The sequence below is a fragment of the Halomonas marinisediminis genome, assembly GCF_004347715.1.
GTDB lineage: Bacteria > Pseudomonadota > Gammaproteobacteria > Pseudomonadales > Halomonadaceae > Halomonas > Halomonas icarae.
Window position 1 is genome coordinate 1 of record NZ_SLTR01000018.1, and the last position, 57,008, is coordinate 57,008.

Here is a 57,008-nt window from a genome sequence, read left to right on the forward strand (position 1 = left end):
ACCTCGCCGTTGACCGGGCTGACGTTGTCGAAGTACTGCCCCTTGACCGGCGGAACGAACTCGCCCCCGATATAGTTGCCGTACCGCGACTCGAAGTCGACGACCGCACCGGACTGGCCCGGGTTGGCATAGATCATGGCATGCTCCTGAGTATTATCGTTGTATGGACACTGCCCTGCCATTCTTGGTCGTGACAGCAACCGATGACATACTCCGTTGGTCGAAACCACTCTCCTTGACAGCCACTCCTCTGGACTGGCTCTTCCACTGAATCTCAGGCCTGAGACATTTCGTCCCAATGATCCAGGGAGACCAGAGTGGTGGTGAGACGGACTTGCAGCGCTTCGAGAACCGGGGGTATCGACGCCAACTCTCCTTCGGCAGCCAGGCGTTCGATCCGCGCCGCCAACTCCGCTACCGTTACCGTCCCCAGGCTCGAGGACTCCCCCTTCAGCTGGTGCGCGGCATGGCGCAATCGGTCGGCGTCACTCGACGCGAGTGCCGAGGTGATCTGAGCGAGGTGCGCCCCGCTCTGGTCGCGGTAAAGCGCCACCAGCCGCGTAAGCCCCGGTTTTCCGAGAGAGTCGAGCAGAGAGTTCAGGACCCGAGGATCCAGCAGCGCCTGCTGGCTCATGACCAGCGGCTCCCCCGGCTCTCCCTCGTCGCCCCCCAGGTGACGCCTCAACACCTCCAGCAGGGGCTCCGGGAGCAGAGGCTTGGCAAGATAGCCATTCATCCCCGCGGCCAGACAGCTCGATGGCTCGCCTCCCGGGCCGCCGGCGGTCATCGCCACGATGGGCACCTCGGTCAGCCAGCCCTGGCGCCGACGAAGGCGGCGAGTCACCTCCAACCCATCCATATCCGGCATCTGCACGTCCATGAAGATCAGGTCAAACTGCCGTTGCCGGGTCAGGGTCAACGCCTCGCTCCCCGAGTCGGCCAGGCTTACCCGGCAGCCCAGCCGCTCGAGCATCGCACGGGCGACCCGCTGGTTGACGGGGTTATCCTCCACTACCAGCAACTCTGCCCCCGGCAGGTGCTTCCCCGAGAGTTGCCTGCTCGCGCTGCGCCGCGCAGCGGCGTCCCGCACCGGCTCGGTGGCGGGCACCAGCGGCAGCAGGCACCAGAAGCGGCTGCCGATCCCGGGCTCGCTCTGCATGTCGAGGCGTCCCCCCATGGCGTCGATCAGACGACGCGAGATCGCCAGGCCCAGGCCGGTGCCACCGAAGCGTCGCGCGATGGAAGCATCGCCCTGCCGGAATGGCTCGAAGAGATGCTTGTGTTGCTCGGCTGGGATGCCGCACCCCGAATCACGCACCTCGAGGCGCAGGGTATCGGCACCCTCGGGCGTCGCCTCGACAATGACCTCCCCCTCCCCGGTGAACTTCACGGCGTTGGACACCAGATTGAGCAGCACCTGGCGCAGTCGCGCCGGATCCCCCATCACCCAGGCCGGCAGCTCCTCGGAGATTCGCGCCTCGAGTCCGATCCCGCGTGACTCGGCGCGCGCCATGAACACCGTCACCGCCCCCTCCACCAGCGTGGCAAGCGATAATGGCTGGCACTCCAGATCGAGATGCCCGGACTCGATCTTGGAGAAGTCCAGCAACTCATTGATCAGCCCCAGCAGCAGGTTGGCGCTGTCATGAAGGGTGGTCGCATACTGACGAGGTCGCTCCGCAAGAGGCTCTTCCAGCAGCAGGTCGCTCATGCCGATGACACCGTTGAGAGGCGTGCGGATCTCATGACTCACCGTGGCCAGGAACTCCGACTTGGCCTGGTTCGCCGACTCGGCACGTCGCACGGCCGCCTGTAGCTGATGGCTGAGTATTTCCAGATCACGGCGGGCAGTGGCATTGTCGCGGGCCTCGCGGAACAACATGACCGCAACCAGCAGCGCGGAGAAGCTCATGGCCAGGATCAGCAGCAACAGCAGGCCATGGAGTCGTTGCTGTTGACGACGCTGGAGGGTCGCACGCTCGGCCAGGTAGCCATTGACGGCAATCACCAGGCGCTCGGTGCGGCTTCCCAGTATCTCCAGACGCTCCTCGAGACGCTGCCGGCTTTCGGTAGTGAGCGCCTCGAGCTCGCCGATCATGTCGTCCAGCTCACCGATCCGGCGTTCGATATCCTCGAGCAGCTCGACTACCGCGGGTGCCTTCGCCAACAGTTCGGCAACGCCACTCTGCCCCAGCATATGCATGCGGCTATAGAACAGCTCGAAGCGCAGCCGGAGCCCGTCGAGGGTGGCATCGGGCTGTACCAGATAGCTGCGCATCTGGACGGTTTCACGGTCGATCCGATAGGCGTGCCAACCGGTCCCCTCGGCGACTCTGCCCACCAGGCTATCCTGGCGCCAGGCAACCAGGCTGACCACGATCAGGGCCGCGGCAAACAGCACCAGGGCGCTGATCGCCCCCAGCCTCAGCCGCAGGGGCAACCTCAACATCCGCCACCCCCTGTCGAGTGCGCCCAATCACCGCATATGCAATCAGCGCACATGAATGCTGGCCACATGCCATACCGAACGAAAGCGCACCGCTTCGGTATGCAGCTCCGGATGATCACCGAAGGGATAGAGCACGAAGAGCGGGCCGAGTTCGCGTATCGGCATCGGCTCGCCATCACGACTCATGGCCAGAATCACGTCATAGTCATGCAGCTCCTGAACGGGAATCTCCGCTCGAAACTTGTTGAGGGCCTGCACGACGATACTATCGCCCTGCGCCCCCACCGCCGCGAGCACCTCGCGCATCAGAGGGCCCCGAAAGCAGCCGGTCTCACGATGCCAGGGGGTCCGGGTACAGACCGTCAGTGGCGAGAGGCTCTCCAGCAGCTCGCGGTCGAAGTGCGCCTGGCTGCCGGCATTAGTGTCAGAGATATTCCCGGTGACGGTCAGCAACACCTCGCCTTCCGGCGCAGGCAGCCCATCGCCGATAGCGGATGCGGGCAGACCGGCCAGCAGGAAGGCGAGGCAAATAACGATCGTCTGGCGCATGACGGCCATCCCCTTCAATCGAGTTTGGTGCGTCAGACTACGCGATCACATCGGTATGGTCAGGTGAACGCACCCACGCATCATGCGACGTATCGATGCGGGGCTTCAGGCTCTCGCCGCCAGAGCGTTGAGAGCGTGACCGGCGTTCTCGGTTTGTCAGGGGAACGTTTGCCCGCTGACAACTGCCCGTCCTTGCGGCGGGTCAGCTTGTGTTTCCAGGCCCAGTAGCGGGCGCCAATGTTGTAGCTGGCATTGAGATCCGCATTGTATTGCTTGCCGTTCTGGAAGGTGGCGAGTTCGTGCTGCGCCTTGTCCCGCTTGATGCGACCCGAGCCATCGAAGGCCCAGGAGGAGGTGCCTCGCGGGTAGACATGGACGACCCGGCCGCCGGCCTCGACCATCTTCTGCTCGATCAGCGTGGCCAGTCGGCGATGCAGCCAGTGGTGGAAGCGCTGGCGCAGTCCCGACCGCTTCTTGCCGGCCCTGGGCCGCCAGCCCTTCAGATCCTCCAGCACGATCACATCGGCCCCATGCTCCAGGGCGAAGTCGACCAGTCGGCGGGAGGTCTGCTGGGCCATCTGCTCGTTGATGTGCTGGGCCTTGCGGTACCACGTCCGCCCAAACCCTTTCGAGAGCTTGGCGGTCTTGCGCGCCTTGCGGCGGATCAGCGTGGCGCGCTTGTCACGACGGTCCATGTCCGCGGCGGGGTGGAAGCCCCCCCTCGCCGCGACGGTGCCGTTCGGTGTCACGATGCTGGCCGTGGCCAGCGTATTGATCCCCAGATCAACGGCGCAGACGCGCTGTCGATCGGGAAGAGAGGGTGGCGTCATCTCTACCGGCACTGCCAGGTGGCAGCGCCGGTTGAGTACCAGCGTCGGTGATTTGATGGTACCCAGGTGATGCCGTTGGCGTACCGCCTTGATGGCCACCTCATGCCACAGCCACTCCTTGCCGTCCCACAGCTTCAGGCTGGCAGTCGTGAACTCAGCATCGAACTTGACCAACTGCCCGCGGTACATCACCGGATAGCAGCCGGCGATCGGATTGAAGCGTGGTGGCTTGGCGTCGCGGCGAGCGCGATCGCCCGACTGCCAGGCCCGATAGCGGGTCAGGTAACTGGATACCTGGCCCTTGACAAACTCGATGGCCGCCCGGCGAAGGTAGGACGGGAACTTGTAGAAACGCTTGGCGAAGTAGAGGTGGCGAGGCGAGGGGTTTTTCTTGGTAGGGTGCATCAGCCGCTCCACGGCAGCGGCAAAACTCGGTGCCTGCTGTAGCGATGGCCAGTTGCTCAGTACCACCACCGACAACGCACGGCAGAACTGTCGGTATTCCGCCAGCGTCAAGCGCATCAGGTGTCGCTGCTGCGCCGTGGCGTGTAGAGGCCACTTGTCCGTGCGAATCAAGGTTCGAGTCATGGAAAAAGGCTAAGCCATTAGCTGATATTTATCCAGTAAACGCCTTGGCTTTTGCCAAGGCTCGCCGCTTAACTAGCGCATCACGCTCCGCGTCGATGCGTAGGATGCGCGGCCGATTTGCTCAACGAAGGCCGGGGGCATAGTCGCCCCCGGCATGATGCCTGGTCGAAGGAGAGTAACGACGGTCAGCCGTGGAGGTCGTGCTTCTCCTCCCGGGGCTTGATGACCACCAGGTCCTCGTAGGCATGCCAGCTGGCGAAGCCCAGCACCGGCAGGATAAGCGCCAGACCAATATAGAAGGTCAACACCCCGACCAGCACACAGCCGGTGAGAATCGCGGCCCAGAGCAGCATCGGACGGAAGTTTCTGGATACCGAACGAATGCTGGCCTCGATGCCCTCCATGAAGGTCAGATCCTGATCCATCAGGGTCGGAATGGCCACTACGCTGATGGCGAAGGCGCCAAAGGCCAGGATGCTTCCCAGCACGGTACCGACGGCGATCATGCCGAGCCCCTGGGGGGTTGTCAGCAGGGCGGCATAGAGATCCGTCGGGCTTGGCACCTCGAAGCCGAAGAAGAGGGCAAACAGCAGGGTCGCCACACGAATCCAGGCGAGGAAGAAGATCATCATCATGACCCCCATCATCGCCAGCTGGCCGGCATGGGGCCGCCAGGCGCCGAAGGCATCCCCAAGATGCGGGGCGCGACTGGCCTCCAGTGCACGACTGATGCCATAGGAGCCTACCGCCACCAGCGGGCCAATGAACATGAAGCCCGCCACCAGCGGGAGCAGCCAGTGCCACAGGCCCAGATAGATGGCGCCGACGGTAACGGCGATACTCAGCCCCACCCAGAACATGCCGTACGCGAGACTGACGACGGCAGCCTGGCGAAAATCCTCGATGCCGGCGGCGAGCCAGGCCCTGGGTCGCTCCATGCCGACCGGCTGGATGGTGATCTTCACGCCGGGCCCTGCCGACGCGTCCCGTGATTTCTCAGTTGCCGCATTCATGAGTCACCTCTCTTCGCCGACGAGTGCCCGACCGACTCGGGCGCCGCGTGGATGGCCTCGGATCATCACCGGGTCATCGAAACGCATTAACGAGGGTCTATCGTTAACTATGCCTTAATCTAGTTGATCGGGATCAACTCTGCCGGAAATCGCGCCGATCTCATTCCACGCTCAGGTCACTGCCAGAACGCAGAGGGCCCCGACGCGATGTCGAGGCCCTCTGCGAAACCGAATGGTGCGGCAGGATGCCTGCCGCGATCAACGCACGATCATTACCGATACCCTGGAATGGTGTACCACATGCTCGGCATTCGGCCCCAGCACGTAATCGGCGAACTTGCGCTTGTTATGGGAGGCCATCACGATCAGGTCCACCTCGAGCTTCTTCGCCGCCTTGACGATCGCCTCCCAGGGCGAGCCATCGACGATGACGCTCTGGACCGTGATATCGTCAGGCACGTGCTCGCGAATAAACTCGTGCTGCGCCTCGGTGATCGCCGCATGGGCCTTCTTGGCGAAATCCTTGGGAAAATAGGAGCCGACCAGCGGCATGCGGTAGTCCGGCAGCACCGTCACCACATGCAGCGACGCTCCGAAGCTGCGGCACAGCGCCAGCGCCGTCGGTAGCGCCTTGGCCCAGGAGGCCTCCTCGTTGAGGTCCACCGTCAACATGATCTTCTGATACATGACACTCTCCCTCAGGCAGACGCCGCAGCGGCGTCACGATCACGCCGTCGACGCTGCAACATTACGACCAGGCCGAAGACCAGGAAGGCCGGAATCCACATCAGCTCCTTGGTCCAGCGATCCACCGGCGCGAGTACCTGAATGATCTCCTGGTCGAAGTCGAAGCCCAGGTCCGACGCCTCGCTGCCGAAGGTCACCATGTCGACCACGGCCCTGTCCTCTTCGATGATCAGCTCCAGGCCCAGGTTCTCCAGCCGCTCCTCGCCGGTCTCGCCACTCGGCACCGGCAGCTGCATATAGGTGGTCAACGGATCACCGAAGTCATCCTCGCCAAGGATCTGCAACCGCAACGTACTCTCCTCGTCCACGCTGCCAAGCGCCTCGACAAACTGTGCCGGCGGAATCTCCTGATAGGGGTCATGGAGCTGATCCATCCAGAAGCCCGGCCGAAACAGGGTAAAGGCCACCAGCAGCAGCACGATGGACTCATACCAGCGGTTACGGGCGATCATGAACCCCTGGGTGGCCGCCGCGAAGATCAGCATGGCGATCGTCGACACCACGAAGATCAGCACCCCCTGCAGGGCGGTGACATCGATCAGCAGCAGGTCGGTATTGAAGATGAACAGGAACGGCAACGCGGCGGTGCGCAGGCTGTAGTAGAAGGCCTGGAAGCCGGTACGTATCGGGTCACCGCCAGAGACCGCCGCCGCGGCAAAGGAGGCGAGCCCCACCGGCGGCGTCACATCCGCCATGATGCCGAAGTAGAACACGAACAGGTGTACGGCGATCAACGGTACCAGCAGGCCGTTCTGCTCACCCAGCTGGACGATCACCGGCGCCAGTAGCGCCGACACCACGATGTAGTTGGCCGTGGTGGGCAGCCCCATGCCGAGAATCAGGCTGAGCACCGCGGTGAAGATCAGGATCAGCATCAGGTTGCCCATGGAGAGGATCTCCACCACATCGGCAAGCACCAGGCCGACGCCGGTCTGGGACACCGCACCGACGATGATGCCGGCGGTGGCGGTGGCGATGCCGATGCCGATCATGTTGCGGGCACCGGTGACCAGGCCGCTCCACAGGTCCATGACCCCCTCGCGCAGGTCCGCCGCCATGTCACTGCGCCCACGGAAGATCGATGTGATGGGACGCTGGGTGAGGATGATGAAGACCATGAACACCGTGGCCCAGAAGGCCGACAGCCCCGGCGAGAGGCGCTCCACCATCAAGCACCAGATCAGCACGATCACCGGCAGGATGAACTGCAGGCCGACCATCACCGTGGGACGGGTCTGGGGCAGCTTGTAGATGGGTGCATCGGGGTCATCGAGCTCCAGCTCGGGGTAGCGGGAGGCAACCTTGAGCAGCCCCACATAGATCACCGCCAGTCCGGCGGCCACCACCCAGGGCGTCGCACCACCCAGCACCGGCTTCAACCAGCCCAGGCCATAGTAGACCACGAGAGCCGTGATCATCATCAGGAGCAGGCCTCCGAGGAAGCCGATCGCCTTGCGCACCAGCGGCTTGGGCGGGTTGCTGCTCTCCAGGCCCTGGAGGCCGGCCTTGAGCGCCTCGAGATGAACGATATAGATCAACGCGATATAGGAGATCAATGCCGGCAGGAAGGCGTGCTTGATCACCTCCACGTAGGAGATGCCCACATACTCGACCATCAGGAAGGCCGCGGCCCCCATGACCGGCGGCATGATCTGACCATTGACCGAGGAGGAGACCTCCACCGCGCCGGCCTTCTCCGCCGAGAAGCCGACACGCTTCATCATCGGTACCGTGAAGGTGCCGGTGGTCACCACGTTGGCGATGGAGGAGCCGGAGATCAGGCCGGTCATGCCCGAGGCCACCACGGCGGCCTTGGCCGGCCCGCCCTTGTAGTGGCCCAGCAGCGAGAAGGCGACCTTGATGAAATAGTTGCCGGCGCCGGCCTTGTCGAGCAGCGCACCGAACAGCACGAACAGGAACACGAAGCTGGTCGAGACCCCCAGCGCAATGCCGAAGACCCCCTGGGTCGTCAACCACTGATGGTTGACCAGACCGTAGAGGCTGACCCCGCGGTGGGACAGGATGCCCGGCATGTAGGGCCCGGCCAGCGAGTAGATGATAAAGATCGAGGCGATGATCATCAGCGGCGGACCGAGCGCCCGTCGCGTGGCCTCGAGCAGCAGCAGGATACCCGCCACACCGATGATCACGTCCTGCAGTATCGGCGCACCGGGACGCTGGGCCAGCTGTTCGTAGAACATGAACATGTAGGCACCACAGAAGGCCGCCGCCGCCGCCAGGACCCAGTCCTGAACGGGGATGCGATCACGGGGCGAACGCTTGAGTGCCGGATAGGCCATATAGGCCAGGAAGAGCGCGAAGGCCAGGTGAATGGAGCGGGACTCGGTGGCATTGAAGACCCCGAAGCCCAGCATGAACGGCAGTGGAGACGCGATCCACAGCTGGAAGAGCGACCAGGCGGCGGCAATGCTGACCAGCAGCTTGCCAGGCGTGCCGGACGGCTTGCGGGCCCCGGAGTCGCTCGAGGCGACCATATCCTCGAGATCGACCTCTTGCCCCGCGGCCCTCTTGTTGTCCTCAGTCATAAGCGTGCCCTGCTCTGTAACGTTTCCCTGGGAGCGCCCGGGATGGCCTCCCACGGCATCTCAAACAGAATGCGCGGCCCCCTCGGGTGACCGCGCATTCTTCACCGAGGTGAAAGCACCTCAGGCCGTTGTATCACTCGATCCAGCCCTGCTCACGATAGTAGCGTGCAGCCCCATCGTGCAGCGGTGCGGAGAGACCCGAAGAGACCATCTCTTCCGGCTTGAGATTCGCAAAGGCCGGATGCAGCTTCTTGAAGCGATCGAAGTTGTCGAAGATCGCCTTGACGGTCTGGTAGACGATCTCCTCGTCGGTTTCGGCGGTGGTCACGAAGGTCGCCGCGACACCGAAGGTCTCGACCTCCTCGTCGTTGCCCTTGTAGAGGCCGCCGGGGATGGTCGACATGGAGTAGTAGGGGTACTCGTCGACGATGCCCTGGATCGCTTCATCGTTGAGCGGGATCAGCCGGGAGTCGACGGTGGTGGTCGCCTCCTGGATGGAGCCGTTGGGGTGGCCCACCACATAGGCCATGGCGTCGATGTTGTTGTCGGCCAGGGCCGAGGCCATCTCGGCGGCATCGAGCTGAGAGGCCAGCGAGAAGGAGTCCTCGGTCCAGCCCTTGGCCTCCATCACCACTTCCATGGTGTTGCGCTGGCCGGAGCCCGGGTTGCCGATATTGACGCGCTTGCCCTCCAGGTCATCGAGGGTCTCGATGCCGGAGTCGGCTCGCGCCAGGATGGTCAGCGGCTCGCCGTGGGCACGAAATACCGCGCGCAGGTCTTCAAAGGCCTCGCCTTCGAAGTTGCCGGTACCGTTGTAGGCCTGGTACTGGACATCGGACTGCACCACACCCATATCGAGCTGACCGGACTTGATGCCGTTGACGTTGGCCACCGAGCCACCGGTGGAGGGCGCGTTACACTTGATGTTGGCATCTTCCAGACGGTTCACCAGGCGGCAGACGGACTGGCCGACCACATAGTAGACGCCGGTCTGGCCACCGGTACCGATGGTGATGAACTTCTCTTCGTCCTGGGCCATGGCCGGCGAGGCGAACATCGCGGCCCCCAGGATCGCGCCGGTGAAGGCAGCAGCAGAGAATGCATGGCGTTTCATGAACACACCTCTTTGACGTTGTCGGCAAGAGAGCGGAGCGTCGTGAGCGCAGTGGCCCCGAATCTACCACTCTCCTCTACTTTAGCGAAAAAATCATTCCGGGGATAATGACCGGAGGCAAAGCCGCCAAATCACGGGCGGCGGGAGTATTCAAACACCAGTCTAGCCCTGCCGAGCGTTTATGAAGCGTTAATCTTGTGATGCATCGCAGCAAAGGTCGCCTGGGGCCACTCGGCTATCGACGCGAAGGCTTGTGGACGAGCCAGGCGACGCCACTCTTCAGGGCAATCAGCCGACGTTGTAGCCCAGAATCCGCGGCAACCAGAGCGCGATCTCCGGGAACACGGCAACAAGCGCCAGGGCGGCGGCCATGGCCACCACGAACAGCAGGGCCCAGCCCACGGTCTGTTCGAGGCGAATCCTGGCCACCTCGGTGGTCACCATCAGATTGACCGCCACCGGCGGCGTGAACTGGCCGATGGCGATGTTCATCGCCAGCAGGATACCGAACCACACCGGGTTCCAGCCGAAGTGCTGCATCACCGGGATCAGGATCGGCATCATGATCAGATAGATGGAGATGGCGTCGAGCAGCATGCCGGCGGCCAGCACCGCCAGCATGATCAGCACCAGCAGCACCACCCCGTTGTCGGAAAGCGAGATGATCCACTCCGCCAGATGGCGGAAGGTACCGAGCATGGTGCCGGCCCAGGCGAAGATGCCGGCAAGCGCGATGATCAGCATCACCACCCCCGAGATCACCGCCGCCTCGCCGAACAGCGCCCAGAGATCACGCAGACTGAGCTCGCGGGTCACGAAGAGCCCTATCAACACACCGTAGGCCACTGCCACCACCGCCGCCTCGGTGGGGGTGAAGAGCCCCGAACGCAGCCCGCCGAGGATCAGCACCGGCGCGAACAGTGCCGGCAGCGCCTGCCTGAAGGTCTCCCCCACACGAAGGGGCTCGGCGCCCGCTACCGGTGCACCGCCCTCCCAGCCATGGCGACGTGAGACCAGCAGAGCCGGGACCAGCAGCGCCAGGCCGGCGAGTACACCGGGGAAGAGCCCGGCGGCGAACAGTGCCCGCAGATCGACTCCCGGCACCACGATGGAGTAGAGGATCAACGCCACCGAAGGGGGAATAAGGATCGCCGTGGAGGCCGAGGCAGCGATCAGGGTGGCCGAGAACGGCTTCGGATAGCCCGCCCGGGTCATGCTCGGCAGCATCACCATGGCCACCGCGGCGGCATCCGCCGGCCCCGACCCGCTCATGCCGCCCATGATCATGCACACCAGCACCGCCACCAGCGCCAGCCCGCCATGACGCGGGCCGATCAGCGCCTGGGCAAAGCGCACCAGGCGCAGCGCCACCCCGGAGCGCTCGAAGATCAGCCCGGTGAGGATAAACAGCGGAATGGCAATCAGCGGATACTTGGCGATGCTGTTATAGGTATTGGTGCCCAGGGTGGCGAGCATCGCCGGCGACAACCCCGCCAGGATACCTACGGCACCCGCCAGCCCCAGGGAGAAGGCCACCGGGACACCGGCGATCAGCAGCCCGGCGAAGGCCAGCAGCATCCAGAGATCAGGACTCATCGTCGAGTCCTCCACGCAGCCGGTCCCTGGTCTGTTGCAGCTGACGCACCAGCATCACCGCCGCCAGCAGCGGCAGCCAGACGATATACCACCACTGGGGCAGACCAAGCCCGGGCGAGAGAGTCTCCCAGCGGTACTCCTGCCAGGCCAGCTTGGCGCCGAACCAGGCGATCAGTCCCAGCACCGCCACCCCGCAAAGCCCCTGGAAGAGTATCAGGACCCGGTGTGCGCCCACCGGCAGGGCACGCTCCAGCATGCCGATGCGGATATGACCGTTACGCCGCAGCGCCACGGCGGCGCCGGCGAAGGTCAGCACCACCAGCAGGAATACCGAGAGCTCTTCGGTAAAGGCCAGCGAGCCACCGGTGATATAGCGAGTCACCACGTTGCCGAGACTGATCAGCGCGATGATCACCAGGGCCAGGCTGGCCAGCCAGCGCTCCGGCCTGGCATCCGGGGAAGGCGTCATGGGGTTACCTCACAAGGCAGCGGCCGGCCTCGAGGGCCGGCCGGTCAAGGGGAATCAAGAGCGGGAATCAGCGTGACTCGATGGCGGCACGGGCGGCCTCGACGATCTCCTCACCGATCTTCGGCACCCACTCATCGTGAACGCCGGCGGTGGCCTCGACGAAGGCCTGGTACTGGGCGTCCGAGAGCTCCGTTACGGTGACGCCACGCTCCTGGATGGCGGCCAGGCGTTCGCTCTCCTCCTCGCGGGTCATGGACATCTCCCACTCGCCCGCCTCCACGGCGGCCTCACGCAGGATCGCCTGGTCGCCCTCGTCCAGTGACTCCCACACCCGGCGATTCACGGCGAAGATCAGCGGATCGTTCATGTAGTTCCACAGGGTCAGATGCTCCTGGCCCACCTGGTCGATACGCGCCACGTCGAACACCGAAAGCGGATTCTCCTGGCCATCCACCGCGCCGGTGGTCAGTGCCGGCTTGGCATCGGCCCAGCTCATCTGGGTGGGGTCGGCCCCCAGGGCGGTGAAGGTGTCCTGGAACAGCGGCGAGCCCACCACGCGGATCTTCAGGCCCTCCAGGTCCTGAGGCTCATCGATCGCGCCCTGGGAGTTGGAGAGCTGGCGGAAACCGTTCTCGCCCCAGCCCAGCGGGATAACGTCCCGTGACTCGATGGCCGCAAAGATCTTCTCGCCCGCCTCGCCACCGGTCACGGCGTCCACCGCCGCCTCGTCGGGCAGGAAGAAGGGCAGCGAGAAGAGATTGAGCTCCGGCACCTGGGGGGACCAGTTGATGGTGGAGCCCACGGCGGCGTCGATCAGCCCGGAGCGCATGGCGGAGAATTCGCGAGTCTGGTCACCGTTGACCAGCTGGGAGTTGGGGTAGACGCGCATGGTGATGCGTCCCTCGGTGCGCTCCTCCACCAGCTCGGCCCACTTCTCGGCGGCCTGGCCCCAGGGAAAGGCATCGGAAAGCACGGTGGAGACGGCAATCTCGCGCGCCTGAACGGAGAGCGAGGCGGAGAGCACGGCGGCACCGGCCAGGGCGGCGGCCAGCTTGGCAAGCGGTCGATACGTTGTCATGGCGTGTCCTTGCAGCGACACCTCGTCATCTGCGAGGCGCGGTTATGGTTATGAGTGGCACGATGTGCCGGCGCGGTGAGCCGGCGGCGGTGGACGACCCCCTCCAGGGCCCGGCGCCACCTCGCGGAATATTCTAAGGGCTCCCAGCGTTGAATATCAGCTCCGTCACTCCGGTTTGCAACGGGTGGCGTGACCCGGCCAGGCGACACAGTCTCCCACTCTGATCCCCAGCGCCTGGAAGGTACCCGCCCTGACCTCCAGCGCGGCTCGATAGGGCACTCCCGGCCGCGTCACCGGACAGTCTGCCGGCGCATCCGAACCACAGGGCACCATGGTGTGGGTCGAGACGATATGTCCCATCCCGTCGATAAAGGCGATATCCAGCGGAATCAAGGTGTTGTACATCCAGAAGCCACTGCGACCCGGCTGCTCGCTGGCATAGAGAAAGAGCATGCCGCCGTCCTCGGCGAGTCGCTCGCGACCCATCAGGCCACGGCTGCGTTCGGCCGACGTCTGCGCCACCTCGGCATGGAACTCATGCACCCCCGCGCCGGTAGCAATGGTGAGTGGCCAGCGCTTTGCGGGCACCTCGGCAGCGCTTGCCGAGTGCAGCGTAAAGGGGGCGACGGCGAGGATGGCGGCGACCAGAAGACGTTTCATGGCAGGCTCATGGCGTCATCGCCGGAGGTGGAAGCCTCCGGCATCAGGTGGATGCCCGCGGCGAGCAGCGAGACCTGTACCGCCTCCCCGCGGGCCAGGCCGTTGCGACGGGCGGCATGGGTGGCGATCTCGAAGCCGAGCCGCCCGGGGGTGTGGCCGAATGCCAGGGTAACCGAGGTCATGCCGCCCAGCACGACCAGCTCCTCGACGCGAGCGCTCACCGGGTTCTCGCGCTCCCCCAGCGAGGGGCGCCCTCGGCGATGCAGCACCACGTCAGAGGCGGGCAGATACCAGGCCACGCGGGTACCCGGCGCCAGCGACGCAAGCCCCTCGGCCACCTCCAGACGCCAGGGCCCCCAGGCCAGGCGGCGCTCGTCACCCTCCATCACCACCTCACCGCTGAAGACGTTGTGGCGATCGAGCAGCCGCGCCACCTGCGGGGATGACGGCCGGCGGAAAAGCGACTGTGGAGGACCCGTCTGGAGGGTGTGTCCGGCATGCAGCACGCAGAGGCGGTCGGCCAATGCCGCCGCCTCGTCGAGATCGTGGGTGACCAGCACGATGGGGATGGCGATCTCCTCGCGCAGCAGCGCCAGTTCACGCTGCAGGCGGCGCCGCGTCACCTGGTCCACCGCCGAGAAGGGCTCGTCGAGCAGCAGCACCCGCGGCTCGCGGGCCAGCGCCCGAGCCAGCGCCACCCGCTGCCGCTGGCCGCCGGAGAGCTCGGCGGGGTGGCGCCCGGCCAGCCCTTCCAGGCGTACCCGGATCAACCACTGCTCGGCCCGGCGACGGCGCTCGGCGGCCGGCAGATGGTGCAGTGCCACCATGACGTTGCCCAGCGCCGTGAGGTGCGGGAACAGCGCATAGTCCTGGAATACCAGCCCCAGGCGTCGGCGCTGGGGCGGGAGCGCGAGTCGCCTGTCGGCATCGAACCAGACCTCCTCGCCACAGGCGATACGCCCCCCTTGTGGGCGGTAGAGGCCGGCGATGCTGCGCAGCAGGGTGGTCTTGCCGCTGCCCGAGGGACCCACCAGTGCCAGTAGCTCACCGGCCGCGCAGCGAAAGTCCGCCGCCAGGGGGATGGGGCCCGACTGATGCAGGCTCACCTCGAGGGGGGCCGGTTTGGCCACGGTGTCAGGCACGGCGCCACATCCGACGCCCCGCGAGGCCATAGACCACACCGATGGTGACGAAGGAGACCAGCAGCAGCATCGCCGACATGGTGGCCGCCCCGCTCTCGTCGAAGGCCTGAACGCGATCGTAGATGGCGATGGCCAGGGTACGCGTCTCGCCATCGATGGCCCCGCCCACCATCAGGATGACCCCGAACTCCCCCAGGGTATGGGCGAAGGTCAGCGCCATGGCCGAGACGATGCCCGGCCACACCAGGGGTAGCTCGATGCGCCACAGGGTATGCAGCGGCGACAGGCCGCTGCACCAGGCCGCCTCGCGCAGGTTGGCCGGCACCGCCTCGAAGGCGCGCTGCACCGGCTGCACCGCGAAGGGCAGATTGGCCACCAGGGAGGCGAGCAGGATGCCCTCGAAGGTGAAGTTGAGCCCCTCACCGAACAGCCGCACCCAGAGCCCGCCGAAGGGAGCCTCCAGCCCGAAGGCCTGCATCAGGTAGAACCCCAGCACCGTGGGCGGCATCACCAGTGGCAGGGCGATCAGGGCCTCACCCAGGGGCTTGGCGCGCGAACGACTGCCGGCCAGGGCGCGGCCCAGCCACAGCCCTGCCGGCAACAGCAACAGTGCCGTGAGGGCAGCCAGATGCAACGAGACCGAGAGCGCCGTCCAGTCCATCAGCGGGGCTCATCCTCGGCTAGCCGGAGGCCATCGCCGGGAGCGCGGAAACCATCGCCGGGAGCGCGGAAACCATAGTCGGCCAAGATGGCACGCGCCTCCTCCCGCTGCAGCCAGGCGTAGAAGGCCCGCGCGGTATCACCGGCTCCCTTCACCAGCGCCATGCGCTGCACCAGGGGCTGGTGCCAGTCGGCCGGCACCATCACGAACTCGCTCCGGGCGGCCACCGGTGGCGCCAGCGCCTGGGACCAGGCCACCAGCCCGCCGCGGGCATCCGCGGAGAGCGCGAAGCGGGTCGCCTGGGCGACGCTCTCCCCCAGCACCCGCAGCGGCGCACTGGGCTCCCATAACCCGGCTTGCACCAGGGCCTGGCGTGCCGCGACCCCATAGGGGGCATGCTCGGGGTTCGCCAGGGCGATACGCGATCGCCCCTCCCCGGCGGCATGCGACGCCACCGCCTCCCGAACCGCCGCCAGCGGGTCCTCCGCACTGGGCAGCCGGCCCTGCTCCTCCTTTCTCTGCAGCCATACCAGTCGTCCTACCGCATAGACTTCCCCCATATCCGCGAGGTGGCCGGCCTCGTGCAGCGCCAGCACATAGGCCTCATCGGCAGAGAGGAAGAGCTCGAAGGGGGCACCCTGCTCGATCTGGCGACGGAAGTTGCCCGAGGAGCCGAAGTTGACCCGCAGCGACTCCCCCGTCTCGGCCCGGAAGGCTTCGGCAAGATGGGGGAAGACCGCCTGCAGGGAGGAGGCAGCCGCCACGATGGGCGGCCGGGCCAGTGCCACCGTGGAGAACAGCAGCGTCAATCCCAGCAGCAGGGCGCGACACCCCGCTCGGGTAAGGGACCGCATGGCGTGACTCCGCAAGACATGAAGGGAGGTATTGTCCGACACCCCACCGATGCCCTCAACCCGCCGGGGCGTTGCTATCGCGAGCGCCGCCGGGGACAGGTCTGGAGGGGGTCCGGAGACCAGGGACGGCGGAGGTAGCGTACAGGGAAGTATTCAAAGCGCCCCCGAAAAGGCCTGTCGCCGGATTCAGGCGCAAGCGACTCCCGGTGCTGTTCAGCTCTTGGCGACGCCGGCGAAAATGCTATGCAGATCGGCCTGCTCCTCGCGGGGGCCGAGGTCGAGCAGGGCCTCGAGGCTCGTCAGATGCGCCTCGATGGCGTCTCTCGCCCCGCCGGCATCCCCCCGGCCAAGCGCCTCCAGCAGCCGAAAGTGATCTCCCTCCAGGTAGCAGGAACCGAGGGAGGGCCGCTTGTAGAGGGCGATGACGATGGAGGTGCGCAACACCAGATCGGTGAGCATGGCACCCAGCACACGATTGGGCGAGCGTGCGGCCAGTCGATGATGAATGGCCAGGGAGTGGGCGATGCGAGCCGGCTCGTCGCCACGCCCATGGGCCTCGACCTCTGCCCGTGCCTCGCTCTCGAGGGCAGCCAGCAGCTCGGGGTCGAGGCCCCGTGCCGCCAGCAGCGCGGCCACCTCGCCCTCCACCAGGCGGCGGGCGGAGAAGGTCTCGCGGGTCTCCTCCACGCTGGGGGCTCGCACCCGGGCGACCTGATTGGGGCGCTGGTCGATGACGTGGTCGGCGGCCAGGCGCGTCAGTGCCCGACGCACGATGGAGCGGCTGACACCGAACACTTCTCCCAGCGCCACCTCCGGCAGACGCGTGCCGGGCGCCAGGCGCTGGCTCAGCACCGCCTGGCGCACCTGCTCGACGATATGGCGATCGCCGACACGCTCCCCCCCGCGCACGGCGGCTTCCACCTCTTCCCTCCAGGACTGGCTCATGGGCGTCTCGCTGGTAATGGTCCTGGCAGAACCTTCGCACTTTTCGGGCCTGATCACCACACCCGACGGCGGTTCTGTATACAAAACCCTTCAGCGTTGAGCCCTTGTTGCCCCCTCGCCATTACCCCTTGTGCAGGTGACTGGCGTTGACGTCGAGAATCTTCAGCGTATTGGTGCCGCCATGGGCGTTCATCTCGTCGCCCCGCGTGAGCATCACATGATCCCCCGGCTCGGCGATGCCCTTCTCCACCAGCAGCGCCAGGGCGCGGTCGTTGAGCTCCTCGGCCGTCATCTCGCTGGTGTCGAAGGGCAGCGAGACCACGCCGCGATAGAGCGCCATGCGTCGCTGGGCGATGGCGCTGTGGGCCAGGCCGATGATCGGCAGCCCGGAGCGGATGCGCGAGGCGATCAGCGGCGTATAGCCGGTCGAGGTCATGCAGGCGATGGCGGCCACCCCGGAGAGGTGGTTGGCGGCGTACATGGCGGAGAGCGCGATGGTCTCGTCGACCCGAGAGAAGCCCTCGTGGATGCGGTGGCCCGACTCCTGGGCGATCCGCTCGCGCTCGGCGCCCAGGCAGACCCGGTCCATCGCCTCGACGGTCTCCACCGGGAAGTCGCCGGCGGCGGTCTCGGCGGAGAGCATCACCGCATCGGTGCCGTCGAGCACGGCGTTGGCGACGTCGAACACCTCGGCGCGGGTAGGCAGGGGCGACTCGATCATCGACTCCATCATCTGGGTGGCGGTGATCACCGCCCGGTTCAGGCTGCGGGCACGCTTGATGATGCGCTTCTGGGTGCCGATCAGCTTCTCGTCGCCGATCTCCACACCGAGATCGCCACGCGCCACCATCACCGCCTCGCAGGCCTGGATGATGCCATCCAGCGTCGCCTCGTCGGTCACCGCCTCGGCGCGCTCGAGCTTGGCCACCAGGCCGATCTCCTCGCCGGCCTCGCCCAGCAGGTCGCGGGCCTCGGCCATGTCGCCGGCATGCCGCGGAAACGAGACCGCCAGGTAGTCCACGCCGATGTCGACGGCGGTGGCGAGGTCCGCCCTGTCCTTGTCGGTCAGCGCCGGTGCCGAGAGTCCGCCGCCCAGCTTGTTGATGCCCTTGTTGTTGGAGAGCCTGCCGCCCACGGTCACCGTGGTATGGATCTCCTGGCCCGCCACGGCGGTGACATCCAGCACCAGCCGGCCATCATCGAGCAGCAGGCGGTCGCCCGCCACCACATCCTCGATCAGCTGCTTGTAGTCGCAGCCCACGCGCTCCTCACTCCCCGCATCGCCCTCCAGGGCCATATCGAGCACGAAAGGCGCCCCCTCGGCCAGCTCCACCGCGCCATCACGGAAGCGGGCGATGCGGATCTTCGGCCCCTGCAGATCGCCCAGGGCGGCGACGCTTCTGCCCAGGCGAGCGGCGATCTCGCGAACTCGCTCCAGGCGGTGGCGGTGATCGGCGGCAGTGCCATGGGAGAAGTTGAGGCGCACCACGTCGACACCGGCCGCGATCATGGCCTCGAGCACGCCCTCGCGGTCGCTGGCGGGACCCAGGGTGGCGACGATCTTGGTCCTGCGAATGGGGTCATGGATGGGAGCGTGGGGGGGTAGCGTCATGGCGTCCTCGGCAGAATCAGGATGGCACGGAAGTCGTTGACATTGGTCCGCGTGGGGCCGGTCACGATCAGCCGGTCCAATGCCTGAAAGAAAGTGTAGGCATCATTGCGTGACAGAAAGGCGTCGGGGTCAAGCCCCAGGCACTCCGCCCGTGCCCGGTCGGACGCCGCAAACAGCGCACCGGCATTGTCTTCCGAGCCGTCGATGCCATCGGTATCGATGGCCAGGGCGTGGATGCCCGGCGCCCCCTGAAGTGCCTCGAACAGGCCCAACAGGTACTCGACGTTGCGCCCGCCGCGGCCTTCACCGCGCACGGTAACGCTGGTCTCGCCACCGGAGAGCAGCAGCAGCGGCCGCTCCCGCTCGCTCTGACTCGACAACGCCAGGCGCGCCTGGGCACGGCCCAGATCGCGAGCCTCGCCCTCGAGATCATCGCCCAGCACGCGCACCTCGATGCCGCTCGCCTCGGCGGCCACTCGGGCGGCATTCAGGGCGTCACGGGCGCGCGCCAGCACCCGTGAGCGATCGCGGGCGAAGTCGGAATCACCCGGTGCCGGTGCCCTGTCGGCTGTCTCCAGATGACGGCGCACGCCGTCGGGAATCTCGATGCCATGACGCTCCAGGATGGCCAGGGCATCCGCCGGAGAGCTGGCATCCGGCAGGGTCGGGCCGGAGGCGATCAGGGTCGGGTCGTCACCGGGCACATCGGAGATCAGCCAGGTCAGCACCCGGGCCGGGTGGGCCGCGGTGGCCAGCCGCCCCCCCTTGATCGCCGACAGATGGCGACGCACGGTATTGATCTCGCGGATCGGTGCCCCGCAGCGCAGCAGGGCCTGGTTGAGGGCCTGCTTGTCGGCCAGGGTGATGCCCGGTGCCGGCAGGCTCATCAACGCCGAACCACCGCCGGAAATCAGCGCGATCACCAGGTCATCCTCACCCAACGGCTCGACCGCCTCGAGCATGCGCCGGGCGGCCTCCTCGCTCAGGCCGTCGGGCATCGGGTGCGACGCCTCGAGCACCTCGATGCGCCGGCCCTCGCCCTGGGGGCCCTGCCCTTGAGGACCATGCCCGTAGCGAGTCACCACCAGGCCCGTCAGCGGTGCCTCGGGCTGCTGGGCCAGCCAGGCCCGCTCCAGTGCCGCGGCCATGGCGGCGGCGGCCTTGCCCGCTCCCACCACGACGGTGCGCCCGGCAGGTGCCGGCGGCAGCTCGGCGGGCAGCAGGCTGTCGGGGTGCACGGCATTCACGGCCGCATCGGCCAGACCGCGTAGCCAGTTCAGGGCCTCGGGTTCCGACAGCGCGGCAATGGCCTCCGGGGTGGAGGGTGTCGGCAGAGTGATCATGGAGTTCTCCTCTTCAAGCTGATGGTGCACGCCGGGAAAGGCCACCATAGGCGACCTGGAAGGCTTGCGACGACCCGATGCCAACCTCCCGGAGTCCGTCGATCTTGAGCGGCAACTGGCGGCCACCTCAGCCGCACACGGCGTCCAGCCAGCCCAGCCCTCCTGGGTACGCATATCTGATGATCTGCATGTGATAGACGTCGTACTGTAGCTTCAGGTTGCTCGAGCCCACCTCGTCGAACAGCGCCAGTGCCTGGTCGACACCCTTGCGGAACTCCTCGACGCGATCCGGGTGGCAGGCGATGCCGCGCTCGGCGCATCGCGGGGTAGAAGGGGTTGATGGCGGCGCCAGGCACGCCAAAGGCAACACCGACGCCTTCCTTGCGCAGCACGCGAATGGCGGCTTCCGCGGCGGTCATCCGAGGCATGGCGGCTTACTCCTGTGAGCATTTGTTTTTATGGAAACTAATTCTGCATAGTGAGAATAGACGCCTCCCCCTCAGGTCCGCCAGTTTTTTGGAAGTGTTTTCCAAGTTTTTTGCATCCAAAAAGCCTCAATGAATCAGATCATTGAGGCTTTTCAAGTAGAAATCTTCTTCAAGAATCCAGTCACGCTGACATCTTCGTGCACAAGACTCCGAGGCACTGCATTGTCACCAAGTGACTGCTGTACCGATTCTCAACGGCGCTGGCTGTAGGGCAGCGCCATGTGACGGTTGACGTCCTTGTACAGCAGATAGCGGAAGGGCCCCGGGCCACCCGCATAGCAGGCCTGCGGGCAGAAGGCGCGCAGCCACATGTAGTCGCCGGCCTCGACCTCGACCCACTGCTGGTTGAGGTGGTAGACCGCCTTGCCCTCGAGCACGTAGAGGCCGTGCTCCATGACGTGAGTCTCGTCGAAGGGGATCACGCCGCCAGGCTGGAAGGTGACGATGGTCACGTGCATGTCGTGGCGCAGGTCGTCCGGGTCGACGAAGCGGGTGGTGGCCCACACCTCGTTGCAATCCGGCATCACGGTCGGCGCGATGTCGTTCTCGTTGACCACGAAGGCCTCCGGCACGTCGATGCTGTCGACATACTCGTAGGCCTTGCGGATCCAGTGGAAGCGCACCGGGGCATCGGCCTCGTTGCGCAGCTGCCAGTCGCAACCGGGCGGCAGGAAGGCGTAGCCACCGGGCACCATGCGATGCTTCTCGCCTTCGATGGTCAGCGTCATCTCGCCCTCCACCACGAACAGCACGCCCTCGGCGCCGGCATCGCTCTCCGGCCGCTCGCTGCCGCCACCCGGGGAGACCTCCATGATGTACTGGGAGAAGGTCTCGGCGAAGCCGGAGAGCGGACGCGACAGCACCCACAGGCGGGTGTTGTCCCAGTGGGGCAGCTTGCTGGTGACGATGTCGCGCATCACCCCCTTGGGAATCACCGCAAAGGCCTCGGTGAACATGGCGCGGTCGGTGGTCATCACCTTCTGGCTCGGATGACCGCCCTGGGGGGCATAGTACTGGCGAGAGGACTGATGCGGCTGACTCATGAGGTGGACTCCTGTTCGCTTTCGGTCGGCGTGACGGCCTCGCCCTGCGGCAGGGTCACGCGGATGTCGATGGGGTACTCGTCGCAGTTGTTGCCCTCGCCGCCGCGATCGACCACCAGGAACTCGCCCTCGCGCTCGAGCACCGACTGGATGGCGTGCCATGCCCCGGCGCGGTAGTTGACGCCCTGGCGGCCATCGGTGACGAAGGCGCGCACGCTGTCGGGCTCGATGGTGTCGCCGGGCGGCGCCACCACCACGACGAACCGCTCCTCATGCATCGGCACGAAGGCCTGGCTGCCCAGGGGGTGGCGTTCGAGAAACGGCAGCTCGAGCGGCAGCTCGACGGGCTGACTGACGAAGATGCTGATCAGTGCCCGGGCCCCCTCCCCCAGGGTCTCGACCCTGGCCAGGTCGTGATAGCGCCGAGTGCGGCCGGCGTTGATGGGAAAAGAGTCCGACGTTCGCGTATCGATCACCTCGCCGAAGGGCGCGAAGGCCTCGGGAGTGAGGGGCTGGGCCTCGAGTTCAAGCATGCTGGCTCCTGTAGACGGCAGGTCGGGTAGGCGGCGCACCGCCCACCTCTCGGGTTCGGGGATGACACCGGATCAGGGCGCGGGATGGTGCTCCGCCCAGTGGCGGGCGATATCCACACGCCGCGCCACCCAGACCCGCTCGTGGGCCTCGATATGGTCCAGGAAGCGCTGCAGGGCGCGGAAGCGTCCCGGGCGTCCCAGCAGGCGGCAGTGCATGCCTACCGAAAGCATCTTCGGCGACTCCTCCCCCTCGGCATACAACACGTCGAAGGCATCACGCAGGTAGGTGAAGAAGTGGTCGGCGGTGTTGAACCCCTGGGGCGCGGCGAAGCGCATGTCGTTGGTGTCCAGGGTGTAGGGCACGACCAGATGGTCATGCTCGACGCCCTGAGTGTCCTTCTCGCGGGTCCAGAACGGCAGGTCGTCGCCATAGTAGTCACTGTCGTAGAGGAAGCCCCCCTCGTCGAGCACCAGCCGACGGGTATTGGGACTGTCACGGCCGGTATACCAGCCAAGCGGCTTCTCGCCGTAGAGCGACTGGAAGATCTCGACGGCACGCCGCATGTGCTCGCGCTCGACCTCCTCGGAAACCTCCTGATAGTGAATCCAGCGATAGCCGTGACAGGCGACCTCGTGACCCAGCTCCTTGAAGGCATGGGCCACCTCGGGGTGGCGCTCCAGGGCCATGGCGACGCCGAAAACGGTCAGCGGCAGGCCGCGACGCTCGAACTCGCGCAGGATGCGCCACACCCCGGCCCGCGAGCCGTACTCATAGATTGACTCCATGCTCAGGTGGCGGTCCGCATAGCTGGCCGCGCCGATGATCTCCGAGAGGAACTGCTCGGACCCTTCGTCGCCATGCAGCACACAGTTCTCGCCGCCCTCCTCGTAGTTGAGCACGAACTGCACGGCGATTCGGACATTGCCGGGCCAGTTGGCGTGGGGCGGGGTGCGGCCATAGCCGATCAGGTCGCGAGGGTAGTGGGAGGCGGAGGCATGGGTCATGGCGAAGTGTCCTGATTGTTATGGGAGCGGGGATCCCGACGATGCGGTCCGCTCCCGTGTATACAAAAACAAAAATAATGTGTCTCCAGGGTAACTTCAAGCCGTAAACGCCACCGACATTGCATACAAGAAATACTCCAAATTGACGACAATTTATGGAGCAAGGCACCTTGTTAGACCAATGTCGGGTATCCGCCAAGCCGAAGAAAACGGCCAAAAATGGCTTGAAAGCCGCGTCACAGGCGGGCTGAAGGCCCATGGAGGGATGACAAGGTTTCGCGTTGCTTCCAGCACAAAATGACTCTACTTTGTGTACAAACAGGCCAAAGACACGGAACTCCTCCATGAACCTGCACATCATCAATCCCAATACAACCGCCGGCATGACCGAGACCATCGGAGAAGCGGCCCGCAGGGTCAGTGCCCCGGATACCCGAATCGTCGCCACTCAACCCTCCCATGGCCCGGTCTCCATCGAGAGCCACTTCGACGAGGCCATCAGCGTCGTGGGGGTGCTCGAAGAGATACTGAACGGTGAAAAGGATGGCGCCGACGCCTACATCATTGCCTGCTTCGGCGACCCGGGCCTGCTCGCCGCCCGGGAACTGACCCAGGCGCCGGTGATCGGTATCGCCGAGGCGGCCTTTCACATGGCCACACTGATCAGCACCCGTTTCTCCGTCGTCACCACGCTGGCGCGCACCGGTATCATCGCCGAGCATCTGCTTGACCAGTATGGCTTCTCACACCATTGCCGCCGGGTACGGGCCGCCGAGATACCGGTACTTGATCTGGAGAACGATGGTGACGCCGCCCTCACCCGCATCATCGAGGAGTGCCGACGCGCCCGCGACGAAGACCAGATCGGCGCTATCGTTCTGGGCTGTGGCGGCATGGCCGATCTGACCGACACCATCTGCCGCGAGGTCGGCCTGCCGGTCGTCGAGGGCGTTACCGCCGCCGTCAAGCTGGCCGAGGCCCTGACCGGCCTGGGGCTTGGCACCAGCAAGTATGGCGATCTGGCCTTCCCACGCCCGAAACCCTTCAGCGGGCGTGACGAGAACTTCTCGAACCTGCAACCGACACGCCGATAGGCGCTTGACGCGCCCTGAACACCGACATGTGAGAGCTCATCTGGCGCTCACCACACCGCAAGCCCTCCTGACGGATGCGCAAAGATAACCACAACGCACTTGCGAGGACATCAGCATGAGCAACCCGACCTCCAGCCACGACGCGGCTCGAGCGGCCGCTACCCAACCCGGTGGCAGCGTCGATCACAAGGCGCCGGGGCAGGAATCCCTGGCTCCCCAGCAGACCCGGATCATGGGACGCGCCTCCTACTTTCTGGCCTGGTTCGGCGGCTGTGTCTCCATCGGCACCTTCGCCATGGGCTCGAGCGTTGTCGGCACCCTGAACCTGGTCCAGGCGACACTCGCCATCGCCATTGGCTGCTTCGTGATCGGCATCGCCCTGGCGCTGAACGGTGCCGCCGGCTACAAGTACGGCATTCCCTTCATGGTGCAGGCGCGTAGTGCCTTCGGCTTCACCGGCACTAGATTGCCGGGACTGGTACGCGCCGTGCCGGCGGTGGTGTGGTACGGCTTCCAGAGCTGGATCGGCGCCGGAGCGTTGAACATGGTGTCGACCACGCTGTTTGGCTTCGACAACCTGGTGTTCTACTTCATCACCTTCCAGCTGTTGCAGATCGCTCTCTCGGTGATGGGCTTCCAGGGTATCAAGTGGCTGGAGAATATCGGCAGCGCCTTCATCCTCGCCTCCCTGATGTACATGTTCTACGCCACCGTGCAGCGTTACGGTGATGAGCTCTCCACGAGCCTTCTGACCATGGAAGGTTCCTGGGGCATGCCCTTCTGGGGCGCCACCATGCTGTTCCTGGGCATCTACAGCACCATGATGCTCAACGTGAGCGACTACGCTCGAGAACACAGGCGTGGTACCGGCGCCGGGCTTCTGACCACCATCTACGCCATGTCGATCCTGCCCTGCACCCTGTTCATGGGACTGATCGGCTACATGGTGTCCGAGGCTACCGGCACCGCCGACCCGATCCAGGTATTTACCAACGCAGTCGACAACACGCCGCTGCTGATGGCCACCCTGCTGTTTATCGCCTTCGCCCAGGTCACCACCAATGTGCTCAACAATGTGGTGCCGCCGACCTATGTCCTCATGGACGTCTTCAAGATCAAGTTCAAGATCGCTACCGTGATCGTCGGCCTGCTCGCCTTCGCCACCTTCCCGTGGAAACTGGTTCAGCCAGACTCCGCCGATGGCCTGCAGCTCTTCGTTCAGACCTACTCCGCCTTTCTCGGCCCGATCTTCGCCATCCTGGTGGTGGACTACTTCCTGATCCGGCGTCGCACCCTGGACCTCGACAAGCTGTATAACGAGACCGGACCCTATCGGGGCGTCAACCCGGCCGCCCTTATCGCCACCGCCACAGGCATCATCGCCGCGCTGAGCTTCTCGTCAATATCCTGGTACGCGAGCCTGATCCCCGCGGGCATCACCTACTACCTCTTGATGAAGAACTGGGCACCCTGCCAGCGATTCTGTCAGTAAGGCACCTGCAGACCAGGCTCCCTGACCACGAACTTGGCCTTGCCTGGCAGTAAGGCCCGTCAATACAGCGAGACCAGAAGGCTTCACACATGACTCACATGTCCGACCAAGAGCTGAAGATCCGGCATATCGATCCCAGCCTCTACAACAAGGACCTGGCCCCCATCAAGAAGGCCGATCGCAACTGGGGCTGGTTTGAAATTTTCAACGTCTGGTCGAACGACATCCAGAGCCTGTTCGGTTACACCCTGGCTGCCTCGCTGTTCATCTCCTACGGCCTCAACGGCTGGGCGGTGATGGCAGCGATCATTCTCGCCGGCTTTGTGGTAATGCTGCTGGTCAACCTGAGCGGCAAGCCCAGCGTCAAGTATGGTGTCCCCTTTCCGGTGATGATTCGTGCCAGCATGGGAGTTCGCGGAGCCAACTTCCCTGCCATGCTGCGTGCCTTCAGCCAGCGAAGATGCGCTGCAGGTCGGGCGTTTCCTCCTCCTCCTCGGTAATCGACAGGGACTCCTCGATCGCCTTGAGGTGGCGACTCATGAACGCCGCGGCACGCTCGCCACTCTTCTCCTGCAGGTAGCCGATCAGATCCTCGTGGTCATGCGTCTCACACCCCAGATGACCAGGCTTGCCGTAGACCGCCAGAATCAACGAGGAGCGAAAGCAGAGCCGCTCGACGAAATCGGCCAGGGTGGCATTGCCGGCGAGGCGCGCCAGCCGCGTATGGAAATCAGCCGAATAACGAATCGCCGCACTGTGCTCGCCCTTTCGAAGGGCCCGCTGTTCCTTGTCGGAGATTTCTCGCAACGCATGGACGCTCTCCTCGTCGATGCGCCGTGCCACCTCGGGCATCAGTCCACACTCCACCATCTGGCGAGCCTCGAACACCTCCCGAGCCTCCTCGGCGGTAGGCCGCGTGACGCTGGCTCCGCGTCGCGGTGTGAGGGTGACCAGCTGCTCCAGCGCCAGCCGCTGGAGAATCTTGCGGATTCCGGTGCGACTGACCCCAAATACTTCGGCTAGAGCATCCTCGCGCAGGCGCGCACCGGGCTTGAGCCTATGCTCGATGATGGCATCGCTGATCGCCCGGTGGATCGCCTCGTGACGTTCGGCCCCATCCCCGTTCTTGCCGCGACGCCCCCGGACCTCCTGACGCTGGTTCATGTGACCTGGCTCCCTGTGGTTGGCTACCCATATTGTATACGCAAAAACCGGGGAATTTCGTCACTTGCTCGCCTACACACGGCCAGGTTGAGGAAGCCAACGGGAAGGCGGGTCAGCGGCATCACACACGGGCTTACAGGTCATGGCGACCAGGCGGCGATGGTGGCGCGCTCCTCCTCGGTAATGCCGGTGATATTGCCCAGGGGCATGTAGCCGCTGGCAACGACCTCCTGAATCTTGTGCATCTGCTGCAGAATCTGCTCGCCGGTGTCATAGGCCAGGCCGGCCGGCGGCGCATTGAAGCCAGGCTGGGTAGGGTCGCTGGCATGGCAGGCCACACAGCGGGACTCGATAATGGGCTGCACCTCGGCAAGCGATACGCTGGCGGACATCCGGGCCTGTCCCGCACTGGCGCCGACGGTCGGCATGGCGACCCAGAAGGCGACGGCGATCAGGGCCGTTCCGGCGATCGGATAGGCGGGCTGTATCCTGCCGGCATGCATCAACACGAAGAACTGGCGGATCAGGGCGCCGGCGAAGATAAACAGCGACATGATCACCCACGCAGACTCGTGGGAGTAGGCGAAGGAGTAGTGGTTGCTGATCATCAGCAAGACCACCGGCAGCGTGAAGTAGGTGTTGTGCACCGAGCGCTGCTTGCCTCGCTTGCCATCCAGCGGATTGGGCGCCTCGCCGGCCTTCATCGCCTTCACCATGCGGCGCTGGCCCGGGATGATCCAGAAGAAGACATTGGCCGACATGGCGGTGGCCATCACCGCGCCGGTCAACAGAAAGGCCGCGCGTCCCGAGAAGATCTGAACGCTGAGATAGGAGACCACCACCATCATTACCGCCACCGCGACACCGAGCAGACCGTCACGGGTCATGTCGGGGCTGATGCGCTTGCATAGCTCGTTGTAGACCACCCAGCCGCCGAGCAGGAACAGCAGCGCCACCACATTGGCCTGCCAGCCACTCATGTTGGCGGCCCACTCCCAGCTGGCATTGGGGTTGACCAGGTAGAAGCTGGGGTTGGCCATGTAGAGCAGGATGAATAGCGCGAAGCCCGACAGCCAGGTGGTGTAGGCCTTCCAGAACGACCAGTGAAGGTCCTCGGGCAGCTTGGCCGGCGCCGTGGCGTATTTCTGATTGTGGTAGAACCCGCCGCCATGCACCGCCCACATCTCGCCGAACACCCCCTTGTCGCGATCCTCGGCGGCCTTGGGGGTACGTAGCCCATTATCCAGCATCACGAAATAGATCGACTCCCCGATCCAGGCAATCGCTGCGATGACATGTAGCCAGCGCAGCATGAAGTTTCCGAAGTCCAGCAGGTAGGCTTGCATAAGAGGCCTCGTCTAACGTCTTGTTATGGGCTGTCGGCGAGAGGGCTTTCCTCAGCTACCGCGATAGGTGGAGTAGCCATAGGGCGAGAGCAGCAGTGGCACATGGTAATGCGCATCGGCATCGGCCACGCCGAAGCGCAGCGGAATCACATCGAGGAAGCGCGGCTCCTCGGCCTCGACACCCTGAGCGCGCAGATAGTCCCCGGCATGGAAGACCAGCTCATACTGACCAGTGACGAACGCCTCACCCTCGAGGATCGGACCGTCGCAGCGGCCATCGTCATTGGTCACCACTTCCTTGAGGCGAGTGCGCCGCTCGCCCTCCAGCCGGTAGACCTCTATGCGGATACCCTCGCCCGGGCATCCCTTGGCGGTGTCGAGTACGTGGGTGGTCAGGCGTCCCATGGTGATACTCCTTGGTGTCACTTCGTGAGTTGTCGAGATAAGGGCCGGATTCGTTTGTTGATATCGGCTGCTCAGGGTTAACCTGAGAGCATGAAGACAGTTTTAGCCATTTTAGGGGTACATTTCAAAATAATTTTTGTATACATTTAGTCGACACCCTCACGACAAACTGCCTGGACAATCGTCGTGATCCCCTGCCACGCCCCGCCAAGGAGAATGACAATGAGCCACAACACCCTTACTCCGCTCCCAAGCCAGCTGGACAAGTCCGCCTTCGTGACCGCTTACGGGGAGATCTACGAGCACTCTCCCTGGGTTGCCGAGCTGGCCTGGGAGCAGGGACTGAACACTGACCACGACTCGCCCGCAGGCCTGGCGAAGGCCATGGGTGAGGTACTGACCGACGCCTCCGCCGAACAACAGCTCGCGGTGATTCGCGCCCACCCTGACCTCGCCGGCAAGGCCGCCGTCGCCGGTGAGCTGACCGACGACTCGACCCGGGAGCAGGCTGGCGCCGGCCTGGATCAGTGTTCACCGGAGGAGATGGCACGCTTCGAGCGGCTCAACGACGCCTACAAGGAGAAGTTCGGCTTTCCCTTCGTGATGGCCGTCAAGGGCAACGACCGTTATGCCATCCTGAACGCATTCGAGACCCGGCTCGAGAATGACCCCGCCGAGGAGCGCCGCACCGCGGTGGAACAGATCAACCGCATCGCCCGCTTCCGCCTCGAGGCACGAGCCGAAGCCAACGCCTGACGCGCCTTCTCCCGATCGACGGCTCTTCTTCCTGCCGATCAGCCGGGCAAGGCGCCGGGCAACCGGCGCCGGGCAACCGGCGCCCCCATGCACCGAGCACGACACCGCCCGGCATCATGCCGGGCGGTGTCGTGGTACAGGCGTTACATTAATGGGCCTCGTCAGGTCAGCGATTGACACGGGGCGCAGTACCGAGGGAGATGTCACCCTCGGTATCGGCGCCCGACAACGGCTAAGCGTCAGACCCCTGCCCTGCAGCCGCGGCGTCGGCCCGTGCAATCTCTTCGCGTTCACGCCGCTCGTCGGCCAGAGATCGACTCGGCAGCACGATATTGAGCACGAAGGAGGTGATCGCCGCCACCACGATCGGCGCGCCCCCGATAACGCTCTGAACCATCTGCGGAAACTGCTCGATGGCCGCCGGCACCTGGGAGATACCCAGGGCCAGGGCCAGGGAGAGGCCGACGATGGTCACGTTGCGGGCCGAAAGCTCATCCTTGATGAGCAGCTGGATCCCGGTCATGGTGATCATCCCGAACACCGTGACCGTCGCACCGCCCAGTACCGGATAGGGGATGGTGGTCATGATGGCGCTGAACTTGGGGCTCAGGCCAGCGAGCACCATGAACAGGCCGGCGATGGCCAGCACCGACCGGCTGATTACCTTGGTCATGGCCACGATGCCGACGTTCTGGCTGAAAGTGGAGGTCGGCACGTAGGCGAAGCCCACACCGAAGATCGCCGGCAGCCGTGCGCCGAACTTCCACACCCCGTAGAGGTGGAACAGGGTGCAGATCCCTGAGGCGAGCACCGCCACCTGGATCAGCAGCAGCTTCTCCTGAGGCGTGGAGCCGACCACCCCCGCGATGATGATCGGCGGGGTAATCACGCCGGCGATCATCGCCAGCACATGCTGCAGCGAGATAGGCAGCGCCTTGTAGATCGGCGGCCGCCCCTGGAAGTCGAATAGGGAGATGTTGCGCGTCTTGGTTGTCATGGGGCTATCCGGGACTGTTGTTATACGTCGCCAACCAATACAGCATGTCGACACTAAATAAAATTAATAGCGCCCTTTTTAGATACAAAGTTGTATACACTTTAACTGCTTGACGGAGGACAGACACTCCAGCCGCTTCGGCGCCTCGACGAGATCACGACACCTTCTAGACTGAAGGGAAGAAAGAGCCGGAGTGGATTCCCCATGTTTCAACACCGACGTGACGCAGCCGAACGCCTGGCCACGAGGCTCAGCCACCTGCGTGGCCTACACCCACTGGTGCTGGCCATTCCCCGTGGTGGGGTGCCCATGGGGCGAGTCATCGCCGACGCCCTGCAGGGGGAGCTAGACGTGGTGCTGGTGCGCAAGATCGGTGCACCGGGCAATCCGGAATACGCCATCGGCGCGGTCAGTGAGGATGGCAGCGTGCACCTGGAGGAGGAGGCACGGCACTGCCGGGAGGAGTGGCTGGCCGATGCGATTGCCCGCCAGCGGGAGTTGATCGAGGAGCGCCGCCGGCGCTATACCCCGGTGCGCAGCCCCATCGATCCGACGGGGCGCATCCTGGTGGTGGTGGATGACGGCAGCGCCACCGGCGCGACCATGGCCGCGGCACTGGCGACCCTTCGCCAGCGCCATCCCGCACGCCTGATCGCCGCCCTGGGCGTGGCGCCGCCCGACACCGTGGCGCGGCTGGAGACGCTGGCCGACGAGGTGGTCTGTATCGGGGTGCCCGGGCACTTCGCCGCCGTGGGCCAGTTCTTTACCGATTTCGATCAGGTCAGCGACGACGAGGTGGTGGCCCTGCTTGCCGCCGACGATGACGCTACGTCAGCCACGCCCTGACCCACCGTCGGTGCGGGCCGCCTCAGCGATAGGCACCCTCGATGTCGGTGATGCGCATGGCATGCCGCCCCAGCCCACCGTGCAGATCCAGCATGCGCTCGAGCCAGGCATGGACCGGATCGGCATTGGAGACCAGATCGGCGCTGGAAACGCAGCGCGCCCACATGAAGTTGCCGAACACCAGATAGTCGGCTGCCGCCGGGGACGCTCCGTCGATGAACTCCGACTCCTTGAGCAGGCCGCGCAGCGGTTCGAGCGCCGCATCGAGCTGGGCGAGTCCCCTGGAGGGCGAGTGAAACTCCTCCAGCGTACGGCCGAAGCGTTTTTCACGCGTTTCGCGGAAGTAGTCCCGGTCATCGGGATGAATCGCATTGAGCAGATCCATGATGATCGTACGCAGCATGGCCGGTGCCAGGGTGCGCTCGGCAAAATGCTTGAAGAAGCGGGCGCGCGCCGCGGCCAGCCCTTCACCGATCAGTGGCGCCTCCGGGTAGGTGCGGTCCAGGTAGCGCAGGATCTCATAGCTGTCGGTCACGACCGTTTCGCCATCGACCAGCACCGGCACCTTGTCATGATCGGCGAACGCCAGGGCCTCCCGGTCGGTGAAGCGCCACGGCCGCGCCTCGACTTCCAGCCCCTTGTGAGCCAGGGCATATCGCACGCGCCAGCAGAATGGCGAGAAGCGCAGCTCCTCGTCGACACCACACAGGTCATACAGTACTCGAGACATACGAACCTCTCCTCAGCGTAAAGGGCAATCACCCGACGAAGTCTGCCAGGCTCCTGGACCCGGTGTCAGGCCGCTCACCATGCTCACCCTCGGCGAGGCTGCTGTCCATTAGTCTAATAAACACTTGGGGTTTAACGGCCCCCGTCCCCTGCCGATTTTTAAATTTCATCTTCTTATCAGTCGGTTAGCGATAAGGCGACGGATAGACAAACTATCGAAATATTGGTCATACCAACTTTCCAGAGATGGAAAGCCTCTCCTTGACGCCGTAATGTCCGGCTAGCTGAACATTCGGCCGATCCCCTTTGGTCACAACAACGACTCCCGATCGAGGAACCCTATCCATGAATGACACCCTTCTCGCACTGCTGGCCTTCGCGCCCCTGGTGCTTGCCGGCGTGCTGCTCATCGGTCTGCGCATGGCGGCCAGGACCGCCATGCCGATCGTCTTCGTGGTCACCGCCATCATCGCCCTGTTTGCCTGGGAGATGACCGCCACCCGCGTCATGGCCTCTACCCTCCAGGGCCTGATGCTCACGGTATCGATCCTGTGGATCATCTTCGGTGCCATCCTGCTGCTCAACACCCTGAAGCATTCGGGCGGCATCAAGGCCATCCGCAACGGCTTCTCCGGCATCAGCCCCGATCGCCGCGTCCAGGCAATCATCGTCGCCTGGCTGTTCGGCTGCTTTATCGAGGGCGCCTCCGGCTTCGGCACCCCCGCCGCCGTCGCGGCCCCGCTGATGGTGGCACTGGGCTTCCCGGCACTGGCCGCCGTGGTGGTGGGAATGATGATCCAGTCCACACCGGTCTCCTTCGGTGCCGTCGGCACCCCCATCGTGGTGGGCGTCTCCGGTGGCCTGGACCGCACCGGCATCACCGAGACCCTCGAGGCCGGCGGGGCCAGCTGGATGGAGTACTTCCATCTGATCGCCGGTGAGGTCGCGGTGACCCACGGCATCGTCGGCATCCTGATGCCCTTGATCATGGTGGTCGTCATGGTGCGCTTCTTCGGTGCCAACCGCTCCTGGAGGGAGGGGCTCTCCATCGCCCCCTTCGCTCTCTTCGCCGGGATCAGCTTCGTGGTGCCCTACATGCTGGCCGGCGTGCTGCTGGGGCCGGAGTTCCCGTCGATGATCGGTGCCATGGTCGGTCTGGCCATCGTCGTGCCGGCCGCTCGCCGCGGCTTCCTGATCCCCAGCGACACCTGGGACTTTCCGGAGAGCAACGCCTGGCCCGACTACTGGATCGGCAAGCTCGAGATCAAGCTGGATGACGTCACCGGCAAGGCACCGGTCTCCACCCTGATGGGCTGGGTACCCTATGTGCTGCTGGCTGTGATCCTGGTCGCCTCGCGCACCATCGACCCCCTCAAGAGTGCGCTGACGTCGTTCTCCCTCGGCTGGAGCAATATCCTCGGCGAGGCAGGAGTCTCCGGCGCCATCCAGCCCCTCTACCTGCCGGGTGGCATCCTGCTGATGGTGGTGCTGCTCACCGCCCTGCTCCACCGCATGCGCATGGGCGAGATCAAGGCGGCCTTCGGCGAGTCCACCCGAACCATCCTCGGCGCCGGCTTCGTACTGATCTTCACCATTCCCATGGTGCGGATCCTGATCAACTCGGGTGTCAATGCCGCCGACCTGGTCTCCATGCCGGTCGCCATGGCCCAGCTGGTGGCCAACAGCGTGGGTGATATCTACCCCTTCTTCGCCCCCGCCGTGGGCGCACTGGGGGCCTTTATCGCCGGCTCCAACACGGTCTCCAACCTGATGCTGGCCGACTTCCAGTTCAATGTCGCCCAGCAGCTCGGCCTCTCCACCGCCTTCATGGTGGCCCTGCAGGCCGTGGGTGCCGCCGCGGGCAACATGATCGCGATCCACAACGTGGTCGCCGCCTCGGCCACGGTGGGCCTGCTCGGCCGCGAGGGCGAGACCATCCGCAAGACGATCCTGCCGACGATCTACTACCTCGTCGCCACCGGGATCATCGCGCTGGTCGCCTTCTATCTGCTGGGCATCGGCGATCCCCTGCTCGGCCTCGGCTGACCGGGCCACGCCGTCGCAAACACATCGCCCCCGGCATTGCCGGGGGCGATGGCGTCTCGAGGCGCTGGCCGAGCTACGGTGACGGCTGGCGGCGGGGTTACTCCCAACCCTCCAGCCGCATCGTCGATCGCTCGAGGCGCTCGTCCTCGGCCTCGATCTCGCGCAGGGCCTCGCCGATGCTGTTCAGGTGCTCCAGCGCCACACGACGCGCCAGCTGCGGCTTGCCCTTGACCACGGCATCATGCAGGCGCGCATGCTGACGATTGATCATCTCGCGGGGTTGCGGACGATGATAGAGATTCTTCACCGAGGCGAAGACCGAACTGAGCAGCAGCTCGGTCAGGTTCTGCAGGGTATGTACCAGCACCGGGTTATGGGAGGCCTGGGAGATCGCCAGATGGAAGGCGTGGTCGAGCCTCGCCAGACGCTCCACATCGATGGGATCGGCGCTTGCCACATAGTCGGCCATCTCCCGATAGCGCCGGGTGATCAGGACCCTATCCGCCGGATTGCCGCGACTGGCGGCCAGCTGCGCCGACTCCCCCTCGAGCAGGGCTCGCACCTCGAGCAGATCGAACAGGGTCCGCGGGTGGTCGCGAAACAGGTGCATCAACGGGCTCTGCTCGCGCGCCGGAAGCAGCGCGGCCACCGTGGAGCCACGGCCGTGACGGGTCTCGATGATGCCCTTGCTGCGCAGGATGCGCATCCCCTCGCGCAGCGAGGCGCGGGACACGCCAAGCCGCTCGCACAGCCGCCGCTCCGAGGGCAGCAGCTGGCCGGTACGGAAGATTCCGTCCAGGATCAGCCGCTCGAGGCGCGCGGCCACCCCCTCCGGGGTGCGCTGTCCGCCGAGTGATTCCTCATGGGTCAACACCTTGGCATCCTCCGATCAGACCAAACATCTGGTCTGACCAGTGCACCACAAGCTGGACAGCAGCGCCAGCGCTGCCAGGATAGGAGAGTGGTGAAGCATGCCGCAGGGCACGCCACGCACCCACGAGCCGCCATCCCGGACCTTCCACCTTGACGATACGTATGGGGAATCCCCGATGAATACACAGTACGACGCTCGGCTCGATGGCGAGCCACCCCTTCTTGACCAGGCCGAGGTTCTGGCCGACCTTCGCCAGGCACTGCCCGACATGGCGCTGCTGCATCGCGAGGAGGACCTGCGCCCCTTCGAGTGCGACGGCCTCTCCGCCTATCGCGCCCTGCCCATGCTGGTGGCGCTGCCCGAGACACTCGCCCAGGTCGAGACCCTGCTCAAGCGCTGTCATGCCCTGGGCGTACCGGTGGTGACCCGCGGTGCCGGCACCGGCCTGTCGGGCGGCGCCCTGCCGCTTGCGCACGGGGTGCTGCTGGTGATGTCACGCTTCAGTCGTATCCTCGAGATCGACCCCGATGCGCGCACCGCGCGGGTACAGCCCGGGGTACGCAACCTGGCGATCTCCGAGGCGGCGGCCCCCTACGGGCTCTATTACGCCCCGGACCCCTCCTCCCAGATCGCCTGCTCCATCGGCGGCAACGTGGCCGAGAATGCCGGCGGCGTGCACTGCCTCAAGTACGGCCTCACCGTGCATAACGTGATCAAGGTCGAGGTGATGACCATCGAGGGCGAGCACATGACCCTGGGCGCCGACGCCCTGGATGCGCCCGGCTTCGATCTGCTGGCCCTGTTCAACGGCTCCGAGGGCATGCTCGGCGTGGTCACCGAAATCACCGTCAAGCTGCTGCCCAAGCCCGAGAGCGCCAAGGTCCTGATGGCCAGCTTCGACGACATCGAGAAGGCCGGCGATGCCGTGGGTGCCATCATCGCCGCGGGCATCATTCCCGGGGGGCTGGAGATGATGGACAACCTGGCCATTCGCGCCGCCGAGGACTTCATCGGCGCCGGCTACCCGGTGGAGGCCGAGGCGATCCTGCTGTGTGAACTGGACGGTGTCGAGGCGGACGTGGACGACGACTGTCAGACCGTGCGTCGCGTGCTGGAGAAAGCCGGCGCGACCGGTATCCAGCAGGCCCGTGATGAAGCCGAGCGCGCGCTGTTCTGGGCCGGTCGCAAGAACGCCTTTCCCGCCGTGGGCCGCATGTCGCCTGACTACTACTGCATGGATGGCACCATTCCTCGTCGCGAGCTGGCCCGCGTGCTCAAGGGCATCGGCGATCTCGGCGAGGAGTATGGCCTGCGCGTGGCCAACGTCTTCCACGCCGGCGACGGCAACATGCACCCGCTGATCCTGTTCGATGCCAACCAGCCCGGCGAGTTCGAGCGGGCCGAGGCGCTCGGCAGCCGCATCCTCGAGCTCTGCGTCGAGGTGGGTGGCACCATCACCGGCGAGCATGGCGTGGGCCGCGAGAAGATCCATCAGATGTGCGTGCAGTTCACTCCCTGCGAACTGGCCACCTTCCGCGCCGCCAAGGCGGCCTTCGATCCCAGGGAGCTGCTCAATCCGGGCAAGAACATCCCCACGCCGGCCCGCTGCTCCGAGTTCCGCCTGACCAAGAGCGCCGGCGATGCTCCCGCCCCGACCCAGGCCCCGAAGAGCCACGGCTGAGAGACACAAGACATGGTGACCATGAACGACACCCCGAGCCGCGACATTATCAACCACGATGCCAGTGAGGCGCTGGCCGAACGCATCCGCCGTGCCGAGGCGGAGGGCTCACCGCTACGCATCGTCGGCGGCGACACCAAGGCCTTCTACGGGCGTGAAGTGGAAGGAGAAGCCCTGTCCACCCGCGAGCACCGCGGCATCACCGAGTACGACCCGGTGGAACTGATCGTCTCGGTACGCGCCGGCACCCCGCTGCGCGAGCTGGAAAGCGTGCTGGCGGCCAACGGCCAGATGCTGCCCTGCGAGCCCCCCCACTTCGGCGAGGAGGCCACGGTCGGCGGCATGATCGCCACCGGCCTCTCCGGCCCGCGCCGCCCCTGGGCGGGCAGCGTGCGCGACTTCGTGCTGGGCACCCGCATCATCACCCGCCAGGGCAGCGAACAGCGCTTCGGCGGGCAGGTGATGAAGAATGTCGCCGGCTACGACCTCTCGCGCCTGATGGTAGGCGCCCAGGGCACCCTGGGGCTGATCACCGAGGTCTCCATGAAGGTGCTGCCACTGCCGGCGGCCACCCGCAGCCTGCACCTGGAGATGTCGCTGCCGGAAGCCCTCGAGAAGCTCGCCGAGTGGGGTCGGGAACCCCTGCCGATTACCGCCGCCGCCTGGCTTGAAGGCGCCCTGCACCTGCGCCTCGAAGGGGGCCCCAGCTCGGTGGAGGCGACCGCCAGGCGCCTCGGGGGGGACGAACTCCTCGATGGTTTCTGGGAGGCCCTGCGGGAACAGCAGCTGGCGTTCTTCGGCGCCGAGAGTGCTCGCCCGATCTGGCGACTCTCGCTGCCACACCACACCCCGGCGCTCGAGCTGCCCGGCGTGTCTCACGAGACCGATGTGCTTTACGACTGGGCCGGCACCCAGCGCTGGGTGCGCAGCGATGCCGGCCCCGAAGCGATGCGCGCGATAGCCAGCCAGGCCGGTGGCCATGCCACCCGCTGGGGTGGCCCGGGCGGCGCCCCCCAGGAGGCCCCCTTCACGCCCCTCGCCCCGGTGGTCGAGAAATATCATCGCAATCTGAAGACGCAGCTGGACCCCCAGGGGATCTTCAACCCGGGCCGGCTCTACGCGGCACTCTGAGATACACGGAGAGACGTCAAACATGCAGACGCATTTCACCGCCGAAGACCTCCAGAAACCGCATATCCGCGAGGCCGACCGGGTGCTGCGCAGCTGTGTTCACTGTGGCTTCTGCAACGCCACCTGCCCTACCTACCAGCTGCTGGGGGATGAGCGCGACGGGCCCCGTGGGCGCATCTACCTGATCAAGGAGATGCTCGAGGCGCCAGAGGAGAGCGACAAGGTCACCGAACAGACTCGCCTCCATCTCGACCGCTGCCTGACCTGTCGCAACTGCGAGACCACCTGCCCCTCCGGGGTCGAGTATCACAAGCTGCTCGATATCGGCCGCGCCGAGATCGAGCGCCGGGTCCCTCGCAAGGCGTCGGAGCGGGCACTGCGCTATGGCCTGCGCAAGGCCCTGGTCGACCCGAAACGCTTTCAGGCCCTGTTCAAGCTGGGTCTCACCTTCCGGCCGCTGGTACCAGGCCCCCTGAAGGAGAAGATGCCCCCGGCCCCGGTGGATGCCGGCCAGCGCCCGTCTGGCAAGCGTCACGCCCGGCAGATGCTGATTCTCGAGGGCTGTGTGCAGCCTGGCCTGTCACCCAACACCAATGCCGCCACCGCCCGGGTGCTGGACCGCCTGGGTATCGGCCTCGTTCCGGTGAGTGAGGCCGGCTGCTGCGGCGCCATCGACTTCCACCTCAACGCCCAGGACGAGGGGCGCGCCCGGGCGCGGGCCAATATCGACGCCTGGTGGCCACATATCGATAAGGAGGGTGAAGCGGGGGTGGAGGCGATCGTACAGACCGCCAGCGGCTGCGGCGCCTTCGTCAAGGAGTACGCCGAGATCCTGGCCGACGACCCCGACTATGCCGACAAGGCCGCCCGGGTGAGTGAGCTGGCCCGGGATCTGGTCGAGGTGCTGCGGGACGAGGAGCTCGACACCCTCGAGGTAGCACAGTCCCGGCGCCTCGCCTTCCACTGTCCCTGCACCCTGCAGCACGCCCAGAAGCTGGGGGGTGCCGTGGAAGGCGTGCTGACCCGGCTCGGCTTCACGCTGACGCCGGTGGCCGACGCCCATCTCTGCTGCGGTTCGGCCGGCACCTACTCCATCACCCAGCCCGAGCTCTCCATGCAGCTGCGTGACAACAAGCTCGACAACCTGGAGGCCGGCAGTCCCGAGGTGATCGTGACGGCCAATATCGGCTGCCAGACCCATCTCAATGGTGCCAACCGCACAACGGTGCGCCACTGGATCGAAATCGTGGATGAGGCATTAACACCAGCTACGAGCAACGAGCCTCGAGCCGCAAGCGGCTAGTAGCCCGAAGCCCGAAGCTCGAAGCTCGAAGCCCGAAGCTCGAAGCTCGAAGCTCGAAGCTCGAAGCCAATATCAACCCAGGAGACCACTCATGAAGACCAAGCCCGCCCTGACCCTGACCGACGTCAACGCCATCCTCGATGCCGCCCAGAAGGAGGCCGAAGCCAACGGCTGGGGCGTGACCATCGCCGTTGCCGATGACGGCGGCCACCTGCTTGGCCTGCGCCGCATGGACGGCGCGCCCCCCTTCAGCGCCGATGTGGCCACCCAGAAGGCCCGCAATGCCGCCATCGGCCGTCGCGAGACCCAGGCCTTCGAGGAGATGATCAACGGTGGCCGCACCGCCTTCGTCACCGCCCCCATGCAGTCACTGCTCGCCGGCGGCGTGCCGGTGCTGGTAGAGGGTGAGGTCGCCGGCACCGTCGGCATCTCCGGCGTCAAGCCCGATCAGGACGTGCAGATCGCCCGCGCCGGCGTCGCCGCCATCGTCTGACCCCCCTTGCCGAGCAGGGATGCATGACGACAGGGCCCCACCATGGTGGGGCCCTGTCGATTACGTTATCGGCGTCGTGTTACCGGTCCGAGGCGAGGTCTATGAGGCCTGACGATGCCGCCGCAGCTCACCGTTCAGGGCCTTGATAATGGTGTAGCACATCAGCAGCATCGCCACGGAGAACGGAATCGCGGTCGCCGTCACCCCCGCCTGAAGCGCCGTGAGTCCCCCCCCGATCAGCAGCACGATGGCAACCAGCCCCTCCACCGAGGCCCAGAACATGCGCTGGGTACGCGGGGCATCGATCTTGCCGCCGGCGGTGATGGTATCGATCACCAGCGATCCGGAGTCGGAGGAGGTCACGAAGAAGACCAGTGCCAGGAAGATCGCCAGGGACGACATCACACTGGTCAGCGGCAGCTCGTTGAGCATGCCAAAGAGTGACAGCTCGGGGCTGTAGGCATCGATCACGTAGTCCTTGACCAGGCTCCCCGCGGGGTCGGCATAGAGCTGATCCAGCGCCGTGGCGCCGAACACGCCCATCCAGATGAAGATGAACAGGCTCGGGATCAGCAGCACGCATATCACGAACTCGCGCACCGTGCGTCCTCGCGAGACCCGGGCAATGAACATGCCCACGAAGGGCGCCCAGCTGACCCACCAGGCCCAGTAGAAGACGGTCCAGGCCTGGCGGAAGGCGTCATCCTCGCGACCAAAGGGCATCGAGAGCGGGATGAACTCCGTGACGTAGGTCGTCAAACCTGTCCAGAAGCCGTTCAACGCCACCAGCGTCGGTCCGGCGAACAGCACGAAGAAGAAGAACAGCAGCGCCAGTACCATATTGACCTCGGAGAGCCTCTTCACACCGCCTTCGAGGCCACGCCATACCGAGACCAGGGCCACTCCGGTCACCACGATGATGGTCACCACCTGAAACTGGGTGCTGACGTCGAGACCAAAGACGAAGTTCATGCCCGCATTGGCCTGCTGCGCCCCCAGCCCCAGCGACGTCGCCAACCCGAAGAGGGTCGAGAACACCGCCAGGATATCGATGGCATGCCCCCACCATCCCCAGACGCGCTCACCGAGCAACGGAAAGAAGGCCGAGCGGATGGAGAAGGGAAGGCCCTTGTTGTAGGTGAAGATCCCCAGGGCCAGGGCCATCACCACATAGACCGCCCAGCCGTGGAGCCCCCAGTGGAAGTAGGTTCCCGCCAGCCCCATGGCGCTGGCTTCGGCGATGGCATCAGGGTCGAGAGTACCCTCGGCGCCGAAAGGCGATGTCACCCCCAGCGGCAGCGAGACGTTGGCATGGTAGACCGGCTCCAGCACACCGAAGAACATCAAGCCGATGCCTATTCCGGCGGCGAACAGCATGGAGAACCATGAAAGATAGCTATATTCGGGCCGTGCCTCCGGCCCTCCCAGTCGCACCGATCCATGGGGCAGGATCACCAGCGCCAGGCAGAACACAACGAAGAAGTTGACCACGAGCATGAAGTACCAGTCGAGCTTCCCCGTGGAGAAGGCGACAACCGACTGGAACACCTGCCCCGCCAGATCCGGGAACATCAGGGTCAGCAGGATGAACGCTATCGAGACCAGCGCCGATATGACAAAGACACGGTTGTGGACATCGAAGCCGAACGGGCCCAGCTGCCCCTCGATATTATCCTGACCGATGACATAGTCGGTCTGCATGTCGCTGTTGGCCTGATGCGGGCCCGTCACACTCGGATCGTTCATCACAGGCGCCTCGGCTGATGGGGTAGTTCGAGTATAAGTCGTATCGGCACCGAGCATGCTGGGTATTTTCACCACCGTTCGGGGAGAGACGCAGGGTCACCGGCTGACGGTGATTGAAGTGCCTGTCCGATGCCCCGAAAGGCAGTAACCAGTATGATGGGGTCGCACTCCGCCATCCGCGGGGCCCCTGCGTTGGAAATGAGAGGATCTGGATGTCACCGCTTGCCTTCCTGGCGCCGCTCGGCGCCGTGCTGATCTGGTCCGGCAACATGACCATCAACCAGCTGACCGTCGGTGCCATTGCCCCCAGCAGCATCGCCTTCCTGCGCTGGATACTGGCCCTCGTCGTGCTTACCCCCCTGGTGGCCCCGGCAGCCTGGCAACACCGTGCGACGATCCGCCGGGAGTGGCCAAAGCTCGCCGTGCTGGGACTGCTTGGCATGGGACTATGGCAGGGTCTCGCCTATATGGCCGCCGAAACCACCAGCGCCACCAATATGGGTATCCTGGCCGCCATGGTACCGCTGCTCACCGTGCTGCTCAGCGCCCTGATCCTGCGCGAGCCACCGAGTCTCGGCGGGGTTGCCGGCGGTGCCCTGGCGCTGGTCGGCGTGGCGATCCTGTTGGGACGTGGCAACCCGCTCTCGCTGCTGGAGCTGACGGTGGCCAGGGGCGACGCCCTGATGCTGGTGGCTGCCACCTGCTATGCGCTCTATGGCGTCATGCTCAAGCGCTGGCCCATCGAACTACCACCCTGGGTACTGCTCTATGGCCAGGTGATCTTCGCCGTGCTGATCCTGCTGCCGACCTACCTGCTGGGGCCGATGACGCCGGTGGACTCCGGCAATATCGGTCTGATTCTCTACGCCGGCATCCCCGCCTCCATCATCACCACCTTCCTGTGGATGCTGGCGATCCGCCGCATCGGCGCCAGCCAGGCCAGCATCTTCATCAACCTGATGCCGCTGTTCAGTGCCATCATCGCCATGTTCGCCCTGGGCGAGCGTATTGCGTTCTTCCACTTCCTGGGCGGTGCCCTGATCCTGGCCGGTGTGGTGATGGCCCAGACCCTGACTCAGCCGCTAGCCATTGCCCACCGTTGCGTCCTCGGTCAAGAGAAGAACCAGTAGCAGACGACAATGGCGGTGAGGATACCGGTCAGGTCGGCCACCAGGGCACAGCCCAATCCATGGCGGATCCTGCGGATGCCCACCGCCCCGAAGTAAACCGCCAACACGTAGAAGGTGGTCTCGGTGCTGCCCTGCATGGTGGCCGCCAGCAGCGACGGGAAGCTATCCACACCGAAGGTGTCCATGGTCTCGATCATCATCGCTCGGGCACCGCTACCCGAAAGTGGCTTGATAAAGGCCGTGGGCAACGCCTCGACGAAGCGAGTATCCCAACCGAGTCCCTCTGCCAGCCAGCGGAATCCGGCCAGGCCGGCATCCAGCACCCCGCTGGCCCGCAGCACACCCACCGCTACCAGCATGGCAATCAGATAGGGCAGCAAGGTCACGGAGAAGCGCACCCCCTCCCTGGCTCCTTCGATAAAGGCCTCGTAGACATTCACCCGGCGCCAGGCTCCCACCACCAGGAAAAGCACCACGATACCGAATAACGCCAGATTGCCCACCAGGGTAGAGGTAGCGGCCAGCACCTGAGCCGACATCCCTGCCAGCATGGATAGCAGCAGTCCCAGCGCCAATCCGGCACCCAGCAGGTAGGCCAGCACCACGGGCTGCCACAGGCGGATTCGCTGCATCACCGCCACACTGAGCAGCCCGGCCACGCTGGAAGCCGTCGTGGCCAGCAGAATCGGCAGGAAGACGGCCGTCGGCTCCGCAGCCCCCTGCTGGGCGCGATACATGAAGATGGTGACCGGCAGCAGGGTCAGGGACGAGGTATTGAGCACCAGGAACAGAATCTGCGCATTGCTGGCGCGATCACTGACGGGGTTGAGTTCCTGCAGGGAGTGCATCGCCTTGATGCCGATGGGAGTGGCGGCGTTGTCCAGCCCCAGGATATTGGCGGCGAAGTTCATGGTGATCAGGCCCATGGCCGGATGGCCGCTGGGCACCTCGGGCATCAGGCGACAGAAGAGTGGGTCGAGCAGGCGAGCCATCAGCCGGATCATCCCGGCGCGCTCGGCAATAGCCAGAAACCCCAGCCACAGGGTCATGGTGCCGGCCAGCACGATCACGATCTCGACGCTGAGTTCTGCCATCTCGAACAGTGCCGCGACCAGGCGTGCGAATACCTCGGGATCCCCCGCCCCCAGCCACTGCCAGAGAGCCGCGACAAGGGCGGCCAGAAAGAAGCTCAGCCAGATTCCATTCAGCATGGTGCGACCTTCCCATGGAGAGACGACATTCGGAGGGTACCCAATCCCACCCGCACTGCCCATGCCTGAGAGATTCGAGTGGTCCGAGAGGCTCGCCGCCCATGCTAGACTGCCCGCTCTGACTCGACCGACCAAGGATGCGCCATGTCCCTCGACGACCTGCACCTCACCCTTCGCAATCTGACGCTGGACGACTACCCCCAGCTCGAGTCACTGATGGATGCCGTCTACCACGATATCGGCGGCGCCTGGTCGCGACACACCATCGAGCGCCTGATCGGTGACTTCCCCGATGGCCAGGTCGCCATCGAGGACGACGGCCGCCTGGTGGGCATCGCCCTGACCGTCAGGGTCGATTACGACGAATTTACCAACCCGCACAAGTATGATGACCTGATCGGCAAGCGCGAGGTGATCCTCGACAACGCCGAGGGCGACGCCATGTACGGGCTGGACGTGCTGATTCACCCGGACTACCGCGGCTACCGCCTGGGACGACGCCTCTACGATGCCCGCAAGGAGCTCTGCCGCTCGCTCAACCTGCGTGCGATCCTCGCTGGCGGGCGTATTCCCCAGTACCACCAGCACGCCGAGGAGCTCAGCCCCACCCAGTACATCGACCGGGTGGCCCGCAAGGAGATCCACGACCCGATCCTCTCCTTCCAGCTGGCCAACGACTTCCAGGTCAAGCGCCTGCTGCGCGACTACCTGCCCGAGGACGAGCAGTCCCAGGGCTATGCCACCCTGCTGGAGTGGAACAACTTCCTCTATGAGCCCGCCGAGCTGGTCCTCGACACCCGCAAGACCCAGGTCCGTGTCGGTGCGGTGCAGTGGCAGATGCGCGAGTTCGACTCGGTGGAGGCGGTGCTGCAGCAGGTGGAGTACTTCGTCGATGCCCTTTCCGACTACCAGAGCGACTTCGCGGTCTTCCCGGAGCTCTTCAACGCGCCCCTGATGGGGCTGCAGGACCGCGCCGCCCAGCAGGACCAGATGGCCGCCATCCGCTTCCTGGCCAGCTTTACCGAGCGCTTCAAGACCGAGCTCTCGCGCATGGCGGTCTCCTACAATATCAATATCATCGCCGGTTCCATGATCGAGGTGGGCGAGGACGACCGCCTCTACAACGTCGCCTACCTGTGTCACCGCGACGGCACCCTCGAGCGCCAGGCCAAGCTGCATATCACGCCCCAGGAACGCCGCGACTGGGTGATCGAGGGCGGCGACGACCTCCAGGTATTCGACACCGACGCCGGACGCGTCGGCATCCTGATCTGCTACGACGTGGAGTTCCCGGAGCTGCCAAGGCTGCAGGCCGAGCAGGAGATGGATATCCTCTTCGTGCCCTTCTGGACCGATACCAAGAACGGCTACCTGCGGGTGCGCCACTGTGCCCAGGCCCGCGCCATCGAGAACGAGTGCTATGTGGTGCTGTGCGGCAGCGTCGGCAATGTGCCCTCCATCGAGAACATGGAGATCCAGTATGCACAGTCGGCGGTGTTCTCGCCCTCGGACTTCGCCTTCCCCCACGACGCCGTCCTCAACGAGACCACCCCCAACACCGAGATGATGCTGTTCTCGGACCTCGACCTGACCCGGCTGACCGTGGTGCGCAACGAGGGCTCGGTGACCAACCTCAAGGACCGCCGCAAGGACCTGTTCGACCTGCGCTGGCGCGACTGGTCATGGAAGTCCGGGGGCCGGCCATCCGGGGCCGATCTCGACGAGAGCTGAGGAGGCGCCTGAGCGATGCTGAACCGCCTGCGCCGCTGGCGCGAGCAGCGCTTCGCGGCGCGCCATCCCCTGCCGGAAGAGGCCTGGCGGGAGGCGCGCCACCGCGTACCGTTGCTGGCCGCCCTCGGCGAGGAGGAGGCCCGGTGCCTGGGCCAGCGCGCCTGGCGTTTCCTGCACGCCAAGCGCATCAGCCTGCATCCGGAGCTTGCCGAGGCCACGACCTTCGACCTGCCGGCGCGACTCGCCCTGGCCGGTCAGGCCTGCCTGCTGACACTGGGCTGGCGCGACGATGAACACCTCGAGGCCTTCGGCAACGTCCATGAGGTCCTCATCCTGCCCGACGCCTTTCGGCGTCGCGTGGAGGAGATGGACGAGTTCGGCGTGGTCCACGAGTATGACGACGAGCGTGCCGGGGAGACCTCCCACCAGGGGCCGGTGGTGGTGGCCTTCCCCGACCTGATGGAGAGCGGCGACTTCTCGGGCTTCAATGTGCTGATTCACGAGTTTGCCCACAAGCTCGACCTGGGCAACTCCCTGGATGTTGACGGCTTCCCGCCGCTGCCCGGCGATATCGACCCGCGGGAGTGGCACCGGGTGTTCATGGCGGTGTGGGATGACCTTCAGGCCCGCCTCGCTCGCGGTGAGGCTACCCCCATCGACGACTATGCCGCCACGCACCCCGGCGAGTGCTTCGCGGTCTGCTGCGAGGCCTTCTTCACCGCCCCCGACCTGTTGCATGATGCCTATCCGGCCCTCTTCGACCTGCTCGGCCGCTACTTCCGCCAGCAGACGCTGGCCCGACTGCCGCCCTCGGCGGACCAGGCCCGGCCCGAACACCATTGACCCCACTGGCTCATTACCGATTGCCCGTTACCCTCTGGAGGCACCGATGATCGATCTGCGCAGCGATACCGTCACCCGCCCCAGCGCCGCCATGCGCGATGCCATGCATGCCGCCCCGGTGGGCGATGATGTATGGGGCGATGACCCCAGCGTGGCTCGCTTCGAAAACGCCCTGGCCGAGCGTGCCGGCAAGGCCGCCGCCCTGCTCTTCCCCAGCGGCACCCAGAGCAATCTGGCCGCCCTGCTCGCCCACTGTCAGCGGGGCGACGAATATATCGCCGGCCAGCAGGCCCACACCTACAAGTACGAAGGCGGCGGCGCCGCGGTTCTCGGCGGCATCCAGCCTCAGCCGGTGGAGCACGCCGAGGATGGCTCGCTGCCGCTTGACCGCATCCGCGCCGCCATCAAGCCCGACGATTTCCACTTCGCCCGCACCCGCCTGCTGGCACTGGAGAACACCATCGGCGGACGCGTGATCGATGCCGACTATATGCACCAGGCCACCGAGCTGGCTCGGGAGCACGGCCTGGCCACCCACCTGGACGGCGCCCGACTGTTCAATGCCGCGGTGGCCACCGACACCTCGCTGGCCACGCTCTGCGCGCCCTTCGACACGGTCTCCCTGTGCTTCTCCAAGGGGCTTGGCGCGCCGATGGGCTCGGCCCTGGTGGGCCCCCAGGCACTGATCGACGCGGCACGACGCTGGCGCAAGGTGCTGGGTGGGGGCATGCGTCAGTCGGGCATCATCGCCGCCGCCTGCCACTACGCGCTGGACCACCAGGTGGCGGACCTCGCCGATGACCACCGCCGCGCCGAGCGCCTGGCGGCGGGCCTGCGGGCGCTGCCGACCATCGAGGTGCTCTCCCAGGCCACCAACATGCTCTTCCTGCGGGTGCCGGAGCCTCATATCGCGCCACTGCGGGCCTGGCTGGCCGAGCGCGAGATCCTGATCGAGGTTCTCTATGACACCCGCCTGGTGGTGCACCGCGACCTGGATGACGCGGCCATCGATGCCACCCTGGCGGCATTCGAGGAGTATCTGGCGCAATAGCCCTGTTGCTTAACTGACAATGGCCCGAATGACATCGGGGCAGCGCACCGAGGGTGACCCATGGAGAAACTGGAGATTCGTGCCCTGACCAGGGCCGAGGCCCGGACCGCCGCCGGGCTGCTCGGCCGGGGCATGCGCGACAATCCCACCCACATCAGGGCCTTCGGGGCCGACCCAGTCCGGCGTGAGCGCACCCTACGACGAATCTTCGTGCCCTTCCTGCAGCGCCAGCTAGGTGAGGGTCGAGTCCTCGGCGCCTTCGCGGGCCAGCGACTGGTCGGCGTGGCGGCCCTGGCCGCCCCGGGTGGCTGCCAGCCGACCCTTGCCGACAGGGGGCGAGCGCTGCCGGCCCTGCTCGCGAACGGCCCGGCGAGCGCCCTGCGCATGCGGGCCTGGGTGCGGGTGTGGGCCAGGCGAGATGCCGGCATGCCACGGCACTGGCACCTCGGGCCGCTGGCGGTCGCCCCCGAGTGGCAGGGTCAGGGAGTCGGCAGCCGGCTGCTGAGTCGGCTATGCGATTACCTCGACCGACAGCGCGACCTGGGCTACCTGGAGACCGACCTTCCCGAGAATGTCCGGCTCTATCGACGCTTCGGCTTCGAGACCCTGGCCAGCGAGCCCGTGATCGGAGTGACTCACTGGTTCATGCAGCGCCAGCCCGACGGCTAGCATCGAGGGGGCTGGCGGCCAGCCACATGACCCCGCGAAGCACCGCCCCTGCGAAGCATCGAATCTTACGAAGCACCGGCCCCTGCGAAGCACCGAAAAGGGCGGCCCGCCGGCCGGCTGTCTCAGGACCGGCCCATGGCGAGCCGGCGCTTCAACCACTCCCAGAGCAGCGCCGCCTCCGGCCGGGCCGGTGCGCGCGCCGGGCGCACCAGCCAGAACGCTTCGTCGCTCTCGACCTCCCAGTCGAGCGCCGCCACCAGATCGTCTCGATGCTCCACCAGCCGCCGATGCGTCAAGGCGATGCCCTCGCCCAGTGCCGCGAGGGAGAGCGTCATCGTTTGCGTATCACAGATCAGCGGGGCTCGGCGCGAGGCCAGTGCCGGCACCCCAGCGGCCTCCAGCCAGGTCGGCCACCCCACCTCGAACCCCACCGCATGCAGCAGGGTGTGCTCCGCCAGGTCGGCCGGCCTGGTGATGCGCTCGGCCAATGCCGGGGCACACACGGGCAGCATGGTGTCGCTGCCCAGCGATACCGCCTCCATGCCTGACCATCTCCCCTGACCGTAACGGATCTCGATGTCGGCGCCCTCGGGCCCGAAGTCATCGGGCCAGATGGCACTGACGAGTCGCAACGCCACCTCGGGATACTCGCGGCGAAAGGCGCCCAGGCGCGGCGCCAGCCAGTTCTGCTGCACCACCGGTGTGGTGCGTAGCGTGACCGGTGCCTCATCGGTCTCGCCGAAGACCTCCCGAGTGCCCTCGGCCAGCCGGGTAAAGCCGTCCTGAAGACTGGGCAACCACGACTGCCCGGCCGGCGTCAGGCTCAGGCTGCGGGGGTGACGCACGAAGAGCTTCTGACCCAGGCGGTCTTCCAGAAGACGAACTCGCTGGCTGATGGCCGCCTGGGTCACCCCAAGCTCCTGTCCGGCGGCGGTGAAGCTCAGGGTGCGGGCGGCGGCCTCGAAGGCCTGGAGCCAGGCCAATGGGGGCAGGGCACTCATGAAATAGGCTGCCATAAATAAACTTGGGTCATAGGCGCCAGATTAATCGTTTGTGAACGCCGGGGGCAATCTCCATCCTTGGCGCCAGCCAACCGCCAGGAGAGTGATCATGTCCTTGACCCGCGAACAGCGCCCGCATCTGCCCATGGGCGAGCTGAACGACTACACCCAGGCACCGGGCCTCACTCGTGCCGAGGCAGACGACCGTTGTCTGCTGCTGACCTGGGAGGGCGATGAGCAGGCCTCGTTCCCGCTGATCTGGCTGCGCGACCACTGTGCCTGCCCCGAATGCCGCCACCCACAGACTCGCGAGCGTCTCTCCCTGCCCCGGGAGGCACCCGACGCGGCGGTGGGGGTGCAGGTGGAGGACGGCAACCTGACGGTGAACTGGGCCGACGGCCATGTCAGCCGCTTCGATGCGGGCTGGCTGCAACAACGTCGCCCGGGCTGCCCGCCGAAGGATGTGGTGCCCAGGCGTCGCCCCTGGGGGGAGAGCTTCAGCCCCGTGCGCGTGGCCCATGGTGATTTCACCGCCGGCGCCGCAGGCGAGCGTGAGTGGCTGACCGCCCTGCTCCGCGACGGCCTGGTGCTGCTCGAGGAGGGCCCCCTGGCAGACGAGGAGGTCAGTCGCCTGGCCGAGCGCATCGGGCCGCTGCGCCCCACCAACTTCGGTGCGCGTTTCGATGTGCGCTCCAAGCCCAACCCCAACAATGCCGCCTATACGGCCATCGCCCTGGCACTGCATACCGACCTGCCCAACTGGCGCCAGCCGCCGGATATTCAGCTGCTCTACTGCCTGGAGAATGGCGCCGAGGGCGGCGAGTCGATCTTCGCCGACGGCTTCGCCGCCGCCGAGAGCCTGAGACAATCGTCCCCCGAGGCCTTTCGACTGCTCAGCGAGACCCCTATCGACTTCCGCTTCCAGGACGAGCATCACGATATCGTCTGGCGGGCGCCGGTGATCGCCCTCGATGAGGCGGGCAGCGTCATCGAGGTACGCCTCAACAACTGGATTCGCGACAGCCTTCTTCTGCCGGCCGAGACCATCGAAGCCTGGTATGCCGCCTATCGCACCTTCTGGCAGCGGGTCCACGCCCCACAGCATCGACTGGAGTTCGCCCTGGCCCCGGGCGAGATGGTCGCCTTCGACAATCGGCGCGTCCTGCACGGCCGCAACGCCTTCGATCCCAACAGCGGTCGCCGCCACCTCCAGGGCACCTATCTGGATCTCGATATGTGCGAATCTCGCCTGAGGGTGCTGGCTCGGCAAGCGTGATATCTCCATGCTCTAGGTCATGACGACCCTGAACGGCAAGCCTGCCTGGCCGGCGGTCGAGGCCAGCCTGTAGGTCCGGATCCGGCGGCGGCTTTGGCTGCCGGGCCTGCTGCCGTATGCTATAGCGTGACGCTCACCAGGAGTCTTCGCGCCCCATGAGTCGCCCTATCGGCATCATTGCCCTGCTGCTCACTCTGCTCGTCGCACTGGGCCTGCTTTGGCAGTGGCTGGCCATGCAGGACCTGCTTACCGTCGACGCCCTCCTGGCGCTGGCCCGGGGCTCGGTGGCCTGGCAGGATGCCCCCTGGGCCGTGCTGGCGGTGATGGCGATCTACGCCGGGGCCTCGCTGGTGATGTTTCCGCTGAGCCTGCTGGTGGGTGCCACCGGGCTGCTGTTCGGCCCCTGGTGGGGCTTCGGCTACGCCCTGGCGGGCACCATGACGGCCTCGCTGGTGACCTGGTGGGTGGGCCGTCGCATCGGCCGCGAAGCGCTGCTGCGCCATGGTGGCCGACGCCTCAGGGGGGTGTCTCGCTACCTCTCCGGCCGTGGCATCCGCACCATGGCCCTGGTCAATTTGCTGCCACTGGCACCCTTCACCCTGACCAACATGATGGCGGGGGCCTTCCATCTTCGCCTGCGCGATTACATGCTCGGCTCGCTGCTGGGTATCGCCCCGGGGCTCGCCGGGGTCACCCTGCTGGGCAGCCAGCTCGGTGAGCTGGCGACCGCCGAGAGCCGTGGCGAGCTGGCCTGGGGGGCCGGTGGCCTGCTGCTGGCGGTACTGATGCTGGTCGCGCTCAAGCGCTGGGCGGATCGCCGCCGCTGAACACGTCCTACTTTGCGGGCCCACCGGGCCACCAGTCGGGGCGCTCCTCCTCCCAAGTGGCATGCATCAGCTTGCCGAGCACGCGGCCACGATGCCTAAGCAACTGCCACTCAGCGCCTAGCCGATGACGCATCAACTCCCAGCCCCCCTCGTCGGCATGGGTGAAGGGCCCACCCGAGGCGATGGCTCGGCGGTAGACCTCCAGACATCGCTGGGCACAGCTCATCTCGTCGAAGGCCGCCGCCGTCTCCTCAGCTCCTGCCGCCAGGGGGGCTCGCCGTTCCGGATCGACGAGTTCGCCGAGCACCGCTGCCATGGCCTCGGCATCGTCACTCCTGAGTAGCCGCCCGTTGCTGCCATCGCGCACCACCTCGCGAATCCCGGGGGCATCCACGGCCACCACGGGTAGCCTGGCGGCCATGGCCTCGGCCACGACCATGCCCTGGGTCTCGCTGTGGGAGGCGAAGGCGAACAGGTCCATGGCGTGGTAGGCGTCGATCAGCGCCTGGCCCTGAAGACGGCCGGTAAAGTGCACCCGCGGCAGTACGCCGGCCTCACCGAAGCGAGCCTCCATGTCGGCCTGTGCCTCTCCCTCCCCCACCACCAGGCAGTGGAGACGCTCGTCACGAGCTAGTGCCAGACCGATGGCACGGGCCAGGAAGTCGAGGTTCTTCTCATGGGCCAGCCGCCCCAGGTGGCCGATCACGCAGACATCATCGGGAATCCCCAGCCGCCCTCGCCAGTGCTGCCCCTCACCCGCCAGATAGCGCCGGGTATCCACCCCGCTGGGCACCACGCTGATCATCGCCTCGACGCCACGCTCGACCAGCAGCCGCTGAATGCTCTCGCTGGGCGCGATCACCTCGTCACACAGCCGGGTGTACTCGGTGGAGAGCGCGACCGCGAAACGCTGCATGCGGGGGGAGTCACCGGGCACATAGTGGGTGTAGTGCTCGTAGAGGGTGTGGTGGGTAAACACCAGCGGCAGGCCATAGGTCTCGGCGGTGCGGGCGGCGGTATCGCCGAGCAGGAAGGGGTGGTGGGAGTGCACGATATCGGGATCGAAGGCCTCCACCGCCTCGTGGAGCTGGCCCGGGATCGGGACCGGCAGCGAGAAGTCACTGCCGTTGAAGTGCTGCACGGCGGCTACCCGCTCCACCCCCTCTTCGTCCTCCGGCTGACCGTCGAGACGCGGCGCCACCACCAGCACACGATGCCCCAGCTCGCGCAGTCGCGTGGCCAGGCGCTGTACCGACTCGCTGACCCCGCCGACGATGGGCAGATAGGTGTTGGTAAACATCAGTATGTTCACGATGAACGCTCCACGATCCGGAATGTTAGTGTAGCTTCCTGCCTTATGCGTTCACACAGCCCCCTTTCAGAGGAGCCCTACATGACCCACCGCATCGCAGTGATCCCCGGCGACGGCATCGGCAAGGAGGTGATGCCCGAGGGCGTGCGTGCCCTCCAGGCCGCCGCCGAGCGCTTCGGCATCGCGCTCGAGCTTGCGCCCTTCGATTTCGCCAGCTGCGACTACTACGCCGAACATGGCCAGATGCTGCCCGGCGACTGGTTCGAGATTCTGAAGGAGTTCGACGCCATCTTCTACGGTGCCGTGGGCTGGCCGGAGACCGTACCGGACCATGTCTCGCTCTGGGGCTCGCTGCTGCAGTTCCGGCGCCGCTTCGACCAGTACATCAACCTGCGCCCCTGCCGCCTGCTGCCTGGCATAAAAAGCCCGCTCGCCAACCGCCAGCCGGGTGATATCGACTTCTACGTGGTGCGCGAGAACACCGAGGGGGAGTACTCCAGCGTCGGTGGCAGGATGTTCGAGGGCACCGAGCGCGAGGTGGTGATCCAGGAGACGGTGATGACCCGCCACGGCACCGATCGGGTGCTGAAGTTTGCCTATGAGCTGGCCCAGTCACGGCCACGCAGGAAGCTCACCTCGGCCACCAAGTCCAACGGCATCGCCATCACCATGCCGTGGTGGGACGAGCGGGTGGCCGAGATGGGCAGGCACTACCCCGAGGTCGCCGTGGACCAGTTCCATATCGACATCCTCACCGCCAACTTCGTGATGCACCCCGACTGGTTCGACGTGGTGGTGGCCAGCAACCTGTTCGGCGATATCCTCTCCGACCTGGGCCCGGCCTGCACCGGCACCATCGGTGTGGCCCCCTCTGCCAATATCAATCCCGAGGGCACCTTCCCCAGCCTGTTTGAACCGGTTCACGGCAGCGCCCCGGATATCGCCGGTCGCGGCATCGCCAACCCCATCGGCCAGATCTGGTCCGCGGCGATGATGCTCGAGCACCTCGGTCACCAGGAGGCCAGCGCGGCCATCGTCGCCGCCTTCGAGGCGGTTCTGGCCGAAGGCGACGAGGCGGTGCTGACCCCGGATATCGGCGGCCGGGGCACCACCGAAACCCTGGGACGCGCCATCGCCGAGCAGGTGCTATCCGAATAAACAGAGAGCTCGGGGGTGCACCGACAAGCGAAGGCTTTGTATACTGTATACACTCCCTTTCAAGAGTCTATTATGGCGTTCAAAACTCGCTCCCAATACGTCGCCGACGACTTACGCCGGCGAATCTTGCATGGTGAATTTCCTGGCGGCACCCAGCTACGCCAGGACTCCTTGGCGACTGACTACGATGTCAGCCGCATCCCCGTACGTGAAGCGCTGCTGACACTGGAGTCGGAGGGTCTGGTCGAGTTCTACCCTCACCGTGGCGCCTTCACGACCGAGCTTTCGGTGGCCAAGATTCGCGAACTGTTCGACCTGCGTGTTCTGCTGGAAAGCCACCTGCTGAAGCAGGCCATTCCAAAGATGACGGCGACATCCCTCGAGCGCGCCGCGGCGATTCTGACCGAGTATGATGCCGCTCTTGACAGCGGCAGCCAAATCGACAACTGGAGCGAGTACAACTACGCCTTTCACGAAGCCCTCTATGCGCCGGCTGAGCTACCGGAGACCATCAACCTGGTGGCTCAACTCAACACCAAATGTGATCGTTATATTCGCATGCAGCTGCTTTACACTCGCCAGATCGAGAAGGCCGAGCGCGAACATCATGCGCTACTAACACTATCCCGCGAAGGGTGCTGCGACGAAGCCTGTGAGCTACTCAAGCGGCATATTTTGGAAGCCTGCGAAGGCATCGTGGCTGTGTTGGAGGGGCGTGTGATAACGAAAAAATGCTAGCCGGAAAACCGTGATTAGTACAGAGCAATACATAAAACCGGCCCGTAGGCCGGTTCCTCTACTTCAGAAGCCTACAATTCGTTCAGGCAGCCAAGTTGCCATTGATGGAAACAAAGCGACCAAAAGAAGAGTAACAAGCTGAATGGCGATAAAAGGCAGAACTCCTCGACACATCTGAACATAAGTAATATCTTTTGGAGCAATCGACTTAAGATAGAAGATCGAGGAGGCCATCGGCGGGGTCAGATAGCTGGTTTGTATAGTAACCAAAACTAGAGTAGCGAACCAAACCGGATCAATTCCCATCTGCTTGACTATTGGCGTAAAGATAGGAACACAAATCAACACAATTGAAGTCCAGTCAAGCACGAAACCCAACAGGAACGTCACTCCTAAAAAGAAAAAAATAACGCCCGTCGTTCCACCACCTAACCCTGAAGCAATATTTACCACCATTTCTCCACCACCGTTGACGGCGAAGATTCCGGTAAACATAGTCCCACCTGCAACAATCAATAGTATCATTGCGGTGATTCGCACCGTCAGAGCAAATGAATCAACCATGGAGGAAAAAATGATACCACCATTGGTTATCGCCAGAATTAATGCCCCTGCTACTCCCACTGCTGCTGCCTCAGTAGGAGAGGCTATTCCCCCCAAAAGTGACCCTAGCACTGAGAACATAAGCAGCAGTGGTGGAACAAGCGCCTTGAGCGTAATGGCAACTTTTACTCCCAACGGAATATTATTTTCACTCGGCGAGGCGGCCGGCCCATCCTCGGGCCGCAATAGGCAGCGCCCGACGATATAGAAAGCAAAAAGACCTATCATCAACATACCTGGAAAGATAATAGCCGCAAAAAGCTCGCCGATCGATAGTTGGGCCAGAGCAGCATAGACAACAACGATTACAGTTGGTGGAATGATTGTCCCTAGTGATCCCCCAGCACAAATAGTTCCGGAAATAAGGGAGTTATTATATCGATAAGCACGCATAGCTGGAATGGCCATCAGACCGATCATTATCTCAACGGCCCCTACCACTCCAGAGGCAGCCGCAAAGATCGCAGCCATCGCAATCGTAGTTAGAGCCAACCCACCTGGAAGACGGCCAACCCATAGTTGGATAGCGTCAAACAGGTTCCTAGCAATCCCAGATTTCTCAAGAATGGCCCCCATCAAAACGAAAAGCGGAATAGAAGAGAGCACATAGTTAGAGGCCGCGCTGAATACGCTACCGTATAGCTGCTGGAACACCAAAGGGCCGAAGGCGAACCAGCCAGCTACCACTGAGACAAGAGTCAATGAAAAGGCAATTGGAATTCCCAGGAAGATCAACAAAAAAAGCCCAGGAAACATTAGCGCGGCTACGGTAGCATCCATCATGTTGTCTCCTCAGCACAATCATGGGTGCTTAAAAAGCGCAGCCCCAGAACCAGAACCTGCAAAGCCAGAAGGGAAAGTCCATAAGCGATGATGGCGTAGAATGGCCACATTTTTGGCGCCCAGATACTTACCATCTCCACCTCACCACTCATAAAAGCGTTGCCGGTCTTCTTCCAGCCATGCCAGGCCATAAAAGAAAATACGGGAAATACCATTGCGGCATAGACCACACCATTGATGAGCTGGGAAACACGTGACGGCATAAGACTACTTAACACATCCACTCTTACATGGCCATCTACTCGAGCCGTCCACGCAACACCAAGCATAAAGGCAGCGCCCGTTGCCATATAGGAAATATCAAAAGCCCAAATAGTCGAGGCATCAAAAACATAGCGCGCCACCACTTCATAAAGCATCGCTATGGTCAATACAACTAAAGCCGCCTTACTCAACCACGCTGAGAGGCCAGAGAGCCAATCTATCCACTTAGTAGTCATCATCCTGTCTACCCGTATCGAAAAACGATAACTGAAGGCCCATACCGAGCCTTCCGTTGTGCGCTATTCAGTCAGTGATGAGATAATCCTTCTGGGCATTCCAGCGCTGCTGGTAGGCTCGATACTCCTCAAGGATACTGGCCATCTCAGGAGCACCAGCATCGTTCTCTTCCTCGGCACGCTCCGCTATCCATGCCCGACCATTCTCGGCCAACTCCTCAACGAAGTCTTCATCAAGGCTGATGACCTCATTTCTACCGGACCGGAACTCCTCCATCGCCTGAAGATCTTGATGGTAGAAACTGCTAAGCCCCTCATAAGTTGTAAGTTTAGCGGCAGCTTCGATAAGTGGCTTTAGATCATCGGGTACCTTTTCCCAGGTTTCTTCACGCACAACCACCTCCCACAGAAAGGTCGGCTGATGAACTCCCGGGACGATGATATAACGAGCCGCCTCATGAAAGCCCTCTGGCTGATTGCTAGAAGGTGTTGCCCACTCCACAGCATCGACCCCTTTGCGCTGCAGCAGCGTATAGGTGTCGCCCGGCGGCACAACTGTAGGTACTGCATTATAATAATCTCGCATGACCTCGGCCCAGGGTCCGGAGGTACGATACTTGAGACCGTCGAGATCCTCAGGTCCGTTAATCGGCACGTTAGAGTGAGCAAAGATTTCGGTCGAGCCGATCCCGACAATCAGCGAGTGTAGGCCTTCTCTAGCCCGCAGTTCCTGCAACCGATCCTGCCCACCCCCTTCATAGATCCAATTGATATAGGCTTGGGGACCCATGCCACCGGGGAAACCGG

General features: G+C 64.8%; 51 protein-coding genes and 3 pseudogenes (1 of these 54 running past the window's edge). 19 read left to right on the forward strand and 35 right to left on the reverse strand.

Annotated features, from left to right (window positions below; genetic code table 11):
* Positions 1-274: 274 nt before the first annotated feature.
* The 22 genes and pseudogenes from E0702_RS12570 to puuE form a co-directional block, all read right to left on the reverse strand.
* On the reverse strand, positions 275-2,449 hold the full coding sequence (locus E0702_RS12570) for an ATP-binding protein (protein WP_132044359.1): 2,175 nt from the start codon (positions 2,447-2,449) through the stop codon (positions 275-277).
* Positions 2,450-2,491: 42 nt separating this feature from the next.
* Complete coding sequence (locus tag E0702_RS12575; RefSeq protein ID WP_240721737.1) at positions 2,492-2,998, reverse strand: molybdopterin-dependent oxidoreductase; 507 nt, start codon at positions 2,996-2,998, stop codon at positions 2,492-2,494.
* Positions 2,999-3,078: 80 nt separating this feature from the next.
* On the reverse strand, positions 3,079-4,350 hold the full coding sequence (locus tag E0702_RS12580; RefSeq protein ID WP_240721738.1) for an IS200/IS605 family accessory protein TnpB-related protein: 1,272 nt from the start codon (positions 4,348-4,350) through the stop codon (positions 3,079-3,081).
* 251 nt (positions 4,351-4,601) lie between these two features.
* Positions 4,602-5,429, reverse strand: coding sequence for a DUF2189 domain-containing protein (locus E0702_RS12585; RefSeq protein ID WP_132044363.1), 828 nt, complete (start codon positions 5,427-5,429; stop codon positions 4,602-4,604).
* Positions 5,430-5,687: 258 nt separating this feature from the next.
* Entirely contained in the window at positions 5,688-6,116 is a 429-nt protein-coding gene (locus E0702_RS12590) for a universal stress protein (protein WP_132044365.1), read from the reverse strand.
* Positions 6,117-6,127: 11 nt separating this feature from the next.
* The gene (locus tag E0702_RS12595) at positions 6,128-8,722 is read right to left on the reverse strand and encodes a TRAP transporter permease (RefSeq protein WP_132044367.1); all 2,595 of its coding nucleotides are present in this window, start codon (positions 8,720-8,722) and stop codon (positions 6,128-6,130) included.
* 133 nt (positions 8,723-8,855) lie between these two features.
* On the reverse strand, positions 8,856-9,836 hold the full coding sequence (locus E0702_RS12600) for a TAXI family TRAP transporter solute-binding subunit (protein ID WP_132044369.1): 981 nt from the start codon (positions 9,834-9,836) through the stop codon (positions 8,856-8,858).
* A 288-nt stretch (positions 9,837-10,124) separates the two neighbouring features.
* Positions 10,125-11,432 (reverse strand): TRAP transporter large permease, encoded by a 1,308-nt coding sequence (locus E0702_RS12605; protein WP_132044371.1) that lies wholly within the window; start codon positions 11,430-11,432, stop codon positions 10,125-10,127.
* Positions 11,422-11,901 (reverse strand): TRAP transporter small permease, encoded by a 480-nt coding sequence (locus E0702_RS12610; protein WP_132044373.1) that lies wholly within the window; start codon positions 11,899-11,901, stop codon positions 11,422-11,424. The genes E0702_RS12605 and E0702_RS12610 overlap by 11 nt, the downstream gene beginning before the upstream one ends.
* 67 nt (positions 11,902-11,968) lie before the next feature.
* Positions 11,969-12,979, reverse strand: a complete 1,011-nt coding sequence (locus tag E0702_RS12615; RefSeq protein ID WP_132044375.1) for a DctP family TRAP transporter solute-binding subunit — start codon at positions 12,977-12,979, stop codon at positions 11,969-11,971.
* Positions 12,980-13,144: 165 nt separating this feature from the next.
* Entirely contained in the window at positions 13,145-13,639 is a 495-nt protein-coding gene (locus tag E0702_RS12620; protein ID WP_132044377.1) for a DUF192 domain-containing protein, read from the reverse strand.
* Positions 13,636-14,781 (reverse strand): ABC transporter ATP-binding protein, encoded by a 1,146-nt coding sequence (locus tag E0702_RS12625; protein WP_240721739.1) that lies wholly within the window; start codon positions 14,779-14,781, stop codon positions 13,636-13,638. Before E0702_RS12625 ends, E0702_RS12620 begins: the two co-directional genes overlap by 4 nt.
* Positions 14,774-15,442: a molybdate ABC transporter permease subunit gene (modB, locus tag E0702_RS12630; RefSeq protein WP_132044381.1), complete on the reverse strand. Its 669-nt coding sequence runs from the start codon at positions 15,440-15,442 to the stop codon at positions 14,774-14,776. The genes E0702_RS12625 and modB overlap by 8 nt, the downstream gene beginning before the upstream one ends.
* Entirely contained in the window at positions 15,442-16,296 is an 855-nt protein-coding gene (modA, locus tag E0702_RS12635) for a molybdate ABC transporter substrate-binding protein (protein WP_132044383.1), read from the reverse strand. Before modA ends, modB begins: the two co-directional genes overlap by 1 nt.
* A gap of 213 nt (positions 16,297-16,509) precedes the next feature.
* Entirely contained in the window at positions 16,510-17,241 is a 732-nt protein-coding gene (locus E0702_RS12640) for a GntR family transcriptional regulator (protein ID WP_132044385.1), read from the reverse strand.
* Between the two features lie 121 nt (positions 17,242-17,362).
* The gene (pyk, locus tag E0702_RS12645) at positions 17,363-18,853 is read right to left on the reverse strand and encodes a pyruvate kinase (RefSeq protein WP_132044387.1); all 1,491 of its coding nucleotides are present in this window, start codon (positions 18,851-18,853) and stop codon (positions 17,363-17,365) included.
* Complete coding sequence (locus E0702_RS12650; RefSeq protein ID WP_132044389.1) at positions 18,850-20,196, reverse strand: glycerate kinase type-2 family protein; 1,347 nt, start codon at positions 20,194-20,196, stop codon at positions 18,850-18,852. Before E0702_RS12650 ends, pyk begins: the two co-directional genes overlap by 4 nt.
* A 178-nt stretch (positions 20,197-20,374) precedes the next feature.
* A pseudogene (locus E0702_RS19555) lies at positions 20,375-20,509 on the reverse strand (hydroxypyruvate isomerase); the annotation flags it as partial.
* Positions 20,508-20,624 (reverse strand): annotated as a pseudogene (locus tag E0702_RS20085) (thiamine pyrophosphate-binding protein); the annotation flags it as partial. The pseudogenes E0702_RS19555 and E0702_RS20085, both read right to left, overlap by 2 nt.
* A 251-nt stretch (positions 20,625-20,875) precedes the next feature.
* Positions 20,876-21,727: a bifunctional allantoicase/(S)-ureidoglycine aminohydrolase gene (locus tag E0702_RS12660; RefSeq protein WP_132044391.1), complete on the reverse strand. Its 852-nt coding sequence runs from the start codon at positions 21,725-21,727 to the stop codon at positions 20,876-20,878.
* Entirely contained in the window at positions 21,724-22,260 is a 537-nt protein-coding gene (locus E0702_RS12665) for an ureidoglycolate lyase (protein WP_132044393.1), read from the reverse strand. Before E0702_RS12665 ends, E0702_RS12660 begins: the two co-directional genes overlap by 4 nt.
* A 72-nt stretch (positions 22,261-22,332) precedes the next feature.
* Entirely contained in the window at positions 22,333-23,265 is a 933-nt protein-coding gene (gene puuE, locus E0702_RS12670; RefSeq protein ID WP_132044395.1) for an allantoinase PuuE, read from the reverse strand.
* Between the two features lie 344 nt (positions 23,266-23,609).
* Here puuE and E0702_RS12675 point away from each other — a divergent pair, with 344 nt between their 5' ends.
* From E0702_RS12675 to E0702_RS12685, 3 genes and pseudogenes are all read left to right on the forward strand, one after another.
* Entirely contained in the window at positions 23,610-24,359 is a 750-nt protein-coding gene (locus E0702_RS12675) for an aspartate/glutamate racemase family protein (protein ID WP_132044397.1), read from the forward strand.
* A gap of 115 nt (positions 24,360-24,474) precedes the next feature.
* Positions 24,475-25,851 (forward strand): NCS1 family transporter, encoded by a 1,377-nt coding sequence (locus E0702_RS12680; protein WP_132044399.1) that lies wholly within the window; start codon positions 24,475-24,477, stop codon positions 25,849-25,851.
* A 98-nt stretch (positions 25,852-25,949) separates the two neighbouring features.
* Positions 25,950-26,297, forward strand: a pseudogene (locus E0702_RS12685) (cytosine permease); the annotation flags it as partial.
* Position 26,298: 1 nt separating this feature from the next.
* On the opposite strand, the gene E0702_RS12690 reads toward E0702_RS12685, so the two are convergent.
* From E0702_RS12690 to uraH, 3 genes are all read right to left on the reverse strand, one after another.
* On the reverse strand, positions 26,299-27,015 hold the full coding sequence (locus E0702_RS12690) for a GntR family transcriptional regulator (RefSeq protein ID WP_132044401.1): 717 nt from the start codon (positions 27,013-27,015) through the stop codon (positions 26,299-26,301).
* Between the two features lie 140 nt (positions 27,016-27,155).
* Positions 27,156-28,361 carry a urate hydroxylase PuuD gene (locus E0702_RS12695; protein ID WP_132044403.1) on the reverse strand — a complete coding sequence of 402 codons (1,206 nt, stop codon included), beginning with the start codon at positions 28,359-28,361 and terminating at the stop codon, positions 27,156-27,158.
* Positions 28,362-28,412: 51 nt separating this feature from the next.
* The gene (gene uraH / locus E0702_RS12700) at positions 28,413-28,766 is read right to left on the reverse strand and encodes a hydroxyisourate hydrolase (RefSeq protein WP_132044405.1); all 354 of its coding nucleotides are present in this window, start codon (positions 28,764-28,766) and stop codon (positions 28,413-28,415) included.
* A gap of 222 nt (positions 28,767-28,988) precedes the next feature.
* Between uraH and uraD the strand changes: the two genes are divergently transcribed.
* Positions 28,989-29,522, forward strand: coding sequence for a 2-oxo-4-hydroxy-4-carboxy-5-ureidoimidazoline decarboxylase (gene uraD / locus E0702_RS12705; protein WP_132044407.1), 534 nt, complete (start codon positions 28,989-28,991; stop codon positions 29,520-29,522).
* 232 nt (positions 29,523-29,754) lie between these two features.
* Here uraD and E0702_RS12710 read toward each other — a convergent pair whose 3' ends face one another.
* On the reverse strand, positions 29,755-30,519 hold the full coding sequence (locus E0702_RS12710; protein WP_132044409.1) for a solute carrier family 23 protein: 765 nt from the start codon (positions 30,517-30,519) through the stop codon (positions 29,755-29,757).
* Positions 30,520-30,723: 204 nt separating this feature from the next.
* Between E0702_RS12710 and E0702_RS12715 the strand changes: the two genes are divergently transcribed.
* Positions 30,724-31,365 (forward strand): phosphoribosyltransferase, encoded by a 642-nt coding sequence (locus tag E0702_RS12715; protein ID WP_132044411.1) that lies wholly within the window; start codon positions 30,724-30,726, stop codon positions 31,363-31,365.
* 22 nt (positions 31,366-31,387) lie between these two features.
* Here E0702_RS12715 and E0702_RS12720 read toward each other — a convergent pair whose 3' ends face one another.
* Positions 31,388-32,095 (reverse strand): glutathione S-transferase N-terminal domain-containing protein, encoded by a 708-nt coding sequence (locus E0702_RS12720; protein WP_132044413.1) that lies wholly within the window; start codon positions 32,093-32,095, stop codon positions 31,388-31,390.
* Between the two features lie 344 nt (positions 32,096-32,439).
* Between E0702_RS12720 and E0702_RS12725 the strand changes: the two genes are divergently transcribed.
* Positions 32,440-34,140 carry an L-lactate permease gene (locus E0702_RS12725; protein ID WP_132044415.1) on the forward strand — a complete coding sequence of 567 codons (1,701 nt, stop codon included), beginning with the start codon at positions 32,440-32,442 and terminating at the stop codon, positions 34,138-34,140.
* 97 nt (positions 34,141-34,237) lie between these two features.
* Here E0702_RS12725 and glcC read toward each other — a convergent pair whose 3' ends face one another.
* On the reverse strand, positions 34,238-35,014 hold the full coding sequence (gene glcC / locus E0702_RS12730) for a transcriptional regulator GlcC (RefSeq protein WP_205741929.1): 777 nt from the start codon (positions 35,012-35,014) through the stop codon (positions 34,238-34,240).
* A gap of 175 nt (positions 35,015-35,189) precedes the next feature.
* Here glcC and glcD point away from each other — a divergent pair, with 175 nt between their 5' ends.
* From glcD to E0702_RS12750, 4 genes are all read left to right on the forward strand, one after another.
* On the forward strand, positions 35,190-36,695 hold the full coding sequence (glcD, locus tag E0702_RS12735; RefSeq protein ID WP_132044417.1) for a glycolate oxidase subunit GlcD: 1,506 nt from the start codon (positions 35,190-35,192) through the stop codon (positions 36,693-36,695).
* Positions 36,696-36,707: 12 nt separating this feature from the next.
* Complete coding sequence (gene glcE, locus E0702_RS12740; protein WP_132044419.1) at positions 36,708-37,826, forward strand: glycolate oxidase subunit GlcE; 1,119 nt, start codon at positions 36,708-36,710, stop codon at positions 37,824-37,826.
* A gap of 22 nt (positions 37,827-37,848) precedes the next feature.
* Positions 37,849-39,129, forward strand: coding sequence for a glycolate oxidase subunit GlcF (glcF, locus tag E0702_RS12745; protein ID WP_132044421.1), 1,281 nt, complete (start codon positions 37,849-37,851; stop codon positions 39,127-39,129).
* A gap of 91 nt (positions 39,130-39,220) precedes the next feature.
* On the forward strand, positions 39,221-39,622 hold the full coding sequence (locus tag E0702_RS12750; protein WP_132044423.1) for a GlcG/HbpS family heme-binding protein: 402 nt from the start codon (positions 39,221-39,223) through the stop codon (positions 39,620-39,622).
* Positions 39,623-39,721: 99 nt separating this feature from the next.
* On the opposite strand, the gene E0702_RS12755 is transcribed toward E0702_RS12750, so the two are convergent.
* Positions 39,722-41,368: a BCCT family transporter gene (locus E0702_RS12755; RefSeq protein WP_240721740.1), complete on the reverse strand. Its 1,647-nt coding sequence runs from the start codon at positions 41,366-41,368 to the stop codon at positions 39,722-39,724.
* Positions 41,369-41,580: 212 nt separating this feature from the next.
* Here E0702_RS12755 and E0702_RS12760 point away from each other — a divergent pair, with 212 nt between their 5' ends.
* Positions 41,581-42,498 carry a DMT family transporter gene (locus E0702_RS12760; protein ID WP_132044425.1) on the forward strand — a complete coding sequence of 306 codons (918 nt, stop codon included), beginning with the start codon at positions 41,581-41,583 and terminating at the stop codon, positions 42,496-42,498.
* Here the strand turns inward: E0702_RS12760 and E0702_RS12765 are convergent.
* Positions 42,480-43,709, reverse strand: a complete 1,230-nt coding sequence (locus E0702_RS12765; RefSeq protein ID WP_132044427.1) for a nucleoside recognition domain-containing protein — start codon at positions 43,707-43,709, stop codon at positions 42,480-42,482. The two genes, E0702_RS12760 and E0702_RS12765, sit on opposite strands and share 19 nt — an antisense overlap.
* 144 nt (positions 43,710-43,853) lie before the next feature.
* Here E0702_RS12765 and E0702_RS12770 point away from each other — a divergent pair, with 144 nt between their 5' ends.
* From E0702_RS12770 to E0702_RS12785, 4 genes are read left to right on the forward strand one after another with little or no spacing between them, the layout of a single operon-like run.
* The gene (locus E0702_RS12770) at positions 43,854-45,440 is read left to right on the forward strand and encodes a bifunctional GNAT family N-acetyltransferase/carbon-nitrogen hydrolase family protein (protein WP_132044429.1); all 1,587 of its coding nucleotides are present in this window, start codon (positions 43,854-43,856) and stop codon (positions 45,438-45,440) included.
* 15 nt (positions 45,441-45,455) lie between these two features.
* Positions 45,456-46,283 (forward strand): zinc-dependent peptidase, encoded by an 828-nt coding sequence (locus E0702_RS12775; RefSeq protein WP_132044431.1) that lies wholly within the window; start codon positions 45,456-45,458, stop codon positions 46,281-46,283.
* 46 nt (positions 46,284-46,329) lie between these two features.
* The gene (gene ltaE / locus E0702_RS12780) at positions 46,330-47,334 is read left to right on the forward strand and encodes a low-specificity L-threonine aldolase (protein ID WP_132044433.1); all 1,005 of its coding nucleotides are present in this window, start codon (positions 46,330-46,332) and stop codon (positions 47,332-47,334) included.
* Between the two features lie 60 nt (positions 47,335-47,394).
* Positions 47,395-48,003, forward strand: coding sequence for a GNAT family N-acetyltransferase (locus E0702_RS12785; RefSeq protein ID WP_132044435.1), 609 nt, complete (start codon positions 47,395-47,397; stop codon positions 48,001-48,003).
* A 122-nt stretch (positions 48,004-48,125) separates the two neighbouring features.
* Here E0702_RS12785 and E0702_RS12790 read toward each other — a convergent pair whose 3' ends face one another.
* Positions 48,126-49,004, reverse strand: coding sequence for a LysR substrate-binding domain-containing protein (locus E0702_RS12790; protein ID WP_132044437.1), 879 nt, complete (start codon positions 49,002-49,004; stop codon positions 48,126-48,128).
* Positions 49,005-49,113: 109 nt separating this feature from the next.
* Here E0702_RS12790 and E0702_RS12795 point away from each other — a divergent pair, with 109 nt between their 5' ends.
* Positions 49,114-50,280 carry a TauD/TfdA family dioxygenase gene (locus E0702_RS12795; protein ID WP_132044439.1) on the forward strand — a complete coding sequence of 389 codons (1,167 nt, stop codon included), beginning with the start codon at positions 49,114-49,116 and terminating at the stop codon, positions 50,278-50,280.
* Positions 50,281-50,435: 155 nt separating this feature from the next.
* Positions 50,436-51,107, forward strand: a complete 672-nt coding sequence (locus E0702_RS12800) for a TVP38/TMEM64 family protein (protein WP_132044441.1) — start codon at positions 50,436-50,438, stop codon at positions 51,105-51,107.
* A gap of 7 nt (positions 51,108-51,114) precedes the next feature.
* Here E0702_RS12800 and E0702_RS12805 read toward each other — a convergent pair whose 3' ends face one another.
* Positions 51,115-52,419 (reverse strand): glycosyltransferase, encoded by a 1,305-nt coding sequence (locus E0702_RS12805; RefSeq protein ID WP_240721741.1) that lies wholly within the window; start codon positions 52,417-52,419, stop codon positions 51,115-51,117.
* An 81-nt stretch (positions 52,420-52,500) separates the two neighbouring features.
* On the opposite strand from E0702_RS12805, the gene E0702_RS12810 reads away from it, so the two are divergent.
* On the forward strand, positions 52,501-53,577 hold the full coding sequence (locus tag E0702_RS12810) for a tartrate dehydrogenase (protein ID WP_132044443.1): 1,077 nt from the start codon (positions 52,501-52,503) through the stop codon (positions 53,575-53,577).
* Positions 53,578-53,649: 72 nt separating this feature from the next.
* Positions 53,650-54,315 carry a GntR family transcriptional regulator gene (locus E0702_RS12815; protein WP_132044445.1) on the forward strand — a complete coding sequence of 222 codons (666 nt, stop codon included), beginning with the start codon at positions 53,650-53,652 and terminating at the stop codon, positions 54,313-54,315.
* 63 nt (positions 54,316-54,378) lie between these two features.
* Here the strand turns inward: E0702_RS12815 and E0702_RS12820 are convergent, their stop codons facing one another.
* From E0702_RS12820 to dctP, 3 genes are all read right to left on the reverse strand, one after another.
* Positions 54,379-55,701 carry a TRAP transporter large permease gene (locus E0702_RS12820; protein WP_240721742.1) on the reverse strand — a complete coding sequence of 441 codons (1,323 nt, stop codon included), beginning with the start codon at positions 55,699-55,701 and terminating at the stop codon, positions 54,379-54,381.
* A complete protein-coding gene (locus E0702_RS12825; protein WP_240721743.1) occupies positions 55,698-56,204 on the reverse strand; it encodes a TRAP transporter small permease subunit in 507 nt (168 codons plus the stop codon). Before E0702_RS12825 ends, E0702_RS12820 begins: the two co-directional genes overlap by 4 nt.
* Before the next feature lie 64 nt (positions 56,205-56,268).
* Positions 56,269-57,008, reverse strand: the 3' portion of a protein-coding gene (dctP, locus tag E0702_RS12830; protein ID WP_132044447.1) for a TRAP transporter substrate-binding protein DctP. The gene runs 313 nt beyond the window's last position; only the last 740 of its 1,053 coding nucleotides appear in the window; the start codon falls outside the window, past its right edge; it ends in the stop codon at positions 56,269-56,271.

Excerpts from the sequence above, each read along its gene's own strand:
- E0702_RS12570 (WP_132044359.1), bottom strand. The coding sequence starts at position 2,449 with ATGTTGAGGTTGCCCCTGCGGCTGAGGCTGGGGGCGATCAGCGCCCTG.
- E0702_RS12575 (WP_240721737.1), bottom strand. The coding sequence starts at position 2,998 with ATGCGCCAGACGATCGTTATTTGCCTCGCCTTCCTGCTGGCCGGTCTG.
- E0702_RS12580 (WP_240721738.1), bottom strand. The coding sequence starts at position 4,350 with ATGCGCTTGACGCTGGCGGAATACCGACAGTTCTGCCGTGCGTTGTCG.
- E0702_RS12585 (WP_132044363.1), bottom strand. The coding sequence starts at position 5,429 with ATGAATGCGGCAACTGAGAAATCACGGGACGCGTCGGCAGGGCCCGGC.
- E0702_RS12590 (WP_132044365.1), bottom strand. The coding sequence starts at position 6,116 with ATGTATCAGAAGATCATGTTGACGGTGGACCTCAACGAGGAGGCCTCC.
- E0702_RS12595 (WP_132044367.1), bottom strand. The coding sequence starts at position 8,722 with ATGACTGAGGACAACAAGAGGGCCGCGGGGCAAGAGGTCGATCTCGAG.
- E0702_RS12600 (WP_132044369.1), bottom strand. The coding sequence starts at position 9,836 with ATGAAACGCCATGCATTCTCTGCTGCTGCCTTCACCGGCGCGATCCTG.
- E0702_RS12605 (WP_132044371.1), bottom strand. The coding sequence starts at position 11,432 with ATGAGTCCTGATCTCTGGATGCTGCTGGCCTTCGCCGGGCTGCTGATC.
- E0702_RS12610 (WP_132044373.1), bottom strand. The coding sequence starts at position 11,901 with ATGACGCCTTCCCCGGATGCCAGGCCGGAGCGCTGGCTGGCCAGCCTG.
- E0702_RS12615 (WP_132044375.1), bottom strand. The coding sequence starts at position 12,979 with ATGACAACGTATCGACCGCTTGCCAAGCTGGCCGCCGCCCTGGCCGGT.
- E0702_RS12620 (WP_132044377.1), bottom strand. The coding sequence starts at position 13,639 with ATGAAACGTCTTCTGGTCGCCGCCATCCTCGCCGTCGCCCCCTTTACG.
- modB (WP_132044381.1), bottom strand. The coding sequence starts at position 15,442 with ATGGACTGGACGGCGCTCTCGGTCTCGTTGCATCTGGCTGCCCTCACG.
- modA (WP_132044383.1), bottom strand. The coding sequence starts at position 16,296 with ATGCGGTCCCTTACCCGAGCGGGGTGTCGCGCCCTGCTGCTGGGATTG.
- E0702_RS12640 (WP_132044385.1), bottom strand. The coding sequence starts at position 17,241 with ATGAGCCAGTCCTGGAGGGAAGAGGTGGAAGCCGCCGTGCGCGGGGGG.
- pyk (WP_132044387.1), bottom strand. The coding sequence starts at position 18,853 with ATGACGCTACCCCCCCACGCTCCCATCCATGACCCCATTCGCAGGACC.
- E0702_RS12650 (WP_132044389.1), bottom strand. The coding sequence starts at position 20,196 with ATGATCACTCTGCCGACACCCTCCACCCCGGAGGCCATTGCCGCGCTG.
- E0702_RS12660 (WP_132044391.1), bottom strand. The coding sequence starts at position 21,727 with ATGAGTCAGCCGCATCAGTCCTCTCGCCAGTACTATGCCCCCCAGGGC.
- E0702_RS12665 (WP_132044393.1), bottom strand. The coding sequence starts at position 22,260 with ATGCTTGAACTCGAGGCCCAGCCCCTCACTCCCGAGGCCTTCGCGCCC.
- puuE (WP_132044395.1), bottom strand. The coding sequence starts at position 23,265 with ATGACCCATGCCTCCGCCTCCCACTACCCTCGCGACCTGATCGGCTAT.
- E0702_RS12675 (WP_132044397.1), top strand. The coding sequence starts at position 23,610 with ATGAACCTGCACATCATCAATCCCAATACAACCGCCGGCATGACCGAG.
- E0702_RS12680 (WP_132044399.1), top strand. The coding sequence starts at position 24,475 with ATGAGCAACCCGACCTCCAGCCACGACGCGGCTCGAGCGGCCGCTACC.
- E0702_RS12690 (WP_132044401.1), bottom strand. The coding sequence starts at position 27,015 with ATGAACCAGCGTCAGGAGGTCCGGGGGCGTCGCGGCAAGAACGGGGAT.
- E0702_RS12695 (WP_132044403.1), bottom strand. The coding sequence starts at position 28,361 with ATGCAAGCCTACCTGCTGGACTTCGGAAACTTCATGCTGCGCTGGCTA.
- uraH (WP_132044405.1), bottom strand. The coding sequence starts at position 28,766 with ATGGGACGCCTGACCACCCACGTACTCGACACCGCCAAGGGATGCCCG.
- uraD (WP_132044407.1), top strand. The coding sequence starts at position 28,989 with ATGAGCCACAACACCCTTACTCCGCTCCCAAGCCAGCTGGACAAGTCC.
- E0702_RS12710 (WP_132044409.1), bottom strand. The coding sequence starts at position 30,519 with ATGACAACCAAGACGCGCAACATCTCCCTATTCGACTTCCAGGGGCGG.
- E0702_RS12715 (WP_132044411.1), top strand. The coding sequence starts at position 30,724 with ATGTTTCAACACCGACGTGACGCAGCCGAACGCCTGGCCACGAGGCTC.
- E0702_RS12720 (WP_132044413.1), bottom strand. The coding sequence starts at position 32,095 with ATGTCTCGAGTACTGTATGACCTGTGTGGTGTCGACGAGGAGCTGCGC.
- E0702_RS12725 (WP_132044415.1), top strand. The coding sequence starts at position 32,440 with ATGAATGACACCCTTCTCGCACTGCTGGCCTTCGCGCCCCTGGTGCTT.
- glcD (WP_132044417.1), top strand. The coding sequence starts at position 35,190 with ATGAATACACAGTACGACGCTCGGCTCGATGGCGAGCCACCCCTTCTT.
- glcE (WP_132044419.1), top strand. The coding sequence starts at position 36,708 with ATGGTGACCATGAACGACACCCCGAGCCGCGACATTATCAACCACGAT.
- glcF (WP_132044421.1), top strand. The coding sequence starts at position 37,849 with ATGCAGACGCATTTCACCGCCGAAGACCTCCAGAAACCGCATATCCGC.
- E0702_RS12750 (WP_132044423.1), top strand. The coding sequence starts at position 39,221 with ATGAAGACCAAGCCCGCCCTGACCCTGACCGACGTCAACGCCATCCTC.
- E0702_RS12755 (WP_240721740.1), bottom strand. The coding sequence starts at position 41,368 with ATGAACGATCCGAGTGTGACGGGCCCGCATCAGGCCAACAGCGACATG.
- E0702_RS12760 (WP_132044425.1), top strand. The coding sequence starts at position 41,581 with ATGTCACCGCTTGCCTTCCTGGCGCCGCTCGGCGCCGTGCTGATCTGG.
- E0702_RS12765 (WP_132044427.1), bottom strand. The coding sequence starts at position 43,709 with ATGCTGAATGGAATCTGGCTGAGCTTCTTTCTGGCCGCCCTTGTCGCG.
- E0702_RS12770 (WP_132044429.1), top strand. The coding sequence starts at position 43,854 with ATGTCCCTCGACGACCTGCACCTCACCCTTCGCAATCTGACGCTGGAC.
- E0702_RS12775 (WP_132044431.1), top strand. The coding sequence starts at position 45,456 with ATGCTGAACCGCCTGCGCCGCTGGCGCGAGCAGCGCTTCGCGGCGCGC.
- ltaE (WP_132044433.1), top strand. The coding sequence starts at position 46,330 with ATGATCGATCTGCGCAGCGATACCGTCACCCGCCCCAGCGCCGCCATG.
- E0702_RS12785 (WP_132044435.1), top strand. The coding sequence starts at position 47,395 with ATGGAGAAACTGGAGATTCGTGCCCTGACCAGGGCCGAGGCCCGGACC.
- E0702_RS12790 (WP_132044437.1), bottom strand. The coding sequence starts at position 49,004 with ATGAGTGCCCTGCCCCCATTGGCCTGGCTCCAGGCCTTCGAGGCCGCC.
- E0702_RS12795 (WP_132044439.1), top strand. The coding sequence starts at position 49,114 with ATGTCCTTGACCCGCGAACAGCGCCCGCATCTGCCCATGGGCGAGCTG.
- E0702_RS12800 (WP_132044441.1), top strand. The coding sequence starts at position 50,436 with ATGAGTCGCCCTATCGGCATCATTGCCCTGCTGCTCACTCTGCTCGTC.
- E0702_RS12810 (WP_132044443.1), top strand. The coding sequence starts at position 52,501 with ATGACCCACCGCATCGCAGTGATCCCCGGCGACGGCATCGGCAAGGAG.
- E0702_RS12815 (WP_132044445.1), top strand. The coding sequence starts at position 53,650 with ATGGCGTTCAAAACTCGCTCCCAATACGTCGCCGACGACTTACGCCGG.
- E0702_RS12820 (WP_240721742.1), bottom strand. The coding sequence starts at position 55,701 with ATGATGGATGCTACCGTAGCCGCGCTAATGTTTCCTGGGCTTTTTTTG.
- E0702_RS12825 (WP_240721743.1), bottom strand. The coding sequence starts at position 56,204 with ATGATGACTACTAAGTGGATAGATTGGCTCTCTGGCCTCTCAGCGTGG.